The sequence below is a fragment of the Pseudomonas sp. TE3644 genome, from assembly GCF_056278815.1.
The window spans coordinates 6,722,282-6,776,753 of sequence record NZ_JBWBQF010000001.1 but is presented as its reverse complement, the minus strand read 5'-3'; the positions used below and the strand labels follow the sequence as shown (position 1 = coordinate 6,776,753).

General features: G+C 64.3%; 59 protein-coding genes (2 of these 59 cut by a window edge). 26 read left to right on the top strand and 33 right to left on the bottom strand.

What is annotated here, in order from left to right; translation table 11 throughout:
* Nucleotides 1–207: the final stretch of a DUF2868 domain-containing protein gene (locus tag ACZ9GA_RS30215; RefSeq protein ID WP_457358546.1), read on the top strand. It extends 1,161 nt beyond the left edge of the window; only the last 207 of its 1,368 coding nucleotides appear in the window; its start codon lies off the left edge, out of view; the stop codon is at nt 205–207.
* Nucleotides 191–1,549 (top strand): DUF3482 domain-containing protein, encoded by a 1,359-nt coding sequence (locus ACZ9GA_RS30210; protein ID WP_457358548.1) that lies wholly within the window; start codon nt 191–193, stop codon nt 1,547–1,549. The genes ACZ9GA_RS30215 and ACZ9GA_RS30210 overlap by 17 nt, the downstream gene beginning before the upstream one ends.
* 24 nt (nt 1,550–1,573) lie before the next feature.
* Here ACZ9GA_RS30210 and ACZ9GA_RS30205 read toward each other — a convergent pair whose 3' ends face one another.
* Complete coding sequence (locus tag ACZ9GA_RS30205) at nt 1,574–3,814, bottom strand: heavy metal translocating P-type ATPase (protein WP_457358550.1); 2,241 nt, start codon at nt 3,812–3,814, stop codon at nt 1,574–1,576.
* An 82-nt stretch (nt 3,815–3,896) separates the two neighbouring features.
* Between ACZ9GA_RS30205 and cadR the strand changes: the two genes are divergently transcribed.
* On the top strand, nt 3,897–4,346 hold the full coding sequence (cadR, locus tag ACZ9GA_RS30200) for a Cd(II)/Pb(II)-responsive transcriptional regulator (RefSeq protein ID WP_027980136.1): 450 nt from the start codon (nt 3,897–3,899) through the stop codon (nt 4,344–4,346).
* Here the strand turns inward: cadR and ACZ9GA_RS30195 are convergent.
* Together ACZ9GA_RS30195 and ACZ9GA_RS30190 are read right to left on the bottom strand one after the other, a co-directional pair.
* Entirely contained in the window at nt 4,317–5,084 is a 768-nt protein-coding gene (locus ACZ9GA_RS30195; protein WP_457358551.1) for an OmpA/MotB family protein, read from the bottom strand. The genes cadR and ACZ9GA_RS30195 overlap by 30 nt on opposite strands.
* Nucleotides 5,081–5,893: a motility protein A gene (locus ACZ9GA_RS30190; protein ID WP_457358553.1), complete on the bottom strand. Its 813-nt coding sequence runs from the start codon at nt 5,891–5,893 to the stop codon at nt 5,081–5,083. The genes ACZ9GA_RS30195 and ACZ9GA_RS30190 overlap by 4 nt, the downstream gene beginning before the upstream one ends.
* A gap of 348 nt (nt 5,894–6,241) precedes the next feature.
* Here ACZ9GA_RS30190 and ACZ9GA_RS30185 point away from each other — a divergent pair, with 348 nt between their 5' ends.
* The 4 genes from ACZ9GA_RS30185 to ACZ9GA_RS30170 all read left to right on the top strand — a co-directional run bounded on the left by ACZ9GA_RS30185 (nt 6,242) and on the right by ACZ9GA_RS30170 (nt 9,935).
* A complete protein-coding gene (locus ACZ9GA_RS30185) occupies nt 6,242–7,333 on the top strand; it encodes a FliC/FljB family flagellin (RefSeq protein WP_457358554.1) in 1,092 nt (363 codons plus the stop codon).
* A 110-nt stretch (nt 7,334–7,443) separates the two neighbouring features.
* Nucleotides 7,444–8,322 (top strand): hypothetical protein, encoded by an 879-nt coding sequence (locus ACZ9GA_RS30180; protein ID WP_457358556.1) that lies wholly within the window; start codon nt 7,444–7,446, stop codon nt 8,320–8,322.
* 36 nt (nt 8,323–8,358) lie between these two features.
* Nucleotides 8,359–9,543, top strand: coding sequence for a tetratricopeptide repeat protein (locus tag ACZ9GA_RS30175; RefSeq protein WP_457358558.1), 1,185 nt, complete (start codon nt 8,359–8,361; stop codon nt 9,541–9,543).
* Entirely contained in the window at nt 9,540–9,935 is a 396-nt protein-coding gene (locus tag ACZ9GA_RS30170) for an adenylyltransferase/cytidyltransferase family protein (RefSeq protein WP_457358560.1), read from the top strand. Before ACZ9GA_RS30175 ends, ACZ9GA_RS30170 begins: the two co-directional genes overlap by 4 nt.
* Before the next feature lie 114 nt (nt 9,936–10,049).
* Here ACZ9GA_RS30170 and ACZ9GA_RS30165 read toward each other — a convergent pair whose 3' ends face one another.
* The 13 genes from ACZ9GA_RS30165 to fliE all read right to left on the bottom strand — a co-directional run bounded on the left by ACZ9GA_RS30165 (nt 10,050) and on the right by fliE (nt 22,961).
* On the bottom strand, nt 10,050–10,745 hold the full coding sequence (locus ACZ9GA_RS30165; protein WP_457358562.1) for an RNA polymerase sigma factor FliA: 696 nt from the start codon (nt 10,743–10,745) through the stop codon (nt 10,050–10,052).
* Between the two features lie 98 nt (nt 10,746–10,843).
* Complete coding sequence (locus ACZ9GA_RS30160) at nt 10,844–11,362, bottom strand: hypothetical protein (RefSeq protein ID WP_457358563.1); 519 nt, start codon at nt 11,360–11,362, stop codon at nt 10,844–10,846.
* Nucleotides 11,355–13,643 (bottom strand): flagellar biosynthesis protein FlhF, encoded by a 2,289-nt coding sequence (flhF, locus tag ACZ9GA_RS30155; RefSeq protein ID WP_457358565.1) that lies wholly within the window; start codon nt 13,641–13,643, stop codon nt 11,355–11,357. Before flhF ends, ACZ9GA_RS30160 begins: the two co-directional genes overlap by 8 nt.
* Nucleotides 13,643–15,733 carry a flagellar biosynthesis protein FlhA gene (gene flhA / locus ACZ9GA_RS30150; RefSeq protein WP_457358567.1) on the bottom strand — a complete coding sequence of 697 codons (2,091 nt, stop codon included), beginning with the start codon at nt 15,731–15,733 and terminating at the stop codon, nt 13,643–13,645. Before flhA ends, flhF begins: the two co-directional genes overlap by 1 nt.
* Nucleotides 15,730–16,899 (bottom strand): flagellar biosynthesis protein FlhB, encoded by a 1,170-nt coding sequence (flhB, locus tag ACZ9GA_RS30145; RefSeq protein ID WP_457358569.1) that lies wholly within the window; start codon nt 16,897–16,899, stop codon nt 15,730–15,732. The genes flhA and flhB overlap by 4 nt, the downstream gene beginning before the upstream one ends.
* Before the next feature lie 206 nt (nt 16,900–17,105).
* Complete coding sequence (gene motB / locus ACZ9GA_RS30140; RefSeq protein WP_457358571.1) at nt 17,106–17,915, bottom strand: flagellar motor protein MotB; 810 nt, start codon at nt 17,913–17,915, stop codon at nt 17,106–17,108.
* Nucleotides 17,912–18,787: a flagellar motor stator protein MotA gene (gene motA / locus ACZ9GA_RS30135; protein ID WP_457358573.1), complete on the bottom strand. Its 876-nt coding sequence runs from the start codon at nt 18,785–18,787 to the stop codon at nt 17,912–17,914. Before motA ends, motB begins: the two co-directional genes overlap by 4 nt.
* 185 nt (nt 18,788–18,972) lie before the next feature.
* Nucleotides 18,973–19,527 (bottom strand): flagellar transcriptional regulator FlhC, encoded by a 555-nt coding sequence (gene flhC, locus ACZ9GA_RS30130; protein WP_457358575.1) that lies wholly within the window; start codon nt 19,525–19,527, stop codon nt 18,973–18,975.
* A complete protein-coding gene (gene flhD, locus ACZ9GA_RS30125) occupies nt 19,520–19,867 on the bottom strand; it encodes a flagellar transcriptional regulator FlhD (RefSeq protein ID WP_455921603.1) in 348 nt (115 codons plus the stop codon). The genes flhC and flhD overlap by 8 nt, the downstream gene beginning before the upstream one ends.
* Before the next feature lie 183 nt (nt 19,868–20,050).
* On the bottom strand, nt 20,051–20,422 hold the full coding sequence (locus tag ACZ9GA_RS30120) for a flagellar protein FliT (protein ID WP_457358577.1): 372 nt from the start codon (nt 20,420–20,422) through the stop codon (nt 20,051–20,053).
* On the bottom strand, nt 20,400–20,825 hold the full coding sequence (fliS, locus tag ACZ9GA_RS30115) for a flagellar export chaperone FliS (RefSeq protein ID WP_455921605.1): 426 nt from the start codon (nt 20,823–20,825) through the stop codon (nt 20,400–20,402). The genes ACZ9GA_RS30120 and fliS overlap by 23 nt, the downstream gene beginning before the upstream one ends.
* Before the next feature lie 23 nt (nt 20,826–20,848).
* The gene (gene fliD, locus ACZ9GA_RS30110) at nt 20,849–22,261 is read right to left on the bottom strand and encodes a flagellar filament capping protein FliD (protein ID WP_457358579.1); all 1,413 of its coding nucleotides are present in this window, start codon (nt 22,259–22,261) and stop codon (nt 20,849–20,851) included.
* Between the two features lie 379 nt (nt 22,262–22,640).
* Complete coding sequence (gene fliE, locus ACZ9GA_RS30105) at nt 22,641–22,961, bottom strand: flagellar hook-basal body complex protein FliE (RefSeq protein WP_457358581.1); 321 nt, start codon at nt 22,959–22,961, stop codon at nt 22,641–22,643.
* 275 nt (nt 22,962–23,236) lie between these two features.
* Between fliE and fliF the strand changes: the two genes are divergently transcribed.
* The 13 genes from fliF to fliR all read left to right on the top strand — a co-directional run bounded on the left by fliF (nt 23,237) and on the right by fliR (nt 34,175).
* Nucleotides 23,237–24,934 carry a flagellar basal-body MS-ring/collar protein FliF gene (gene fliF / locus ACZ9GA_RS30100; protein WP_457358583.1) on the top strand — a complete coding sequence of 566 codons (1,698 nt, stop codon included), beginning with the start codon at nt 23,237–23,239 and terminating at the stop codon, nt 24,932–24,934.
* Nucleotide 24,935: 1 nt separating this feature from the next.
* On the top strand, nt 24,936–25,922 hold the full coding sequence (gene fliG / locus ACZ9GA_RS30095; RefSeq protein WP_457358585.1) for a flagellar motor switch protein FliG: 987 nt from the start codon (nt 24,936–24,938) through the stop codon (nt 25,920–25,922).
* Nucleotides 25,915–26,631: a flagellar assembly protein FliH gene (locus ACZ9GA_RS30090; RefSeq protein ID WP_457358587.1), complete on the top strand. Its 717-nt coding sequence runs from the start codon at nt 25,915–25,917 to the stop codon at nt 26,629–26,631. The genes fliG and ACZ9GA_RS30090 overlap by 8 nt, the downstream gene beginning before the upstream one ends.
* Complete coding sequence (gene fliI, locus ACZ9GA_RS30085; RefSeq protein ID WP_457358589.1) at nt 26,628–27,998, top strand: flagellar protein export ATPase FliI; 1,371 nt, start codon at nt 26,628–26,630, stop codon at nt 27,996–27,998. The genes ACZ9GA_RS30090 and fliI overlap by 4 nt, the downstream gene beginning before the upstream one ends.
* 15 nt (nt 27,999–28,013) lie before the next feature.
* Nucleotides 28,014–28,466: a flagellar export protein FliJ gene (gene fliJ / locus ACZ9GA_RS30080; RefSeq protein WP_457358591.1), complete on the top strand. Its 453-nt coding sequence runs from the start codon at nt 28,014–28,016 to the stop codon at nt 28,464–28,466.
* 8 nt (nt 28,467–28,474) lie between these two features.
* The gene (locus ACZ9GA_RS30075; protein ID WP_457358593.1) at nt 28,475–29,737 is read left to right on the top strand and encodes a flagellar hook-length control protein FliK; all 1,263 of its coding nucleotides are present in this window, start codon (nt 28,475–28,477) and stop codon (nt 29,735–29,737) included.
* 244 nt (nt 29,738–29,981) lie between these two features.
* On the top strand, nt 29,982–30,434 hold the full coding sequence (locus ACZ9GA_RS30070) for a flagellar basal body-associated FliL family protein (protein ID WP_457358595.1): 453 nt from the start codon (nt 29,982–29,984) through the stop codon (nt 30,432–30,434).
* A 3-nt stretch (nt 30,435–30,437) separates the two neighbouring features.
* Entirely contained in the window at nt 30,438–31,490 is a 1,053-nt protein-coding gene (gene fliM, locus ACZ9GA_RS30065; protein WP_457358597.1) for a flagellar motor switch protein FliM, read from the top strand.
* Entirely contained in the window at nt 31,483–31,959 is a 477-nt protein-coding gene (fliN, locus tag ACZ9GA_RS30060) for a flagellar motor switch protein FliN (protein ID WP_457358599.1), read from the top strand. Before fliM ends, fliN begins: the two co-directional genes overlap by 8 nt.
* On the top strand, nt 31,956–32,333 hold the full coding sequence (gene fliO, locus ACZ9GA_RS30055) for a flagellar biosynthetic protein FliO (protein ID WP_457358602.1): 378 nt from the start codon (nt 31,956–31,958) through the stop codon (nt 32,331–32,333). The genes fliN and fliO overlap by 4 nt, the downstream gene beginning before the upstream one ends.
* On the top strand, nt 32,330–33,082 hold the full coding sequence (fliP, locus tag ACZ9GA_RS30050; RefSeq protein ID WP_457358604.1) for a flagellar type III secretion system pore protein FliP: 753 nt from the start codon (nt 32,330–32,332) through the stop codon (nt 33,080–33,082). The genes fliO and fliP overlap by 4 nt, the downstream gene beginning before the upstream one ends.
* A gap of 25 nt (nt 33,083–33,107) precedes the next feature.
* A complete protein-coding gene (gene fliQ / locus ACZ9GA_RS30045) occupies nt 33,108–33,377 on the top strand; it encodes a flagellar biosynthesis protein FliQ (RefSeq protein ID WP_457358606.1) in 270 nt (89 codons plus the stop codon).
* Between the two features lie 6 nt (nt 33,378–33,383).
* Entirely contained in the window at nt 33,384–34,175 is a 792-nt protein-coding gene (gene fliR, locus ACZ9GA_RS30040; RefSeq protein WP_457358608.1) for a flagellar biosynthetic protein FliR, read from the top strand.
* 6 nt (nt 34,176–34,181) lie between these two features.
* Here the strand turns inward: fliR and flgL are convergent, their stop codons facing one another.
* From flgL to flgB, 11 genes are all read right to left on the bottom strand, one after another.
* Nucleotides 34,182–35,381 (bottom strand): flagellar hook-associated protein FlgL, encoded by a 1,200-nt coding sequence (gene flgL / locus ACZ9GA_RS30035; protein ID WP_457358610.1) that lies wholly within the window; start codon nt 35,379–35,381, stop codon nt 34,182–34,184.
* A gap of 15 nt (nt 35,382–35,396) precedes the next feature.
* Nucleotides 35,397–37,007 (bottom strand): flagellar hook-associated protein FlgK, encoded by a 1,611-nt coding sequence (gene flgK / locus ACZ9GA_RS30030; protein WP_457358612.1) that lies wholly within the window; start codon nt 37,005–37,007, stop codon nt 35,397–35,399.
* A 460-nt stretch (nt 37,008–37,467) separates the two neighbouring features.
* On the bottom strand, nt 37,468–38,355 hold the full coding sequence (gene flgJ, locus ACZ9GA_RS30025) for a flagellar assembly peptidoglycan hydrolase FlgJ (protein WP_457358614.1): 888 nt from the start codon (nt 38,353–38,355) through the stop codon (nt 37,468–37,470).
* Nucleotides 38,355–39,473 (bottom strand): flagellar basal body P-ring protein FlgI, encoded by a 1,119-nt coding sequence (locus ACZ9GA_RS30020; protein WP_457358616.1) that lies wholly within the window; start codon nt 39,471–39,473, stop codon nt 38,355–38,357. The genes flgJ and ACZ9GA_RS30020 overlap by 1 nt, the downstream gene beginning before the upstream one ends.
* A gap of 11 nt (nt 39,474–39,484) precedes the next feature.
* Entirely contained in the window at nt 39,485–40,144 is a 660-nt protein-coding gene (locus ACZ9GA_RS30015) for a flagellar basal body L-ring protein FlgH (protein ID WP_457358617.1), read from the bottom strand.
* Nucleotides 40,145–40,152: 8 nt separating this feature from the next.
* On the bottom strand, nt 40,153–40,935 hold the full coding sequence (flgG, locus tag ACZ9GA_RS30010) for a flagellar basal-body rod protein FlgG (RefSeq protein ID WP_457358619.1): 783 nt from the start codon (nt 40,933–40,935) through the stop codon (nt 40,153–40,155).
* Nucleotides 40,936–40,966: 31 nt separating this feature from the next.
* The gene (locus ACZ9GA_RS30005) at nt 40,967–41,722 is read right to left on the bottom strand and encodes a flagellar basal body rod protein FlgF (protein ID WP_457358620.1); all 756 of its coding nucleotides are present in this window, start codon (nt 41,720–41,722) and stop codon (nt 40,967–40,969) included.
* A gap of 2 nt (nt 41,723–41,724) precedes the next feature.
* Entirely contained in the window at nt 41,725–42,894 is a 1,170-nt protein-coding gene (flgE, locus tag ACZ9GA_RS30000) for a flagellar hook protein FlgE (RefSeq protein ID WP_457358622.1), read from the bottom strand.
* An 84-nt stretch (nt 42,895–42,978) separates the two neighbouring features.
* Entirely contained in the window at nt 42,979–43,653 is a 675-nt protein-coding gene (gene flgD / locus ACZ9GA_RS29995) for a flagellar hook assembly protein FlgD (protein WP_455921628.1), read from the bottom strand.
* Between the two features lie 3 nt (nt 43,654–43,656).
* Nucleotides 43,657–44,055 (bottom strand): flagellar basal body rod protein FlgC, encoded by a 399-nt coding sequence (gene flgC, locus ACZ9GA_RS29990; protein ID WP_455921629.1) that lies wholly within the window; start codon nt 44,053–44,055, stop codon nt 43,657–43,659.
* Nucleotides 44,056–44,069: 14 nt separating this feature from the next.
* Nucleotides 44,070–44,483: a flagellar basal body rod protein FlgB gene (flgB, locus tag ACZ9GA_RS29985; RefSeq protein ID WP_457358623.1), complete on the bottom strand. Its 414-nt coding sequence runs from the start codon at nt 44,481–44,483 to the stop codon at nt 44,070–44,072.
* A 162-nt stretch (nt 44,484–44,645) separates the two neighbouring features.
* Between flgB and flgA the strand changes: the two genes are divergently transcribed.
* From flgA to ACZ9GA_RS29970, 3 genes are all read left to right on the top strand, one after another.
* Nucleotides 44,646–45,317, top strand: coding sequence for a flagellar basal body P-ring formation chaperone FlgA (flgA, locus tag ACZ9GA_RS29980; RefSeq protein ID WP_457358624.1), 672 nt, complete (start codon nt 44,646–44,648; stop codon nt 45,315–45,317).
* Nucleotides 45,318–45,403: 86 nt separating this feature from the next.
* On the top strand, nt 45,404–45,694 hold the full coding sequence (flgM, locus tag ACZ9GA_RS29975) for a flagellar biosynthesis anti-sigma factor FlgM (RefSeq protein ID WP_457358625.1): 291 nt from the start codon (nt 45,404–45,406) through the stop codon (nt 45,692–45,694).
* Nucleotides 45,675–46,163: a flagella synthesis protein FlgN gene (locus tag ACZ9GA_RS29970; protein ID WP_455921633.1), complete on the top strand. Its 489-nt coding sequence runs from the start codon at nt 45,675–45,677 to the stop codon at nt 46,161–46,163. The genes flgM and ACZ9GA_RS29970 overlap by 20 nt, the downstream gene beginning before the upstream one ends.
* Here ACZ9GA_RS29970 and ACZ9GA_RS29965 read toward each other — a convergent pair.
* On the bottom strand, nt 46,149–46,571 hold the full coding sequence (locus tag ACZ9GA_RS29965; RefSeq protein ID WP_457358628.1) for a hypothetical protein: 423 nt from the start codon (nt 46,569–46,571) through the stop codon (nt 46,149–46,151). The genes ACZ9GA_RS29970 and ACZ9GA_RS29965 overlap by 15 nt on opposite strands.
* 265 nt (nt 46,572–46,836) lie before the next feature.
* Nucleotides 46,837–47,457 carry a LysE family translocator gene (locus ACZ9GA_RS29960; protein ID WP_457358630.1) on the bottom strand — a complete coding sequence of 207 codons (621 nt, stop codon included), beginning with the start codon at nt 47,455–47,457 and terminating at the stop codon, nt 46,837–46,839.
* A 136-nt stretch (nt 47,458–47,593) separates the two neighbouring features.
* Between ACZ9GA_RS29960 and ACZ9GA_RS29955 the strand changes: the two genes are divergently transcribed.
* Nucleotides 47,594–48,082 carry an Lrp/AsnC family transcriptional regulator gene (locus ACZ9GA_RS29955; RefSeq protein ID WP_457358632.1) on the top strand — a complete coding sequence of 163 codons (489 nt, stop codon included), beginning with the start codon at nt 47,594–47,596 and terminating at the stop codon, nt 48,080–48,082.
* Between the two features lie 91 nt (nt 48,083–48,173).
* On the opposite strand, the gene ACZ9GA_RS29950 is transcribed toward ACZ9GA_RS29955, so the two are convergent.
* Nucleotides 48,174–49,007: a thymidylate synthase gene (locus tag ACZ9GA_RS29950; RefSeq protein WP_457358634.1), complete on the bottom strand. Its 834-nt coding sequence runs from the start codon at nt 49,005–49,007 to the stop codon at nt 48,174–48,176.
* 79 nt (nt 49,008–49,086) lie between these two features.
* The gene (gene lgt, locus ACZ9GA_RS29945; RefSeq protein WP_457358636.1) at nt 49,087–49,899 is read right to left on the bottom strand and encodes a prolipoprotein diacylglyceryl transferase; all 813 of its coding nucleotides are present in this window, start codon (nt 49,897–49,899) and stop codon (nt 49,087–49,089) included.
* Between the two features lie 217 nt (nt 49,900–50,116).
* On the opposite strand from lgt, the gene ACZ9GA_RS29940 reads away from it, so the two are divergent.
* The gene (locus tag ACZ9GA_RS29940) at nt 50,117–50,863 is read left to right on the top strand and encodes an NRDE family protein (protein WP_457358637.1); all 747 of its coding nucleotides are present in this window, start codon (nt 50,117–50,119) and stop codon (nt 50,861–50,863) included.
* A 94-nt stretch (nt 50,864–50,957) separates the two neighbouring features.
* On the opposite strand, the gene ptsP is transcribed toward ACZ9GA_RS29940, so the two are convergent.
* Together ptsP and ACZ9GA_RS29930 are read right to left on the bottom strand one after the other, a co-directional pair.
* Complete coding sequence (gene ptsP / locus ACZ9GA_RS29935; protein WP_027980130.1) at nt 50,958–53,237, bottom strand: phosphoenolpyruvate--protein phosphotransferase; 2,280 nt, start codon at nt 53,235–53,237, stop codon at nt 50,958–50,960.
* 22 nt (nt 53,238–53,259) lie between these two features.
* On the bottom strand, nt 53,260–53,739 hold the full coding sequence (locus ACZ9GA_RS29930) for an RNA pyrophosphohydrolase (RefSeq protein WP_008364786.1): 480 nt from the start codon (nt 53,737–53,739) through the stop codon (nt 53,260–53,262).
* Nucleotides 53,740–53,880: 141 nt separating this feature from the next.
* Here ACZ9GA_RS29930 and ACZ9GA_RS29925 point away from each other — a divergent pair, with 141 nt between their 5' ends.
* Nucleotides 53,881–54,472, top strand: the 5' portion of a protein-coding gene (locus ACZ9GA_RS29925; protein ID WP_455921638.1) for a histidinol-phosphatase. It continues 65 nt past the right edge of the window; only the first 592 of its 657 coding nucleotides appear in the window; its start codon is at nt 53,881–53,883; its stop codon lies off the right edge, out of view.

Here is a 54,472-nt window from a genome sequence, read left to right as displayed (position 1 = left end):
CCCGACCGCGGCAGCCTGGGGCTGATCGCGGAACTGGCGCGCAGTGCCGGGCACACGCGCATCTGGCTGCTCCCCGCGCCCGCCGGCCAGCAACTGGACGCCCACCGCCTGGCCGACTGGCAACAAGCCCTCGCCACCCTGGGCCTGGACGTGGTCGAAGCGCTGCCCCTCATTTGGCTGGAGACCGGCAATGACCAAGCCTCTTAAGCTGGCCGTGGTCGGCCACACCAACGTCGGCAAGACCTCGCTGCTGCGCACCCTCACTCGCGACGTGGGCTTCGGCGAAGTTTCGCACCGGCCCAGCACCACCCGCCATGTCGAAGGCGCGCGGCTGTCGGTGGACGGCGAAGCATTGCTTGAGCTCTACGACACCCCCGGCCTGGAAGACGCCATCGCCCTGCTCGACTACCTGGAACGCCTGGATCGCCCCGGCGAACGCCTCGACGGCCCGGCCCGCATCGAGCGCTTCCTGCAAGGCAGCGAGGCACGCCAACGCTTCGAACAGGAAGCCAAGGTGCTGCGCCAACTGTTGGCCAGCGACGCCGGGCTGTACGTGATCGACGCCCGCGAGCCGGTGCTGGCCAAGTACCGCGACGAGCTGGAAGTACTCAATGCCTGCGGCAAGCCGCTGCTGCCGGTGCTCAACTTCGTCGCCAGCCCCGGCCACCGCGAAGAGCAGTGGCGCGAAGCCCTGGCGCGCCTGGGCCTGCACGCGCTGGTGCGCTTCGACAGCGTGGCACCGCCCGAAGACGGCGAGCGGCGCCTGTACGAAAGCCTGGCCTTGCTGCTGGAACATGCCCGCCCCAGCCTGCAACGCCTGATCGAAGACCAGCGGCAGCAACGCTTGATGCGGCAACAACAGGCATTGCGCCTGATCGCCGAACTGTTGATCGACTGCGCCGCCTGCCGCCGCAGCGTGGCGAGCGATGGCGTGGAGGCGTCAATCAGCGCCCTGCGCGACGCGGTGCGCCAGCGTGAACAGAAATGCGTGCAGGCGCTACTCAAGCTCTACGCATTTCGCCTGGAAGACGCCGCCGCCAGCGACCTGCCGCTGCTGGATGGACGCTGGGGGGATGACCTGTTCAACCCTGAAACCCTCAAGCAACTGGGGGTCAAGGTGGGCAGCGGGATTGCCGCAGGAGCCGCAGCCGGTGCGGGTGTGGACCTGCTGGTCGGCGGTATCACCCTTGGCCTGGCGGCATTGGCCGGGGCCATCGCCGGTGGCGCCTTGCAGACTGCGCGAGGCTACGGCAGCCGGCTGATGGGCAAGCTCAAAGGCCAGCGTGAACTGACCGTGGACGACAACGTGCTGCGCCTGCTTGCCCTGCGCCAGCGCCAATTACTGCAAGCGCTGGACGCCCGTGGCCACGCCGCCATGGGCAGCATCGAACTGGGCGCCCCCCAGGACAAGGGCTGGCGCGAAGGCAAGTTGCCCGAAGCGCTGGGCAAGGCGCGGGCGCACCCGCAGTGGTCCTCGCTCAACCCCCAGCCGCGCCTGAGCCAGGCCGACCGCCACGAGCAGATCGAACGGCTCTCTACAGAACTCTGACGCCATCCCGATGTGGGACCGCCTTCACTTGCGTAACAGCCTCAAACCGTTGAAGACCACCAACAGGCTGACGCCCATATCGGCGAACACCGCCATCCACATCGTCGCCACCCCGGCGAAGGTCATCGCCAAAAAGACCGCCTTGATCACCAGCGCCAGCACGATGTTCTGCATCAGTACCGCCCTGGTCTGGCGCGAGAGCCTCACGAACGCCGGGATTTTCCGCAAGTCGTCGTCCATCAGCGCCACGTCGGCGGTCTCGATGGCGGTGTCGGTGCCGGCGGCGGCCATGGCGAAACCCAGTTCAGCGCGGGCCAGGGCCGGGGCGTCGTTAATGCCGTCACCCACCATGCCCACGCGATGGCCTTGGGCATACAGGTCTTCAATGGCCTGCAACTTGTCGGCAGGCATCAGGTTGCCGCGAGCCTGGTCGATGCCTACCTGGGCAGCGATGGCCTGGGCAGTGTGGGGATTATCGCCAGTCAGCATGAGGGTCTTGATGCCCAGGGCATGCAGCTCTTCGATGGCCTGGCGGCTGCTGTCCTTGAGGGTGTCGGCCACGGCGAAGAAGGCCAGCGGGCCTGTGGCATCGAGCAGCAGCACCACGCTTTTGCCCTGGCGTTCCAGGGTGTCCAGTTGTGCTTCCAACTTTGGCGAGCACAGGCCCAGCTCTTCCACCAGGCGATGATTGCCCAAATGGTAGACCTGGCCATTGACGCTGCCGCGCACCCCGCGCCCGGCCAGGGCGTGGAAATCAGTCACCTCAAGCAGCGCTTCACCTGCCTCCAGCGCCGGCCGGGCGATGGCCTGAGACACGGGGTGGTCAGAGCGCGCCGCCAAGCTGGCGGCGATCTGCTCGGCCGTGCGGGCATGGGCCGGAGCCAGCGGCACGAAGTCGGTCTGCACCGGCTTGCCGTGGGTCAGGGTGCCGGTCTTGTCCAGCGCCAGGAAGTCGAGCTTGTGCCCGCCTTCCAGAAACACCCCGCCCTTGATCAGGATGCCCTTTCGCGCCGCGGCAGCCAGACCGCTGACGATGGTCACTGGCGTGGAAATCACCAACGCACAGGGACAGGCGACCACCAGCAACACCAGCGCCCGGTAGATCCAGTCGAACCAGGTGCCGGCCGTGAACAGCGGCGGCAGCACCGCCACGGCCAACGCCAGGGCGAAAACGGCAGGTGTATAGATGCGGGAAAAGTTATCCACAAAACGCTGGGTCGGTGCCCGCGCGCTCTGGGCCTGCTCTACGGCATGGATGATACGGGCCAAGGTGGAATTGTCGGCCAGTGCGGTCACTCGGTATTCGAGCGAGCCGGCCTGGTTGATGGTGCCGGCAAATACCTTGTCGCCGGCTGCTTTCTCCACCGGCAGACTTTCGCCGGTGATCGCCGCCTGGTCGATGCTCGATTGCCCCGAAACCACCTCACCATCAAGGGCGATACGTTCACCAGGACGCACCCGCACGATCGCGCCCAAGGCAATCTCCCCAGCCTCTTGTTCACGCCATTGCCCGTCGGCCTGCTGCACCGTGGCGCGTTCAGGCGTCAATTGCAGCAGCCCGCCAATGGCATTGCGCGCACGGCTCAGCGAGCGTGCCTCGATCAGTTCGGCCACGGTAAACAGGAACATCACCATGGCCGCTTCCGGCCATTGGCCAATCAGCACGGCACCGGTGACCGCGATGCTCATCAGCGCGTTGATGTTCAGGTTGCGGTTTTTCAGGGCAATCCAGCCCTTTTTGTAGGTGTCCAGGCCGCCACTGAGAATCGCCAGCAAGGCCAGCCCGGCGATCAGCCAGGTCGGCGCCTGGCCGCTGAAATGCGCCACTTCCGAAGCCACCGCCGCGACGCCGGACAGGGCCAGCGGCCACCAGGGTTTGCGTGCAGGGGCCGCTTTCTCGGCAGCTGCCAGCCCATCCAGCGGCTCAGCACTCATGCCCAACCCGGCGATAGCCTCGATAATCGCCTCATCGCCTGCCAACGCATGACGAACGCCCAACACCCGGTTGATCAGGTTGAACTCCAGCGCCTCGACACCGGCCAGCTTGGCCAGGCGGTTCTGGATCAGCGTCTGCTCGGTGGGGCAGTCCATCTGCTCGATACGAAAGCGGCTCAGGCGCGCATCGGCGCTGGCCTTGGCGCCCAGGCGCACGGTGGCCGGCGCCTCGCTGGCGCAGCAGCCGCCGCCATGGGCATGGCCGCGAATGGCGGCATGCATATGGTCATGATCGTGTTCATGCTTGTGGCCGTGGGTTGGCTGGCTCATTGGTCAGGTCCGTGAAAGTGCCTGTTGCCAAGTGAACACCCTGTAGCCACTATAGGGTCAAGCACCTTTGGAGGGCGCACTGATGAAAATCGGCGAACTGGCCAAGGCCACCGACTGCCAGGTAGAGACGATCCGCTACTACGAGCGCGAGCAACTACTGCCGCCCCCGGCCCGCACCGACGGCAATTACCGGCTCTACACCCAGGCCCACGTGGAGCGGCTGACCTTCATCCGCAACTGCCGCACCCTGGACATGACCCTGGACGAAATCCGCAGCCTGCTGACCCTGCGCGACAGCCCCCAGGACCAGTGCGAAAGCGTCAACGCCCTGATCGACGAGCACATCCACCACGTACGCGCGCGCATCGACGGCCTGGTGGCCTTGCAGGCGCAGCTGCTGGAACTGCGCCAGCGCTGCGGCACCGTGGGCGACAACGATCAGTGCGGCATTCTCCAGCGCCTGGAGGTAACCGGGGCCGTCACCGCGCCGGAAGCTGAGCATTCACATGTGGGCCGCAGCCACGGCCACTGATGACGGCGGGCTAGGCACCGCCTCCAGTACCACTTCCACCCGGCGGTTTTCCGCACGCCCGGCCAGCGTGGCGTTGTCGCCCAGCGGATGGGTGTCGCCGAAACCCACGGCGCGCAGCCGCTGACCATCCACGCCGTTGCCCTGCAGGTAGCGCACCACGCTGGCGGCGCGGGCGCTGGACAGTTCCCAGTTGGACGGAAAACGCGGGCTCTGGATTTTCTCGGCGTCGGTGTGGCCTTCCACCAGGATCGGCTGGCTGTTCTTGCCCAACACCGGCAGCAATTGCTGCAAGGCGCCGATGCCGGCCTGGCTGAGGTCCGCCTGGCCGGATTCGAACAGCAACTCGCTGCTCAGGCGAAAGCTGACGGTCTTCTGCGAAATATCCACCTGAATGTCCTTGCCCAGCGCGTCGATGCCCAGCTTTTTCGCGATGTCATCGGCTGTTGGCAATGGCGGCGGTGCAGGCTGGGGCGGCTCAGGGGCTGCGACGGTGGCCACCACCGGCTTGACCACCTGCGGCCGCCCCAACAGCGCCAGCCCATGGGGCAGCAGGCCCTGGCCCATGAACGGCAGAGGCGCTGGGGCCGACGGCGCAGTGCTATGCAAGCGCGTGGTAATGGCCAGCATCGCCATGGTCACCACCAGCAGCAGGGTCATCATGTCCAGGTAAGTCATCATCCAACTGTCGTCGTCGCCCTCGGCGCTCATCCGCCCCAGCGCTTCCAGTGGCCGGCTCATGGCTGGCCGCTCTCGCCCAGGCGCGGGGTGATGCGCAGGTCCTCGCGGATCTCGTCCGGGTGGTGCGTGACAAAGGTGCTCAGGGTCTCGCGGATCAGCCCGGGGCTGCGCTTGTTGCACATCATCGAAATGCCCTGGATCACCATGTTCATCAGCAACACGCGCTGTTCAGTACGGCGCTCGAGCTTTACCGCCACTGGCTTGAGTGCCAGGTTGGCCAGCAATACCCCGTACAGGGTGGTCATCAGGCCCACCGACATCTGATGGCCGATAGTGACCATGTTGCCGTCGCCCAGCACGAACATCAGGTTCACCAGCCCCACCAGGGTGCCAAGCATGCCAAACGCCGGTGCGTAGCTGGCCATGACCCGGAACAGCTGGGCCTCGGCGCGCTCCTTGGCGCGCATGCGCACAATGCGCCATTGCAGCAGCTCGATGATCTCGGCTTCCGGGGTCTTGTCGATCACCAGTTGCACGCCCGAGCGCAGGAAGGGGTTGCGGGTGTTTTCCAGCTCCTTCTCCACTGCGCGCAAGTCATCGTCCAGCCACAACCGGGCCATGCTCACCAGTTGTTCGATGTCGTCGTGGGCGTGCACCGGCTCCTTGCGGATCACCGTGGCGAACAGGCCCACCACCCGGCGCACCTCGCTCAGCGGGTAGCTCAGGCAGGTAGCGGCAAAGGTGCCGATCACCACGATGCCTAGGCTCGGCAGGTCGACGAACATCAGCGGGTGCTCGGCCGAAAACAGCAACAGCAAGGCCAGCAGGACCAGGCCAGACAACAGGCCGATCAGGGTCGAGGGATTCATCACAGGCTCCGGGAAGTGAACAGCGGCGTGCGGATTTATAACGTGCGCGTGGCGCATTCAAATCCGTTAACACAGGGCTTTTCCCTATCGAAATCCAGCGACGAAGCCCCTACGCCCTGTAGCCGCTGCCGCCAGGCTGCGCTGGCCGCGTGCCTCACCGAAGATCTCCAGCGCACACAAGGGCCAGCGCAGCCTGGCGGCAGCGGCTACAGGGCGGTGGCAGAAAAAAATTTCGTGGGTTTCTAAAGGTGGAAGGGGTGGTGCCGATCTTCGCGGTTAAAACCCAGGGGTTAGGCCAAAGCCGCTCAAACCCTGGGTTCCAGACCCCTACACAGAAGGAAGTGCAGCATGTCCGTCATTAATACCAACATCACGTCCATGATCGCTCAGAAGAACCTGAGCTCCTCGGAAAGCTCCCTGAGCACCTCCATCGAGCGCCTGTCTTCTGGTCTGAAAATCAACAGCGCCTCCGACGACGCCGCCGGTGAAGCCATTGCCAACCGCATGAGCTCGCAGATCACCGGCCTGGACCAGGCCAGCAGCAACGCCAGCGACGGCATCTCCCTGGCGCAGACCACTGAAGGCGCGCTGGACGAAGTGAACGACAACTTGCAGCGTATCCGTGAGCTGTCGGTGCAGGCCGCCAACGGCACCAACTCGCAGTCCGACCTGCAGTCGATCCAGGATGAAATCACCCAGCGTCTGGACGAGATCGACCGTATCTCCTCGCAAACCGCATTCAACGGCGTGAGCGTGCTGGACTCCGACCAGACCATCACCATCCAGGTCGGCGCCAACGATGGCGAGACCATCGACATCAAGCTGAGCGAAATCAACAGCTCCACCCTGGGCCTGAGCGGTTTCAACGTCAACGGCTACGACGGCTCCACCACTGCGGCAACCGTAGAAGACGAAGCCGGCACCTCCATGTCGCTGTCGAGCACCAACACCACCATCACCGACAAGTCCGGCAATACCATCACCTACGGCGGCAGCGGCAGCACCGGCGGCACCCTGGTACAGGACGAAGACGGCGACTACTTCCTGCAAGTGGGCAGCGGTTCGACCGCCACTTACTACGCGGCCGACGTGACCGTCACCGGCAGCGGTTCCACTGCCACTGTTTCGGTAAGCATCGACACCGACAACGAAGTGACCCAGAAGTCCACCAACACCCTGACCACCCTGGACTCGGCACTGAACACCGTTGACTCCATGCGTTCGGACCTGGGTGCGGTGCAGAACCGGTTCGACTCGGCGATCTCCAACATCTCCACCACCGAAACCAACCTGACCTCGGCACGTTCGGGCATTGAAGACGTGGACTACGCCACTGAAGTATCGGCCATGACCAGCGCGCAAATCCTGCAACAGGCAGGTACCTCGGTATTGGCCCAGGCCAACTCCACCCCGCAACAAATGCTGTCCCTGCTGCAATAAGCGTGATCGCCGGAACAGGCCCCGCCGCGGGCCTGTTCTTGGCGCATCGCCTGGGGCCTACGGGCCCTACCCTAGTCATTCGACCCAAATTCTATCGGGACCATCGGACCATGACGGCGACCCCCTTCAACTGGAACTTCCAGGGCCGGCTGATCACCCTCGATCATGGCGCCAGCCTGGCCAGCCGCCCGGACTTCGCCGACCTGATGGCCCTGGACGCCCTGAGCGTCATCGTGTTCGACCCGGCCAGCCTGCTGCACGGCTCGCCCCTGGGTGAACACCCCGAGCTGCAAATGATCAACGGCGTCGCCTTGGGCGATGGTAACCCGCTGACTCTGCACGCCTGCCTCGACCCGCACCACAGCAGCAGCCGCGCCCCGCAGCCCCTGGTGCCGGTGCCCGCACCGCTGCAACGCGGCGCCCAGGTACTGGCGCGCCTGCCCCTGCGCAGCGCCCGGCTCGACGACCTGCAAGGCCTCAAGGCCCTGGACTGGCTGGTGCTGGATGATCGTCACGACACCCTGAACATCCTTCACCATGGCCCGGCAGTATTGGACCAACTGCTGCTGGCCCAGGTCAGCGTGTGCATGCTCAACCCTCACGCCAGCGACTTTGAGTTCGGCCCACTGTGCCAGCGACTGGCCGAGCATGGCCTGCAGTTCCATCGCTTCCATGCCCCCGCGCACCTGAGCCAGTTCCCCGCCGAGCTGCAACTGACCGAGCCACGTGCCACCCAGTTGCAGTCGGTGCAGGCCCTGTTCATCCCCACCCCGTCGCGGCTTGCGCAGCTACCGCCACAGCGCCGGCTGAAGCTGGCCTTCGTCCTGGACACCGCCTATGGCTTGCACGACCTGGCCTACCGCCTGCTGGCCGGCATCGACCAAGGTCAAGCGGCGCGCTACCTGCGTGCCCGTCACTACCTGCCAGCGGTGAGCCTTGAAGAAACCAGCTTCACCCTCACCGCCGAGTACAGCCCTGCGCCGTGGTAAGGGCGCGCACGTTCAGCCATTCATCCGGGGTTCATCATGTCTCGCACCGCTCGCACACCCTTGCGCAACAAAACCGAAGAGGCCGCCAACGCCTACATCAACAGCGGCCGTGCGCTGCTAAAGAACCAGCGTACCGACGAGGCCATCGCCAGCTTCCGCCAGGCCCTGCCCCTGGCGCCGCGCAATGCCCGGTTGCACGCAGACCTGGGCCTGCTGCTGAGCAAGCAGAAACAAACCGCCGAAGCCCGACCGCTATTGGAACGTGCGCTGGAACTGGACCCTGACCAGGTGCAGGTGCTGGTAAAACTGGGCGAGATCTACAACCAGCAAGAAAACAGCGACCGCGCCCAAGGCCTGTTGGAGCGCGCCTTGGCGCTGGCCCCCGAGAGCACCTCCGCGCACCTGGTGATGGGCGTGATCCGTCATCATCAGACCCGCCTGCCCGAAGCGCTGGATCATTACCGCCAGGCCCTGGCCCTGCGCCTGAAGCATCCGATCAAATCCTCGGTGAAAAAGCCGCGCAGCGATTTCAACAAACCCCAGGTGGAACAGCTGCTGTGGGATACATTGACGGCACTGTTCCAGGCGGGCGTGCACGCCTTCGCCGCCTACGGCACCCTGCTGGGCCTGACCCGTGAGGGCGGATTGCTGCCCTTCGACAAGGACATCGACTTCGGCCTGCCGCACTGTGAAATGGAGCGCGCCACCCACTGCCTGATTCGGCGCGGCTGGGTGGAACCGGTGGGCTCGCACCGGCTGACCAACCCCAAGGCGTTCTACCACCCGGTGCACAAGGTGTCCCTGGACCTGTCGGGTTTCGTCGTCGATGGCGACGGCAATACCTGCACCGGGTTCTGGGTCAAGGACGGCCAGCTCGAATGGCACCGCCAGACCCGCTACCCCACCCTGCACCTGGACAAGGGCCAGAGCCCCGCCGGCAAACCGCTGTGGCAACTGCGCGACGCCGACACCTGGCTGACTGCCGTGTACGGTGACTGGCGCACCCCCGACGCCCAGTTCGACACCGTGATCGCCGCCAAGAACCTGTGCGGTTTTTCCTTGCTGACCGAGTGCTACGCGGTGTCGCGCATCTACTCGCACATCGAAAGCGGCCACTTGCCTAAGGCACACGCCCTCGCCGGCCACGCACTGGTCCATCGCCCCGATGACAGCCTGCTGCTGCAAGCCCGCGCAGCCCTCGACACGGTGCTGCCAGCATGAGCCGCGTGATCATCACCTACGGCACCTTCGACCTGTTCCACATTGGTCACCTGAACCTTTTGCGCAACCTGCGGGCACTGGGCGACAAGCTGATCGTGGGGGTGTCCACCGACGAGTTCAATCTACTCAAGGGCAAGCAGACGGTGATCCCCTTCGCCGACCGCCTGGATATCGTACGCTCGCTAAAATGCGTGGACATGACCCTGGCGGAAACCTGCTGGGCGCAGAAAGCCGACGACATCCGCCGCCTGGGCGTGTCGGTGTTCGGCATGGGCGATGATTGGAGGGGGCACTTCGATACGCTGAGGTCGTTGTGCGAAGTGCGCTACCTGCCGCGCACGCCGGGCATATCCAGCTCAGCGCTGAAGCACTGCCTGGCCCACACCGCATAGCCACAACCGGCCGTAGCCGCTGCCGCCAGGCTGCGCTGGCCGGTGTGAACCCTGAAAATGTTCAGCGAGGCGCAGGGCCAGCGCACCCTGCGGCAGCGGCTACAGATAGCCGTTTTAATCAGCCAATGCGTCCCGCAGGCGCGAGACGGCCTGGCTGTGCAGTTGGCACACCCGCGACTCGCTGACACCGATCACCGCGCCGATTTCCTTGAAGTTGAGTTTTTCCTGGTAGTACAGCGCCAGCAACAACCGCTCACGCTCGGGCAATGCATCCAGCGCCTTGATGAAGCGATCGCGATTACGCTCCTGCATCAGTTCGACAAAGGGTGAAGCGCCGTAACCGGTACTGATACCGCTGGAATCGTCTTCGCCCAGCTCTTCGATAGGCATCAGTTGGCAGCCGTTGATATCCAGCAGCAACTGGCGGTATTGCTCCAGCGAAAGCTCCATGGCGTCGGCGATTTCGCGCTCTTCGGCCGGGCGACCCAGGGCCTGCTCCAGGCGGCGGATGGTGCCCTTCAGCGCCCGGGCGTTGCGCCGCACGCTGCGCGGCGCCCAGTCGCGGCTGCGCAGTTCGTCGATCATGGCGCCGCGGATGCGCTGGGAAGCGAAGGTGCCGAAGGTAGCGCCCTGGTCGGTGTCATAACGGGCCAGGGCGTCCAGCAGGCCGATGCTGCCAGCCTGCACCAGATCGTCCAGGTCGACATTGGCCGGTACCCTGGTTTTCAACTCAAGGGCGTGCCGGCGCACCAGAGGCAGGTACTGTTCCAGCAACTCGCTTGATTTTAGTTTTCCCTGAGCTGTGTACATCCTGCAGGCCTGGTGTGATGAGGAAACTGAGGGCATGCCGTGCCTCACGCGGGTCATGGCGTGGCTGGCGGGTCATGGGGCGGGGGCATTATTACTGCTTACCCCGCGTGGGTAAGGGCGGAATAGCCGTCGCGATTGGTGGCTTTTCGGTCAATTGAACTATCTGGGCACACTGCGGTCACGGCCTTTGCAGGCAGGCTTTCTGCCACTATCAGCAGCTGAATTCCCAGGAATCGGGCGGCAGCGCGGCGCAGGTTTTCGACCTGATCGGGACGGGTTGCGCAGGCGTCATGCAACAGCACAAAGCGTTGCGGCCCACCGGATTGGGACAGCCGCCGCAGCGCCACGTACGCCAGACGGCAATCCTCGTCCCCCGCGCCCAGCCACAGGCCCCAACGCGGGTGCTGACCCGCCAGGTCGAGCACCTGTGCGGCACCCGCTTCGACCGTCAGTACCCGCCAACGCGACGCATCGCCTACCCACCCGTGGCCCACAGCCGCCCAGCGTTGCAGGGTGGCCATGGCCAGGCCGCAGACGGTGGCCGGGCCAACCACCACCAGCGTCTGCAATGCCTGGCGTTCGGCCCAGCGCCGCAGGCCCTGAGCCTGGTCAGTCATGGGCCAGCCGGGCCATGGCGGCGCGGGTGGTCAGCATGTGCAGCAAACTTTCGAGCAACAGCAATGGGCTGCACGTGCGGCGCTTGCCGGACAGTTCCAACAGCTGTTGGCGTACCGCCACACCCCATGGCGCCTCGACCTGGTCGAGGTGGCAGGCGCACGCCGCCAGAGCACAGGCGAGGAACAGGCGCAGGTCGGCATTGAGCGGGCCATGGCGTTCGCCCAGGATGTTCCAGGCGCGCAAGGTCAGGGCGGGCAGTGACTCGCACGCCTGCAACCGCGCCAGGGTGGCCGCCTGTTGCGCTGGCGTATCAGAGCCGTCCGCCAACCAGTAGCGCTGGCCCAGCACTTGGTCGCTGTCGCAATGGCGCAAGGTGCCGAACCAGGCACGCACGGGTTGTTCGGGGTTGGCAGGCAAACTGACGGTCAACCGGCTGAGCTCGAACTTCACCCAGCGCCCGCGCTGGCGCAGCCCCCGGGCATCATGAACCTGTGCGTGCTCGGCCAATTGCGCCAGGCTCCAGGACTGACCGCCGTGGAGTACCCGCTGACCCCGCTGGGCGCCGGCCAGCCAGGGTTTGTCGCCCTGTTGCAGCACCTGCAACAGCTCACGCCCCGGCATGGCAGCCCACACATGGCCGCTGGCTTGCAACGTGACGTCGCTCCAGTCCAGCCGCTGGCGGGCGCCTATCGGCAATTGATGGACCAGCCAGGGGCGGATGCCCAGGCTGCCATCGGCGGCGAAGCTGAGCACCGGCATCTTCCAGGTAGCACCCACTACCGGCCGCTCTGCGCCCCACAGCACCTGACGACCAATGACAACGGCAAACGGCGCCCTGGCCAGCAGGTCTGCCAGCGCCAAGGTCTGATCGGCAGGGGGCAGTTCAGCCATGTGCCAGGCGCTCTCCAGCAAGGCGAAATCGTCGATCTGCCGGTGCAGGCTGGCCCGCAACGTGCCCAGCAGGCGACCGTGAGCGAGTACACTGCGAGCCAGCGTATCGAGCTGCTGCCCCTTACCGGCAGTGGCCGACGGGATAGCGCCGTACAGGGAGGGTTTTTCCCGCCTCAGGGCCTGGCCCAGCAACGCCTCGGCTTCAGGCAGGTGCAAATCCTCGGGCACCTGCTGGCCTGTGGAGGTGTAGTTCAGGCGCAGGTCGTGACGGATCAGCACATCCAGCACCGGCCCCAGGCGCGGGGCCTCGTCGCATTTGCTGATGATGCAGTCACGCAACGTGGTGCCGGCGCTCAAGGCGGCGCGCCGGTAAGTTTCCACCACCTCGTCCAGGGTGTCGCCGTGGCTGGCGGCATTGAGCACCAGCATCAGCCGCACCAGGCTGTCGCCGTTGGCCAGGCGCTTGATCTGCGCCAGCAGGCGCTGGTCGCGCTGGCTCATGCCCACGGTGTCGATGATCACCAGGCGCTTGTCGGTGAGGCGCGTCAGCAACTGCTCGATGTCGTCCTCGGCGCCCAGGGCGTGCACTTCGCCGCCCAGCAACTGGGCGTAGATGCGCAGCTGTTCATGGGCGCCGATACGGAAGCTGTCGGTGGTCACCAAGGCCAGGTCGCCAGCACCATGGCGCATGACGAAACGCGCCGCCAGCTTGGCGGTGGTAGTGGTCTTGCCCACACCGGTGGGGCCTATCAGGGCAATCACGCCGCCTTCTTCCAACAGAGGGCCGTCGTCGGCGAGTACCGACATGCGCGCAGCCAGGCGCTCGGCTAGCCACGTGGCGCGGCCGGTTTCGTCGAGGGCGGGCAAGGTGGGCGTCGCGTCCAGCAGTTCCTGACTCAGGCAGTGGCTGAAGCCGCTGGCCAGCAGGTCGCTGAGCAGGGCCTTGCGCGGGCCGTCGGAGGGGGTGGGTTGCTGATGCTGAAGCAGTTGACGCATCTGCGCCATTTCGCCGCGCAGCAGTTCGCTCAAGGCAGCGAAGTCGCTCGCGGGCAGTGGTGCCTCGGGCATGGGCGTTGTCTGTTCCGGCCTCTCGCGAGCAAGCTTTGCTCCCACAGTGTCTGCCACACCAGAATGGTGCACCTGTGGGAGCAAAGCTTGCTCGCGATGAGGCCGGTGAGGGTTGCCTAAAGCTTCCGGGGATTGCCGGGCATAGGCCGCCGCAGCGCGGCGGGGGCTGACCGGGGCTGGTTCGCCGTCGGCCACGGCCATTATCTCCACGCCCTGCTCCACGCTGCGGCTGGACAGAATCAGCGCATCTTCGCCCAGCACCAGGCGCACCTGGTGCATGGCTTCACGGCTGTTGGCCCCGACGAATCGCTGCACGCCCATCAATTACCTCCGCCGATCAGGCTGGTTATACGCAAGGTCCGGCCTTCCGGAATCTCTGACAAGGACATCACCACCAACTGCCGCAAACGCCGGCGCAGGAACCGCGCCAGCAGCGGCCGCAATTTGCTGGGCACCACCACCACGGCCGGGTGATTGCTGACTTCCTGGCGCGCCAGGGCGATTTCGGTCTGCTGCATCAGGTTGTCGGCCAGGCTCGGCTCCAGGGCGCCGCCGCTGGTGACGGCCTGCAGCAGCACCTGCTCAAGGTTGGAGCCCAGGCCGATGGCGTGCAGCTCGGTCTGGTTGGGGAACCATTGCTGGGTGATCGCCCGGCCCAGGGCCACGCGCACCACGGCGGTCATGTCCTGCACATCGGCTTCAGGTTGCGCGGTGACGAATTCAGCCAGGGCATCGAGAATGCTGCGCAGGTCGCGGATCGAAACTTCTTCCTCCAGCAGGTTTTGCAGGATGCGCTGCAGGGTGCCAAGGGAGATCAATTTGGGCACCACTTCTTCCACCAGCGCCTTATTGTCCTTGCTCAGCTTGTCGAGCAGCTTCTGCACTTCGCCACGCCCGAGCATGTCCTTGGCGTGCAGGTACAGCAGGTGATTGAGATGCGTGGCGGCCACGGTGCTGGCGTCAACCACGGTGTAGCCGAAGATCTGCCCGTGCTCGCGCATGTTAGGCTCGATCCAGATGGCCGGCAGGCCGAAAGCCGGGTCGACGATGACCTCGCCTTCCAGCTTGCCGGTGACCTGCCCGGGGTTGATCGCCAGCCACTTGCCGGGGAACAGTTCACCGCGCCCCACCTCCACGCCGTTGAGGCTGATGACGTAGGTGTTGGCCAGCATGTCGACCTTGTCGCGCACCCGCACCACGGGCGGCAGGAAACCCACATCCTGGGCGAATTTCTTGCGCACGCTCTTGATGCGTACCAGCATCTCGCCCTGCTGGCGGCTGTCCACCAGTGGGATCAGGCGATGGCCCACGGTCAGCGCCAGGGTGTCCACCAGGCTCACATCGTCCCAGCTGGCTTCCGAACTTTGCGAGGCAGCCTTGGGCACCACTTGTTCTTCGGGGGTTGCTGCCTGTTGCAGGTCGCGCTTGCGCAGCCACCAGCCCAGGCCGCCCAGCAATGCGGTGAACAACAGGAACACCAGGTTGGGCATGCCCGGCACCAGGCCCAGCAAGCCGATGACGCCAGCGGTGAGGATCAGCACCTGCGGACGGATGAACAGTTGTCCGATCATTTGCTGGCCCACGTCTTCCTCGGTGTTGACGCGGGACACAGTGACACCGGCGGCAATGGAGATCACCAGGCCGGGAATCTGCGCCACCAGGCCGTCGCCGATGGTCAGCATGGTGTAGGTATGGGCAGCGTCGGCGAAGGCCATGCCGTGTTGCAGCATGCCGATGATCAGACCGCCTACCACGTTGACGCCCATGATCACCAGACCGGCCATGGCGTCACCGCGCACGAACTTGCTGGCACCGTCCATGGAGCCGTAGAAATCGGCCTCCTGGGCCACTTCGCGACGGCGCTTGCGCGCTTCCGGTTCGCCGATCAGGCCAGCGTTGAGGTCGGCGTCGATGGCCATCTGCTTGCCGGGCATGGAGTCCAGGGTGAAGCGTGCGCCCACTTCGGCGATACGCCCGGCTCCCTTGGTGATCACCATGAAGTTGATGATTACCAGGATCAGGAATAGCGCCATGCCCACGGCGAAGTTGCCGCCCACCAGAAACTCGCCGAACGCCTCGATCACCCTGCCTGCCGCGTCCGGGCCCTGATGGCCTTCCATCAGTACCACGCGGGTCGACGCCACGTTCAGCGACAGGCGCAGCAAGGTAGTGAACAGCAGCACCGCCGGGAACGCCGAGAAATCCAGCGGCTTCTCGGTGAACATGCTGACCAGCAGCACCATGATCGCCAGGGCGATATTGAAGGTGAACAGCAGGTCGAGCACGAACGGCGGCAGCGGCAGGATCATCATCGACAGGATCATGACAATCAGCACGGGGCCGGCCAGCAGTTTCAGGTCGGCCTTGGCCAGCCAGGAATCGGGACCCAGCAGGTTGGTCATGGCGTTCATGGGTTCGGTGTTTCCTCGGCGGTGGCCCCCAGCGGGCCAGGCTGATCCATGCCGGCGGGTACCAGCAGGTTCTTCGGTTTGGGCGGCACCAGGCCGCCGGATTCAGTGACGCGCTTGAGGCGCATGGCCCAGGCCAGCACCTCGGCCACGGCGGTGTAGAGGGTGCCGGGGATCTCGCGGTCGATGTCCACGTGGAAGTACAGGGCACGGGCCAGCGCCGGGGCTTCGAGCATGGGGATGCGGTGCTCCTCGCCCAGCTCGCGGATGCGCAGCGCCACTTCGTCGGCGCCCTTGGCGATCACCCGCGGCGCCGACATCTTGTCCTGGTAGGCCAGGGCCACGGCGTAGTGGGTGGGGTTGGTGATGATTACGTCGGCCTTGGGCACCTTGCTCATCATTCGCGAACGGGCCATCAGCTGTTGCTGGCGGCGGATACGTGCCTTGATGTGCGGGTCGCCGTCGGTGTCCTTGTGTTCCTGGCGCACTTCTTCTCGGGTCATGCGCAGCTTTTTGTAATAGGTGTAGAACTGGAACGGCACGTCCAGGCCCACCACCAGCACCAGCGAACCGACCACCAGCGCGCAGGCCTTGGCCACTAGGCCCATGGCCGTGGCCAGTGCCAGTTCCACGGGCATGCCGGTCAGGTCCAGCAGCAGGTTGGCGTGGCTCTTGAGGAACAACACCGCCACGCAGCCGACCAGAAAGGCTTTGGCCAAAGCTTTGCCCAGGTCGGTCAGTGCCTGCAGGGAAAACATGCGGCCCAGGCCGGTGATGGGGTTCATGCGCGAGAAATTCGGCGCCAGCGCCTGCAGGGTAATCACCAGCCCGCCCAGCATCATCGACGCCGCCACACCCGCCAGGGCCAGGATCAGCAGGAACGGCATCACCGTCATCAGCCCCAACTGGGCAAGGCCCAGGGCGGCCTGGGTCATGCGTGTGCTGTCGAAGGCCTGGGCGCGTTCGAACAGCAGGCCGTGCTCCAGCAACTGGCACAACTGCCCATAAAACCAGCCGCCACCACCCCACAGGGCGGCGACGCCGGTGATCAGCACCAGAAACGTATTGAGTTCACGCGAGCGCACCACTTGGCCCTGTTCACGAGCCTTCTCGATCCTGCGCGCTGACGCCGATTCTGTTTTGTCTTCGTTGCTAGTGTCTTCCGCCATGGCGGTTCATCGGCTGGTGATAAGGGCGGTATTTTGCGCAGGCGCCTGCCGCGCCAATCGACGGAACACACCCACAATCGCCCCTCATTTAAGGCAATCACCCACTCGTCACGTAGCCGCTGCCGCCAGGCTGCGCTGGCCCTATGCCCCACTGAACATCTCCAGGGTTCACACCGGCCAGCGCAGCCTGGCGGCAGCGGCTACGGTCATTCGTTGCGGCTGAGGATTTTCTGCGCCACCTGGCTATCGAGCACGGTGATTTCGATGCGCCGGTTGGCGGCATCCGCAGGCTCGGTATTGCGCGTGGGAATGCGATCGGCCATGCCGGAGATACGCAGCAGCTTGTCCGAATCCAGCCCACCGCCCACCAATTCGAGCCGCGACGCCTTGGCGCGGTCCGCCGACAGCTCCCAGTTGCTGTAGCCGGCCTCGCCACCGGCGTACGGGTGAGCATCGGTGTGCCCACTGATCTGCACGCTGTTGGGCAACTCGTTGAGCACCGGCGCGATGGTGCGCAACAGCGTGCGCATGTACGGCGCCACCCTTGCGCTGCCCAGCTCGAACATGGGCCGCTGCTCGCTGTCGATCAGTTGCAGGTTCAGGCCTTCGGGGGTCAGCTCCATGAGGATCTGCTTGTTCAGATCCTTCAGCGCGGGGTTGAGTTGAATCACATGGCGCAGGCGCTGGCGCAGTGCTTCCAGACGCTTGAACTCTTCGTCCGACAACGGCCGTGCCGGCAACTCGATGGGGTTGAGCGAGGTTTCCTTGTAGGCCAGGGCCGGTGTGCCGCCCGGGATCGGGTTCTGGCTGCGGTTGATGGCGCTGAGCAACGGCGTGCTGAAGTAGTCGGCCACGGCGTTTTTCTGCGATTTGCTGGCGTTGGACAACACCCACAGCACCAGGAACAGAGCCATCAGCGCCGTCATGAAGTCGGCGAAGGCGATTTTCCAGGCGCCACCGTGGTGACCATGGCCGGCGCTCTTGCGCCGCCGGATGATGATCGGCCGGTCGCTCATCCCAGGGCCGCCGCGCCAACCGGCGTGCCGCGCAGGTAGCTTTCCAGTTCCAGGGCCGAGGGGCGTTCACCCAGGTGCAGGGCCTTGCGACCGAATTCGACCGCCAGCATCGGCGCCATGCCCTGCTGGCTGGCCAGCAGGGTCATGCGCATGCACTGCAGCATCTTCACCGACTCGGCCACTTGCCGGTCGATGCGGCTGGCCAGGGGGGCGATCACCCCGTAGGCCAGGTAGATGCCCAGGAAGGTGCCGACCAACGCATGGGCGATCATCTCACCCATCAGGTCCGGGCCGACATTGACTGCGCTCAGCGCCTTGACCACGCCCATCACCGCCGCGACGATGCCAAATGCCGGCAGTGCGTCGCTGACCTTGTACAAGGCATCGGCGGGAATGTGCGCGTCATGCTCGAAGCCTTCGATCTCGTGCAGCATCAGCTCGTCAAGTTCGTGCGCCTGCATCTGGCCGCTGAGGATCAGCCGCAAGTAGTCGGTGATGAAGGTCAGGATCAGCGGGTCGTCGAGCACCGCCGGATACTCGCTGAACAGCGAACTCTGGTCGGGGGCATCAATGTCGCGCTCCACCGCCAGCATGCCCTCGCGACGGGCCTTGCCCAGCAGGTGATAGAGCAGGCCCATGACCTCCAGGTACAGCGCCTTGTCATACCGGGTGCTGCGCTTGAGGCGGGGCACAATGGTGAGCGTGGCCTTGATCGCCTTGCCGTTGTTGGCGGCGACAAAGGCCCCTACGGCGGCACCGCCGATCATGAGCATTTCGGTGGGCTGGTACAGCGGCCCCAGGCTGCCGCCCGACAGCGCATAGCCGCCGAAGACCGAGAGCAGGATACCGATGAGTCCTAACGCGATGAGCACAGGCCGTTCCTTTTTCAACGCCGGGAGTGGCCTTGGCGAAGATCGGCGTGGCGGGAGGCAACTTTAATGGCCAAAGGCAATCATCTGTAGCCGCTGCCGTCAGGCTGCGCTGGCCGGCTTGAACCCTGGAGAGGTTCAGCGAGGCACAAAGCCAGCGCAGCCTGGCGGCAGCGGCTACGGATTAGCTACGCTTGCCGCAGATCATCCAGCTCTTCGCTCTCACGCCGCTTCAAAGTCTTGCCCGCCCGCGACGGCGGCTGGCAGATGCCACACACATAGCGCTGCGCCGGGCCATGGGAGTGCGCCACGAAATGCCCCGTGCAGGACGAGCAGCACACCAACTCCAACATGTCGCTTTCAAAGAAGCGCACCAGCGTCCAGGCGCGGGTCAGCCCCAGCACCACCTCACTTTCATCGTCACAACCGACCTGCTCCAGGTACAACCGATAAGCCTTGATGAAGGCCTCGATGCGGTCACAACCGATGCGCGTCAGGCGCAGGTAGATGCCGTAGAACAGCGACGAGTGGATGTTCGGCAGCCAGGTCACGAACCAGTCGGTGGAGAACGGCAGCATGCCTTTGGGTGGCGACACGCCACGCACTTCCTTGTACAGACGGATCAACCGCCCACGGCTCAGGCTGGTTTCCACTTCCAGCACCTGCAGGCGCGCACCCAGCTCAATGAGCTCGATCGCCAGTTGCACCTGGAACATTTCCTCGACCAGGCTTTTCTCAGACATGGGCCTGCCCCGCGCGTCCCCCCGCCTCGCCGCCGACGTCCACCGACGCCATCAACAACGACGAATGAATTTCCACCAGGCCCAGCTCGCGGGAGTTCCCCAACACCCGCGACAGACACTCGGCTTCATCGAACACCGGACGGCACACCAGCTGGTTGATGCGCGCCAACTGGGTCAGCTGCTTGCTGGTCAGTTGCACCAGCAGATCGGCCATGCCCTCGCTCAATTTGAGCCGAAACATGGCGGTGGCACGGTCCTTTCGCAGCAGACGCTGTACCAGCAACAAATAAGAGAAATTCAGGTCCTGAATATCTTCAAGACCTCTATCGGCGTTCAGCACTTGCTACTCCCCTGCACTTGTCGTATCCGTTGGCTGGCCCGCTAGACATGACGGGCCGACTTGCTGTTTTTATTCTCCTTGCCCACCCATCAGTATCAAAACAACAACAAAGTGCTGCTTGGACGCGTTGATTGATCGTGCAGGAGATACATTCCTTATAATTCGCGACATCCTGTCGCAGTATTAAACTTCCGGACGCACTACTGCCCTAAGTAGTGGCCTAACAGTGGCACTCGGCATATAAGCCTTGCCTTGTCCGCGCTTCAACCGGCCGGCAACTATCAGTGCACCCAGATGACTCTGGCGCTCGGCCAGGCATTTGCGAACTTCAACTTCCAAATCAAGTATCTGTCTGATCAATTCGAACTTGCGCCGACGATGTTCGTCATCCAGCGCCACCCCCGCTTCCTCCCGTCGCAGGGTTTCCTCATCGATCAGGCCCTGGGACTTCAACTGCAGGATCTGCTCCCAGTCCCCCTGCAACGCGCATTCCTGCATGCGTTGCGACTGCGCCAGCAACCGCTCGTACGACTCAACCACCTGCGCTTGCGACATCGCCATCCTCCCCCTCGACTCGAGGTCCTATCTGCCGCCACGCGGAACCAATGTTTTCAATCAGGCTTGCTGCCACATCCAGGACCTCCTCGTCGTTATGCAGATTGGCCCGCAATAACAGCCGCACCACCGTGTCGTATAGCCGGTCAAGGTTGGCGGCGATCTCCCCGCCGCGTTCCATGTCCAGCGAACCGCGCAGGCCACGGCTGACAATCTTGATGGCAGACGTGATGGCCTTGCCCTTGCCCGCCATGTCGCCGACCTGCATGTGCAACCGGGCCGTGCGGATGGCGGCCTGGTAACTGTCGAACAACATCACGGTCCGCTGGTACGGTGATGCGGCCAGGATGCCGCTCTCCAAACCCACCGTCGCGTAGGCATTCGCTCCGCGCAATACACTCACAACCTGCTCCCATCTATTGAGGATTAATCATCACTGCTCAACGCATCGAACTGGGTAGTGAGGTAGTCCGCTGTCGAATCAAGCTCGGAAATCAGGGTGTCCAGGGCCGTGAATTGCTCGGTATAGCGGTCCATCACACTGTCGATGAAGTCCTGCTTGTCTTCGTACTTCTCTTCCAGATCTTCGAGCTGGTCGTTCAGGTCGTTGACCACTGAAACGATTGAGCCGTCGTCCTCGTCCAGGAAAGTGTCCAGGTCGGTGGCCATCTGGGTGGCGAAGCCCTCGCTGTCATCGGTGCCCACGAAAAAGTCGGTGACATCGCTGAGGTTGTTGGTTACCGCGTCTTCCAGGGTGTCGTCGTCGATGGTCAGCGTGCCGTCCACCTCCAGCGAAATGCCCAACTGCGACAGATAGCTGAACGTGCCGTTGGAAATCGAGTTGTACAGGTCCTTGCTCAGGGTGCTGTCCACGCGGCGCGTGGTGGAGTCGCCCAGCAGCGCCCCGGCGGTATCGTCATCGGCGTCGTAGGACGTCAGCGTGTCCATGGTCGAGGCGTACGAGTTGTAGGCGTCGACGAAATCGTTGATGGCATCAATGATCGAGTCGGTGTCGCGTTCCACCGTCAGGGTCGAGGTGCCGGTGTCGGTCAGGCTCAGGGTCACACCCTGCAGCGCTTCTTCCACAGTGTTGCTCTGGCTGGTCACGCTCAGGCCGTTCACGGTCAGCAGGGCATCGGCCGCCGCCACGGTCTCGGTCATGGCGTTGCTGTCACTGTCGGCACTGTAGCCAAACAGGTCGGCGGCATCGCCCGAACCGTCGAAGGTCACGGTCATTTCCGAGTCGGTACCGGTGTCGTTCGAGGTCAGCACCAGACGGTAAGGCGTGTCGCTGCCGTCGTTGACGATGGACGCGGTGACCGAACCGCCCGCATCATTGATGGCGTCGCGGATACCTTCCAGGGTGTTGTTGCTCGAAGTCAGGTCGATACTGATACTTTCGTCGTCACCTACTGTAATGGTCAGGGTACCTGTGCCCAGGGCTGTTGTAGAATCCGCGATACCGTCCGTCGCCAAAGTCTGGGCGCTGGCCAGCTGGCTGACCACGATCGAGTAGGTGCCGGCCACTGCTTCGCTGGTCACTGCCGCGCTGACGCCGGTGCCACTGACGCTGCTGGTGAGGGCATCGTAAGTGTCAGGGTCGCTCAGCGTTTCAATGGCGGTTTGCAGGCTGGTCAGGGCGCTGGTCAACGTGCCATAAGCGGTGATTTCGGCGTTGATGTCGTCCTCTTGGTTCTCGATCGGTGTCAGCAGGCTTGTTTCCTGGGCCTCCTCGAGGCTATCGAGAATCGAGTCCAGATCCAGCCCCGACCCCACGCCCAACGAGGTAATGGTTCCGCTGGTAGCAGAGGAGGAAGAAGTGGAAGTGGTCGTCGTCATATAGTCCTCACAGGTCCGCGCCTATTAAGCAGGGCCAATCAAAAGTCACCCCATCACGAATGAAACATTCGCAATGACGCAGAGGAAATCGGCAGCCGAATATAAAACTTTAACGACACAAGTCTATTTATTTTTTAAGTAACGCCTTTTAAACAAAGCTATTTTTCGTAACTTTCAGACTTGCAACGCCCCACATTCACAGCACTTCGCTAGTTCGACCTTGGTAATAAGCCAGTTACACTGCGCCGGAACTAAGGGTTTCCCCTATGCAGCACCACTGGTCGATCCTGAATTTTTTTTCATCCTGCCCACCTAACACTCAAACGTATCTAACGATGTACATACAGATACTTTTCCGTAGATCGCAACATGCCTCGCCCTATACCTGCATCGCCATCACATCCTTATAAGCAGTCACCAACCGGTTCCGTACTTGCACGCCCATCTGAAAACTCAGGGCGGCTTTCTGCATGTCCACCATCACATCATTGAGCGAAACGTCCGGCGCGCCGACCTGAAACGCGTTGGATTGCTGGTTGGCCGTCTGCTGCAACTGGTTGATGCGCTTGAGCGATGCCTGCAACTCGCCAGTGAAGCCCCCGTTTCCTGCGGCACCGGCCACCGACGACGTCATGCCCTGGGACTCGTGGGCCAGCACGGTAAGTTGCTGCAAGGCAGCCTGGAGAGCAGATGTATTCATGGTGCAAACATGTCCAGGTTGAAAAAGTTGGCAAGGTGATGGCACCCAGATTAACAAGGTGAACCGTACCGACAAGCAACCAATTGGCTACAAAAGCGCTGGCTTTTCCGTCCTTTAGATCCGGGGCAGGTCGAGATAATAGCCGCCCTGCGATACCTGCCAGCGCAGGCAACAGGCAGCCCCGCGCACCTACGCGCCAGGGCTTCTCGACCACCTTCGACACCGGAACGAGCCATGTCTTTTGTACCGCCCCTACCCTCGCTTGCGAGGTGCGTGTGAGTAACGCGGCCCAAGGCAAGGGCTCTGCCAAAGCCAGCCCTGAAAAGAGCAAGACCAGCGCCCTGCAGCCCCTGCTGGAGCGCCTGCGCGGCCAGCCGCTGCCATTGCTGCTGGCCGGTGCGGCAGCCGTGGCACTGCTGGTGGTATTGGCCCTGTGGGCACGCGAGCCCGAGTACCGCGTGCTGTTCTCCAACCTCGGCGAGGCCGACGGCGGCCAGGTGATCGGCGAGCTGGAAAAGCGCCAGATCCCCTACCGCCTGAGCGAAGGTGGCCACGCCATCCTGGTGCCGGCCGCACAGATGAACGCCCTGCGCCTGCAACTGGCCGAACAGGGCCTGCCCAAGGGTGGCAACGTCGGTTTCGAGCTGATGGACAAGCAGGCCTTCGGGGTCAGCCAGTTCGCCGAACAGCTCAACTACCAGCGCGGCCTGGAAGGCGAGCTGGCGCGCACCATCGAATCCCTTGGCCCCATCGCCAGCGCCCGCGTGCACCTGGTGATGGCGCGCCAGTCGGTGTTCGTGCGTGAACGCGAACCGGCCCGCGCCTCGGTGATGGTCAACCTGCAACCGGGCCGTGAACTGGGCCAGGGCCAGGCCAATGCCATCGCCCACCTGGTGTCGTCCAGCGTCGCTGACCTGAGCATCGACGGCGTCACCATCGTCGACCAGAGCGGCCGCCTGCTGTCGCAAAACCCCAGCGACAACAATGGCCTGGACGGCAGCCAGCTGACCTATGTGCGGGACATCGAACGCGCCTACCAGCGCCGTATCGAAGACATCCTCGCGCCGCTGCTGGGCCGTCAGAACGTGCATGCCCAGGTCGTCGCCAAGGTGGACTTCGACAGCCGCGAAAGCACCGCCGAGCACTACGAACCCAATCAGGCCCCCGACCACGCCGCCGTGCGCAGCAAGCAGGTCAACGAAAGCCTGGCTGGCAGCGATTCTGCCGCCCGTGGCGTGCCCGGCGCACTGACCAACACGCCGCCCAACCAGCCACCGGCCACCCGCGCCACCGCCCCGGCCAAGCCCGGCGAAAGCGCCCAAGCCAGTACCGACGACAGCGACACCAGCGCCTCGGCACGCAGCAAGACCCTGCACAGCGAGCGCATGACCAACTACGAAGTCGACCATAGCGTAGAGCATGTCAAACAGGCACAAGGCGAAGTCACCCGCCTGACCACCGCCGTGGTGGTCAACTACCGCGCCATCGACAAGGACGGCAAGCCGAGCCAGGAACCGCTGAGCAAGGAAGAGCTTGAGAACATCGAGAGCCTGGTGCGTCAGGCCATGGGCTTCACCGAATCGCGTGGCGACGAGCTGAAAGTGATCAACAGCCCATTCGTGACCGACGACATCAGCGGGCCGGAGCTGGCCTGGTGGCGCACCCCCGAGTTCTACGCGCTGGCCATGAGCCTGTCGCGCTACCTGCTGGTTGCCTTCATCGCCCTGTTGCTGTGGCTGATGGTGCTGCGCCCGATGAACAAGCGCCACGCCGCCGCACTGAAAGCAGCGGCCGAAGCCGATGCGCCGCCCACCATGGTTACCGAAACCGGCGAAACCGTGGAAGTGCCTCCGGGCATGCGCAAGGCGCAAGGGTACGAGCAGAACATGAAACGCCTGCGTGAGATCTCCGTCGAGGACCCACGCTTGATCGCCATGATCATCAGGGGCTGGATGAAAAAAGATGACAAGTAAAATGACCGCTACACGCCGCAGCGCCATCCTGTTGCTGTCACTGGAGGCCGATGAGGCCGCCGAAGTGTTCAAGCTGCTGCCCAGCCAGGACGTGGAAAACATCAGCATGGAGATGGCCCGGCTCAGCCAGGTGTCCCATGACGAGATGCGCAAGGTGCTCGAAGAGTTCATCGACGAGACCGAGCAGTACGCGGCCATCAACATCCAGTCCAGCGACCATATCCGCGCCGTGCTGACCAAGGCCCTGGGCAGTGAGCGCGCCGCCAGCCTGATCGACGACATTCTGGAAGCCAACGACGGCGGTTCGGGCATCGACAAGTTGAACCTGATGGAAGCCTCGCTGGTGGCCGAGATGATCCGCGAGGAACACCCGCAGATCATCGCCACCATCCTGGTGCACCTGGACCGTCACCAGGCGTCGGACATTCTCGAACTGTTCGAGGAGCGCCAGCGCAACGACATCATCCTGCGCATTGCCACCTTCAGCGGCGTGCAGCCGGTGGCCCTGCAGGAACTGACCGAAGTGCTGGGCGGCATGCTCGATGGCCAGAACCTCAAGCGCAGCAAGATGGGCGGCGTACGCACGGTGGCCGAGATTCTCAACCTGATGAACTCGACCCTGGAAGAGTCTGCCATCCAGACCCTGCGCGCCCACAACGAAGACCTGACGCAGAAGATTCTCGACGAAATGTTCCTGTTCGAGAACCTGCTGGAAATCGACGACCGCGGCATCCAGACCATCCTCCAGGAAGTGGAAACCAACTCGCTGTCCATCGCCCTCAAGGGCGCGCCGACCGCGTTGCTGGACAAGTTCCTGATGAACATGTCGCAGCGTGCCGCGCAGCTGTTCCGCGAGGACATGGAAGCCCGCGGCCCGACCCGTATGTCCCAGGTCGAAGCCGAACAGAAAGCCATCCTGCAGGTGGTACGCCGCCTGGCCGATGCGGGCGTGATCGTCACCGGCAGCGGGGACGATTCCTATGTCTGACGGCAACCCTTGGGCCGAAGAGCCCGGCCAGTGGCAACCCTGGCGCATGGCCGTGCTGCCCAGCGAGCCGCTGCCCGCCCAGGAATTGGACGAAGCCCAGGCCGAAGCCCAGCGCAAGCATGCCTTCCAGCGCAAACTGGAATTGCAGGCACGCCGCGACAAGGTGCGCCAGGAAGCCCAGCGCCAAGGTCATGAAGCGGGCTTGGCCGCTGGCCACGCCGAGGGTTATGCACAGGGCCTGGAGGAAGGCCGGCTGGCCGGCGAGGCCGCCATGCAGGAGCAGATCCACGCCACCCTGGCACCGCTGATGCGCCTGTGCGAAAGCTTCGACCATGCCCTGCGGCACTTGGATGATCAGGTGCTGGGCCACCTGGTGGAGCTGGCGATGGGCACCGCCCGACATATTGCCGGCCACGCCCTGCAAGCCCATCCCGAACAGGTCGTGAACACCGTGCAGACCCTGTTGCAGCATGAGCCGGCGCTGACCGGACGGCCGCGCCTGTGGCTGCACGGCGACGACCTGGTGCTGGTGCAACAGGCCCTGGGCGAGCAGTTGGATGCCGCAGGCTGGAGCCTGCTGCCTGACGCCAACCTGGCCCGCGGTGGTTGCCGGGTGAGCAGCGCCAGCGGCGAGCTGGACGCCACCCTGGAAACCGCCTGGGCGAGCATCCGCAGCCGCCTGAACGACGCCCTGCCGGCCACCTCATGACCAACGCCAACTCCCATCTGCAAGGCTGGCAGCAGCGCCTTGCCAGCCTGCGTGACGACGTCGCCCGGGTGCCGCGCTACCTGCTCAGCGGGCGTATCGTGCGCGCCACCGGCCTGGTGCTGGAGGCCGTGGGCCTGAGCATTCCGCTGGGCGGTGCCTGCCGTATCGAAACCCAGGCGGGCGAGTTCGCCGAAGCCCAGGTGGTCGGCTTTTCCGGCGACACGCTGTATTTGATGCCCCTGGAAGAGATCGGCGACCTGCAACCCGGCTCGCGCGTGCTGCCGCTGGACGCGCGGGAAACCGGTGGCGCCAGCAGCCGCCAGTTCCCCCTGGGGCCGGCGCTGATGGGTCGGGTATTGGACAGCCGTGGCGAGCCGCTGGACGGCAAGGGCCCGCTGGCCGACGTGCGCCGCTGCCCGCTGAGCACGCCACCGCTCAACCCGCTCAAGCGCGCGCCCATCGACCGCCAGATCGACGTGGGCATCCGCGCCATCAATGCCTTGCTCAGCGTCGGCCGTGGCCAGCGCCTGGGCCTGTTCGCCGGCTCCGGGGTAGGCAAGTCGGTGCTGCTGGGCATGATGGCCCGCTACACCCGCGCCGACGTGATTGTGGTGGGGCTGATCGGCGAGCGTGGCCGCGAGGTGCAGGACTTCATCGACAACATCCTCGGCGAAGAAGGCCTGCGTCGCGCCGTGGTGGTGGCGGCACCGGCCGACACCTCGCCGCTGCAACGCCTGCAGGGCGCCGCCTATGCCACCAGGGTGGCCGAAGACTTCCGCGACCAGGGCCTGGATGTGCTGCTGATCATGGACTCGCTGACCCGCTACGCCATGGCCCAGCGCGAGATCGCCCTGGCCATCGGCGAGCCGCCGGCCACCAAGGGCTACCCGCCGTCGGTGTTCGCCAAGCTGCCCAAACTGGTGGAACGCGCCGGCAACGGCCCGCCCGGTGGCGGCTCGATCACCGCGTTCTACACGGTGCTCAGCGAAGGCGACGACCAGCAGGACCCCATCGCCGACTCGGCGCGGGCCATCCTCGACGGCCATATCGTGCTGTCGCGCACCCTGGCCGAGGCCGGACATTACCCGGCCATCGACATCGAAGCGTCGATCAGCCGCGCCATGACCGCCATCGTCAGCGACAGCCAGCAGCGCAAGGCCCAGCAGTTCAAGCAGGTGTTGAGCAAATACCAGCGCAACCGCGACCTGATCACCGTAGGCGCCTACGCCGCCGGTCACGATCAGTTGCTGGACCGCGCGGTGCAGTTGAATCCGCACCTGGAGCGCTTTCTGCAACAGCGCATCCAGGACAAAACCACCCTGGAAGAGACGCTCCAGGCCCTGAACCAGCTGTTCCCAGGCAAATGATGACGAGGCACCGGCATGACATCGTCCCTCGACCTGCTGGCTGAACTGGCGCACAAGGCCCAGGACGCCGCCGCGCGCACCCTGGCCCAACACCGCCAGCAATTGCGCCAGCTCGCCGCCCAGCTCAAGACCTTGCAGCAGTACCAGCAGGAATACCGCCAAGGGCTGCAGCAAAAACTGCACAAGGAGGGCATGAGCCCGGCCAGCCTGGCCAACTACCGGGCCTTCCTGACCTCGCTGGACACCGCCATGGACCGGGCGCGGGCGAGCATGGCCAAGCAGCAGGCCGAGATCACCAAGAGCCAGGCAGCCTGGCAGGCCGAGTGGCGCAAGGCACATGCCTACGACACCCTGATCGAACGTCGCGCCGCACAGGCGCAGCAGGCGGCGGGCCGCCGCGAACAACGCCAGAGTGACGAACTCGGCGCCCGGATGCACCAGCGCCCGGGCCACTTCACCCGTACTTGAGAGCCCCCATGGACATCACCGCATTGCTGGTCAGCACGGCAGCTGTCAGCGCCCCACAGGCCACGGCGGCCGAGACCGATGGCAGCGTATTCGCCCAGGCGCTGGACGCCGCTACCCAGGTGCAGGCAGAGCCGGTGCAAACCGCGCCCGTGGCGGTGGAGACGGCCGTGGAGACGCCACCGGTGTTGACCGAACCTGTCCCGCTCACGACCGAGGCCGCCAACATCGAAGTGCCGACCGCGCCATTGCCGGAATTGCCGGAACCGGCCCCCGAGCCCGTGGCGGAACCGACCGCGCCCGTGGAGACACCTGTTGTCCCCGTGGCCAAGCCGCAGCCGGCCGTGAAGGAAGAGCAAACCGCAGACATCGAAGTGCCGACCGCCCCCGCCGAGCCAGTCGACACTGAAGCGACGCCTGACAGCGACGACAGCGTGGACACGCAGCTGCAACATATCCGCGACCGCATGCACCTGATCGACACCGCCGGCACCCCGGACACCAGCACGGTGCAGGTCTATGTGGCCCCTGCGCCTGCACCGGTGCCGACAGTGACCACGCCCGAGGCCGCCGAAACCAGCGTGCAGACCACACCCCTGATCAGTCAGCGCAGCACCGCGCTGCCCAACGTGACGAGCACTGCACAGAAAACCGCGCCGGCCATCAGCGAAGACGACACCCCGCCCGTGGCCGCCGTACCCACCGATACCACCGCAGCCGTGATGCCCGCACCCGCCCAGGACGACAACACCGCCACCGACAGCGACAGCCCCAGCCCACCGCCCCTGGATGCCCTGAGCGCGTGGACACCCACCGCCAGCCCAGCGGTGAGCAGCGACACCGCGCAGGTCAACACCGGCAACCCGACCCTCACCGCCGCCGTCGGCAGCTCGCCATGGCAATCGGGCCTCAGCCAGCAAGTGCTCAACCTGCACCAGCGCGGCAAGGACCGGGTGGATCTGCAACTGCACCCTGCCGACCTCGGGCCGCTGTCGATCAGCCTCAAGCACGACACCAGCGGCACCCAGGCGCAGTTCGTCTGCGCGCATCCGTCGGTGCGCAGCGCGGTGGAGCAGGCGTTGCCGCAATTGCGCGAAGCATTGGCGGCGCAGGGGATTACGTTGGGGGAGACTTCGGTGAGTGACCAACCTTCGCGGCAGGCGCGGGATCAGCAGGTGCCGTATGTGCCGTCGGCAGGTGCGTCCGCCGTCGAGGAAGAGCCCTGCGAAACCGTTGCTACCCCGTTACTCACCCGTATTGATTTGTATACGTAGGGACGCTGGACATCTCCAGAGTGGCTTGGGGCCAGCGCAGCCTTCGGCAGCGGCTACGGGGTGATCGCGATCCGTAGCCGCTGCCGCCAGGCTGCGCTGGCCCTGTGCCTCCCCCCACACCCCCATGACCCACCCCGATCAAAACCCAAAGATACGCCCCATTGCCTGCCCTTATCCGGCCATGGTCGCCAGCCCGCCCTGTTCATACTCGCGGCTTGTCTGATCAGACCTACGAAGACACCGGATGAGCACGACCCGCAAGACCCCCTGGCTTCTGATAACCCTGTGCACCCTGGCCCTGGCTGCGGCCAGCGTGGCCGGCACCTGGTATTACGTGACCCGCGTGGAAAGCGCCACCGCCCCCGTGCAGCCGCCCGCAGCACCGGAACTGGTGACCATCCCGCCACTGACCGTGAACCTGCAGAACCCGCAGCACGAGCAGCGCCTGCTGTACATCGGCTTCGCCATTACCGTGGGCGACAAGGCTAGCCAGACGTTCCTGCAGCCCTACGTGCCGCAACTGCGCAGCCAGCTGTTCAAGCTGCTGGGCGAGCAGGACAGCACCGCGCTGATGACCAGCCAGGGCAAGAGCGCCCTGGCCGCCAAGGTGCTGGAGCTGGTCAAGCGCCCACTGACTACACCCCAACCCGAGCTTTCCATACTCGACGTCCTTTACACCGACTTCATCGTGCAATAGCCCATGGCCCTAGAAGATCTGTTGTCGCAGGAAGAGATCGATACCCTGCTCAAGGGCGTCAGCGGCGAGGATGAACACCCCGCCGACGGCGACGCCACCAGCTGGGACGCGCACATCCGCCCCTATGACCCGGCCACCCAGCACCGGGTGATCCGCGAGCGGCTGCACGCCCTGGATATCATCAACGAGCGCTTTGCCCGTTATTTCCGCATGGCCCTGTTCAACCTGATCCGGCGCAGCGCCGACATCACCGTGGACAGCGTGCGCTACCAGAGCTTCAGCGACTTCTCGCGCCACGTGCCGGTGCCCACCAACATCAACCTGCTGGCCATGAAGCCATTGCGCGGCACAGTGCTGACCGTGTTCCCGCCCAACCTGGTGTTCATGGTGGTGGACAACCTGTTCGGCGGCGACGGCCGCTTCCTGGCCAAGTCCGAAGGCCGCGAATTCACCCGCACCGAACAGCGCATTATCCGCCGCCTGCTGAGCCTGGCCATCAGCGCCTACCAGGACGCCTGGAGCTCGGTGTACCCGCTGGAAATCGAATACCTGCGTTCGGAAATGCAGGCCAAGTTCGCCAACATCACCAGCTCGCCCAACGAGATCGTGATCAACACCACCTTCCACCTGGAAGTGGGCAACCTGGCCAGCGACTTCAATATCGTCATCCCGTACCTGATGGTCGAGCCGCTGCGCCAGTTGCTCAACGGTCCGCTGACCGACAGCGACCCGGACGCCGAGCGCGCCTGGAGCCGCAAGATGGCCGGCGAGATCACCCAGTCGCATATCGAACTGGTGGCCGACTTCACCGAGATCGACACCAGCATCGGCCAGGTCATGGCCCTGCAGGTGGGCGACGTGCTGCCCATCGAACTGCCGGAGAGCATCGCCGCCAAAGTCGACGGCGTACCGGTGATGACCTGCGAATACGGCAGCCAGAACGGCCTGTGCGCCCTGCTGGTGAAAGACCTCATCGACCACTCGCCCGCCGGTCCCGAAGCCGCCAGCTTCGTGAAAGGCCCCGTGCCCCCTGCCAAGGACTCCGCCCATGACTGACCCCAATACCCCAGAGCCTACCCCGTCGGACGAGCCGTCGATGGAAGACGAGTGGGCCGCCGCCATGGCCGAACAGGGCGACGACGCCGGCTTCGATCCCTGGGCCGAAGCCCTGGCCGAGCAGGAAGCCGCCCCTGCGGACGCGCCTGCCACGGCGCCCGCGAAAGTGTTCCGGCCATTGACCGGCCAGGGCGGCAATGCCGTTAGCCGTGATCTGGAAATGATCATGGACATCCCGGTCAAACTCAGCGTGGAGCTGGGCCGCACCCGGGTCACCATCAAGCAGTTGCTGGAGCTGGCCCAGGGTTCGGTGCTGGCCCTCGACGGCCTGGCCGGCGAGCCAATGGACATCCTGATCAACGGCTACCTGATCGCCCAGGGCGAGGTGGTGGTGGTCGACGAGAAGTACGGTATCCGCATCACCGAGATCATCACCCCGTCCGAGCGGGTGCAGAAGCTCAACCGATGAGCAGCAATTCGCCCGATAACCTCATGGGCCTGGCGCTGCTGGGCAAGACCGCGCTGGCCTTCGCCGCGGTGGTGGCCAGCATCCTGCTGTGCGGCTGGCTGGCCAAGCGCATGCGCCCGGGCCACTCGCGCCCCGGCGCGCATCTGCGGTTGGTCGGCAGCACCTCGGTGGGCCAGCGCGAGCGCGTGGTCATTGTCCAGGTGCAGCAGCGCTGGCTGGTGCTGGGCGTGACGCCGCAGCACATCAGTGCGCTAAGCGAAATGCCGGTCCCCGATGACGCCCCGGTGGCGGCCAGCACGCCCCTGGCGCCAGCGTTCGCCGAGCGCCTGGCCGCCGCCCTCAAGCAGCGCCTCAACGGTACCGACAAGCCATGACCCTGCGCCCCCTGCTACTGCTCGCTGCCCTGCTGCCTGCGGTTATCGACACCGCCTGGGCTCAGGAAGCCCCAGGCCTGGCGGCCTTCACCAGCCAGGCCATGGGCAACGGCAGCCAGCAATGGTCGCTGAGCCTGCAAACCCTGATGCTGCTGTCGTCCATGGCGTTCCTGCCGGCACTGCTGCTGATGATGACCGGCTTCACCCGCATCATCATCGTGCTGGGCCTGCTGCGTACCGCCATCGGCACCACCTCGGCACCGCCCAATCAGGTGCTGCTGGGCCTGGCGCTGTTCCTGACCTTCTTCGTCATGTCGCCGGTGCTGAACAAGGCCTACGACACCGCCTGGCAGCCGTTCTCCAACAACCAGATCGGCATGGAAGAAATGCTCGACAAGGGCAGCCAGCCGTTTCGCGGCTTCATGCTCAAGCAGACGCGCGAAACCGACCTTGCCATGTACGCACGCATCGCCGACCTGCAGGACCTGGACGGCCCCGACCAGGTCCCCATGCGCGTGCTGATGCCGGCGTTCGTCACCAGCGAGCTGAAGACCGCCTTCCAGATCGGTTTCAGCATTTTCGTCCCGTTCCTGATCATCGACCTGATCGTCGCCAGCGTGCTGATGGCGCTGGGCATGATGATGGTGCCGCCGGCCACCATTTCCCTGCCGTTCAAGCTGATGCTGTTTGTGCTGGTGGACGGCTGGCAATTGCTGCTGGGCTCGCTGGCGCAGAGTTTCTACACCTGACACCCACCTTCGGAGCCCCACCACGATGACACCGGAAATGGTCATGGACCTGGCCTACAGGGGCATGCGCGTCAGCCTGTTCGTGGCCGCGCCACTGTTGCTCACCACCCTGGCGGTGGGCCTGATCATCAGCCTGTTCCAGGCCGCCACGCAAATCAACGAATCGACCCTGTCGTTCATCCCCAAGATCGTCGGCATCTGCGCGGTGCTGGTGTTGGCCGGGCCGTTGATGATGGACATGATCCTGGACTTCACCCGCGACCTGCTGGTGGGCCTGCCCCACCTGGTGGGCTGACGGCCCATGCTGGACATCGATTCAGGGCAATTGCAGCACTGGCTGGCGCTGTTCTTCTGGCCGCTGTGCCGCATTGCCGCGTTCATGCTGGTCGACCCGCTGATGGGCCACACCATCATCCCCAACACGGTAAAAATCAGCCTGGCGGTATTGCTCAGCGTGCTGCTGGCGCCGGTGCTGCCGGCCATGCCCGACGTGGCCATCGTGTCCTGGGAAAGCCTGGGCATTGCCGTGGAGCAATTGCTGATCGGCGCCAGCCTGGGCATGGTGATGCGCGTGACCCTGGCGGCGGTGGAAATGACCGGCGAGATTTGCGGCATGCAGATGGGCCTGGCCTTCGCCAGTTTCTATTCGGCGGAAAGCAACACCAACACCATGGTGCTGTCACGGTTGCTGAGCATGACCACCCTGCTGATGTTCCTCGCCCTGGACGGCCATCTGCTGGTGCTGCGCCTGCTGGCCAGCACCTTCCAGAGCCTGCCGATCGGCAACCTGCACTTCGATCCGTCGTCGTGGAAAATGATCGCCAACTACGGCAGCCACATCTTTCTCACCGGCCTGCTGCTGGCGCTGCCGATGGTGGCGGCGCTGCTGATCATCAACCTGGCCATGGGCATCCTCAACCGCGCGGCACCGCAACTGACGGTGTTTGCCGTGGGCTTCCCGGTCACCCTGAGCACCGGGCTGGTGCTGATCATGGCGCTGACCAGCCACCTGGGGCACTTCATCCAGCTGCTGCTGGATGAGTCCTTGCAGTTTCTGCAGGCCCTGGTCAGCAACATGATCGTGCCGACCTGACCCACATCAGATGTAGTCGAACAGAGTCATGCCCTGCACGCTGGAGAAGGTCTGCTGCGCCGCTTGCAGGGCCACCTGCAACGCCGTGTAGTTGGACACCGAGGTGGTGTAGTCCGCGTCAGTGAGGTTCGACAGGCTGGTGGCGTAGGTCAGCGAGGCATCGTCGCCCACGGTGTCCAGCACATCGATCTCGTTCATGCGCGTGCCCACCGAGGTGCGCACGGTCAGTACGTTGTCCAGGGCGTTGTCCAGTTCGCGGCTGCTGGTGGACAAGGTGTTGCTCAGCGCAGCCTGGTCGGCGTCGTCTTCCACCGGCGTGTTCAGCGCGGTGATGATGTTCTGCAAGGTGGTGAACAGGTTCGGATCGGCGTCGCTGGCGGTGCTGACGCTGATGCTGTCGCCATCGGCCGGCTCGCCTTCCAGGATCAGCGACAGGCCGTTGATTTCCAGAGTGTCGCCCGACTCGTAGGCCACCGCGTCGCCGCCGTCGACGCTGTAGGTGGCCACGCCATCGTCGTCCACGGCGAAGGTCAGGGTGAAGCCGGTACCATAGTTGGCATCGCTGCTGTCGGTGATGTCGGGGCCGTCGAAGGTCACCGAGCCGCTGTTGTCGGCACTGGCCTGGGCAACGAAACCGGCGGCGCTTCCCACGCTGAGGAACACACTCTGGCCGGTGTCGCCGCTGGCGATGGTCTCGGTGGCGCTGATCTGCTGCATCACCGCGTTGTCATCGCCCTGGTAGGTCAGGGTGCCGTCTTCGTTCTCGACGAAGGTCTGGCTCTCACTCTGGTAGCCGGAAAAGATGTAATTGCCGTTGCTGTCGGTGGTGTTGGCCAGCGACACCAGGGTGTCGTACACGCCCTGCAGCGAGGTGGCGATGGACGCCCGGTCCTCGTCGCTGAGGGTGCCGTCGCCCGCCTGGATCAGCAGGGTCTTGGCGCTGGTGATGGCATCACTGACGCTGTCCAGGGCGTTCTCTTCAGTGGACAGCGAGGTGTTCACCGAGGTGCGCGCGTCGGCGTACTGGTCGTTGAGCGACGAAGCCTGCTGCACGATCACTGCCTGGGCTGCCGCCGACGAGTCATCGGACGGATTGACCACGCGCTTGCCGCTGGACACTTCGTTGCTGGCGTCAAGGTAGGCCGCTTCCTGGGTGAGCATGTTGCTCAGGCCCTGGTTGAAGATGGTCTGGGTGGAAATACGCATTGCTTAACCTCCCTGTCAGGCGTCCATGCCGAGAATGGTGTCGAGGACCGTGGAACCCACCTCGACGATCTTCGCGCAGGCCTGGTAATAGGCCTGGTAGCGCACCAGGTCGGCGGCTTCTTCGTCCAGGTTCACGCCCGACGAGGACTGCTGCAGCGTGGTCAACTGGTCGGTGACGCTGGTCTGGTTGTCCAGGCGGGTGCTGATGGAACTGGTGGTGCTGCCCACTTCGCTGACCAGCGAGGCGTAGGCTTCGGCCAGGGTCGAGCTGCCGCCCACCAGGTCCTGGTTCTGCAGGTCGAGCATCTGCAGGGCGATGGTGTTATCGCTGTCGCCGCCACCCGAACCTGCAGCGATCAGCGAAGGATCGTCGATTTCAGTGTCCAGGGTGCTGGCGGCGCTGGCCAGGGGTTTGACCAGGAAGCTGTCGCCGTCGCTGGCGGTGCCGCTGATGGTCACGGTCAGGCCGCCGAAGCTGAGGGTGCCGGCGTCGGCATCGTAGGTGGCGTCCACTGCCGAACCGGTGCTGGCGTCGGTGACGGTGTAGCCGTCATCGTCCGAGTAGCTGACGGTGTAATTGCTGGTGGTCAGGCTGTCCAGGTCGTCCGAGAACGTGGCGCTCAAACTGGCGCTGCCGGTATTGCCGGTGTTGCTGTACACCACCGGGTCGGCCACCGAGAAGAATGCCGTGCCGGTGTCACCATTGAGGTCGGTGCCGCTGGTTTGCAGGCTGTTGAAAGCGCTGGCCAGGGCCACGGCCATCTGGCCCAGCTGGTTCTGCGCGGTGTCCAAGGTTTCACTGCGGAAGCTCAACAGGCCGCCCAGGGAGCCGCCGGTGATGGTCGCTTCGTCCAGCTCGGTCTGGTTGCCGGCGGCGTCGACGTAGCTGACGGTGGTCTGCGACGGGTCGCTGGAAGACGTGGTAGCCGCCAGTTCAAAGCTGTTGGAGCCGGACACCAGTGACAGGCCGTTGCTCAGCGAGAGGCTATAGCTGCCGTTGTCCTGCACGGTCAGGTCGACGTCCACCAGTTCGCTCAGCGAGGTGACCAGCGAATCGCGCTGGTCCATCAAAGTATTGGCCGCGTCCGAGCTGCTGCCCAGGGCGGTGATCTGCTGGTTGAGCGTGGCGATCTGGTCGGACAGGTCGTTGATCTGGTCGACCTGGTCGGTGATCTGCGACGACACGCTGCTTTGCATGTCATCCAGGTAGCTGCCCAGGGAGTTGAACTGGGCCACCAGGGTTTCGGCCGAGCCGATCACTTCTTCGCGGGCCGCCGAGTCGCTGGCGTCGCTGCTCATGGTTTGCACGGACGAGAAGAAGTCCTGCATCAGGGTGTCCAGGTCCGAGGTGCTGTCGGCCAGCAGGTCGTCGACTTGGGACACTTCCGTCGAGTAGGTGCTGAGCGCGCTTTCGGTGCTGGTGGACGCGTTGAGCTGGGCCGCGATAAACTGGTCGAACGTACGATCGACACTGGTCACCTCCACGCCCCCCGTGGAGCTCGCGGCAAGCGAGGTAGTCTCCAGGTTGTAGCCATCGGTATACACGTTGGTGATGTTGTTGCTGCTGGTGCTGAGGGCCACTTGTGCCGCATTCAGACCGCTGACACCGATCGATATGATGCTCATAAATAATTCCTACACGACGTGCCACGTGTTATCGGCCGATTGCCTGAAAACTTGAAAAATCAGCCGGTTTTTTTGCGCGCTTTCCACACCCTGTAGCCGCTGCCGAAGGCTGCGCTGGCCCTGTGCCTCACTGAAAATCACCAGGGTTCACACCGGCCAGCGCAGCCTGGCGGCAGCGGCTACAGGGAGATGTACGCCCCCGTTGTTTTGCGTCGTCTGCATCGCGGCCAAGGCCGGCTCCTACCCCGGTTGGCGTAGGAGCCGACTTTAGTCGCGATGCAGACGACACCATTTCAAGGCGCTGGCCCTGTGCCTCACTGAAAATCACCAGGGTTCACACCGGCCAGCGCAGCCTGGCGGCAGCGGCTACAGGGAGATGTACGCCCCGTTGTTTTGCGTCGTCTGCATCGCGGCCAAGGCCGGCTCCTACCCCGATGCAGACGACGCCATTTCAAGACAGCTACAGGGTGGGAGGCGACGCCCCGCGCGCGACTTGCAGGGGGCCGATGGTGGCCATGACGGCGATCAGTTTGCTGGCGTAGTCGGGATCGGTGGCGTAGCCGCCTTTCTGCAAGGCATGGGCGGCCTGCAGCGGGTCGCGGGCCGAGATTACGCCGGCGTAGTTGGCGTTGTTGCCGATCAGCTGGGCGTAGTCCGCCAGCGCCGCATCATCACTGGCGTAGGCCCGGAAGCTCTGTATCTGCTTGCGCATCGCGCCGTCCTCGAACTCGGTGGTCATGACCTCGGTGGTCGCCCCGCGCCAACGCCCGCCGGCCTTGATGCCGAACAGGTTGTGGCTGTCCTCGCCGCTGGCGGTGGGGATCTTGCGCCGCCCCCAGTCGGTTTCCAGCGCCGCCTGGGCCACAATCAGTTCGGCCGGGATGCCGCTGCTGCGCGAGGCCTGCTGCGCCGGGCCGGCCAGGCGCTGGACGAAGTCCTGCACGTGGGCCGCCCGGCTGCCGACATCGCCCACGGCGCGGCGCTGCCAGGCGGCGAACGCCTGCTGCACATTGGCGACCATGCCCGACGGCGCCGTCACCCGCGCACCGCCCGTGCCGCCCAATTGCCGGTCCAGTTGTTCGGCCAGCCCCAGGCCCTTGCCCGCCAGGTGCTGCGCCCACTGCTCGTCGAGCATCTCGGTGTACAGGGCAGTCTGCGAGTCCTTGTCCAGATCGGACTTGGGGATGGCCGCACGCATGCTCTTGAGCATCATCTGCAGGAACATCGCCTCGAACTGCTTGCTGGCTTCCTTGACCCCGGCGGCATGGTCCTGCTGCGCCGTGCGCCGCAGGTTGGCCAGGCCCTGCATGTCCAGGGCGAAACCATCGGTACTGCTGGCCAGGCTCATCAGATAATCTCCAGCTCGGCACGCAGCGAGCCCGCCGCCTTGAGCGCCTGCAGGATCACCATCAGGTCCTGAGGCGTAGCGCCCAGGGCGTTGAGGCCCTTGACCACGTCCATCAGGTTGGCGCTGCCTTCGACGAAGTGCAGCAGGCCACCCTGCTCCTGGATGGAAATGTTGCTGTTGGCCGTGCCCGCCGTCTGCCCCTGGCTCAACGCCCCCGGCTGGCTGACCTGATTATTGGTGTCGATGATCACCGACAGATTGCCGTGGGCCACCGCTGCACGCCCCAGTTTCACCGCAGCGTTGAGCACCACCGAGCCGGTACGCGAATCGATGATGACCTTGGGCCGCGCTTCGACCGGCAGCACCGCGATGCCTTGAACCCGGGCCATGAAATTGACCCGCTCGTTGGCCGACAGTGGCCCCTGCAACTGGATCACCCCACCGTTGATGGCCGAAGCCACGGTGCGGCGGAATTCGGAGTTGATGGCGAACACCACGCGCTCGGTGGTGGCGAAATCGGCTTCGTTCAAATACAGGTTCAGCACGCCATCGTTTCCGCCCAATCGCGACGGTACTTCGCGCTCCACCACCGCGCCACGCGGGATACGCCCACCGGCCAGCTGGTTGACGGTGACGCTGCTGCCATTGGCCGACGCACCCGCGCCGCCCACCAGCAGATTGCCCTGGGCCATGGCGTAGACATCGCCATCGGCGCCCTTGAGCGGCGTCATCAACAAGGTGCCGCCACGCAGGCTGCGGGCATTGCCGATGGACGACACGACAACGTCGATCTGCTGGCCCGGCCGCGCAAAGGGCGGCAGGTTGGCCGTGAGCATCACCGCAGCAATGTTGCGCATCTGCATGTTGGCGCCACTGGGCAGGGTCAGGCCCAACTGCGACAGCATGTTGGTCAGGCTCTGCTCGGTAAACGGGCTCTGGGTGGTCTGGTCGCCCGTGCCGTCCAGCCCCACCACCAGCCCATAACCCACCAGGCCGTTGGAGCGCACGCCGGAAAACTCGGCAATGTCGCGAATCTGCTCGGCCTGGGCCGCGGCACCTGCCAGCAACAGGAAGGCGGCCAGCACCGGCCCCAGGGTAGAGCGAATCAGATCAGCCATGGCACCGGCCCTCACAGCGGGGAAATGTTGAGGAAGAAGCGATGCAGCCAGCCCATGCGCTGCGCCTCGTTGATATAGCCGTCGCCGACGTATTCGATGCGCGCGTTGGACACCTGGGTGGACGCCACGGTGTTGTCGCCGGTGATGGTGCGCGGGTTGACCACGCCGGAGAAACGGATGAACTCGGTGCCCTGGTTGATGGCGATCTGTTTCTCGCCGCGCACACGCAGGTTGCCGTTGGGCATCACTTCCATCACCGCCACGGCAATGGTGCCGGTGAACGAGTTGGTGGCCTGGGAGCCGCCGCTGCCGGTGAAGTCGTTGTCCACCGAGGCGTCGAGGCCGTAGCTGCCTTCCTGGGAGGCACGCGCCGAAGTCGCCTTCATGCTCAGGCCTACCGAGCCACTGCGCCCGGCGTTGGACGCCGAGTTCTTGCTGGCACTGACCTGCTCGTTCAGGGTGATGGTCAGGGTATCGCCGACCATGCGCGGGCGGCGGTCCTCGAACAGCGGCTGCAGGCCACGACGGATCTGCAAAATCGATCCATCGGCCTGGCGCGGCGGCAACGCCGGTACCACCATGCTTTCGTCGGCCACCACCGGCTTGCGCGGCAGCACATCGCAGCCGGCCAGCAACAGCAGCACAAGGCACAGCGCGGGCTTGCGGTTCATGCCGTACCTCATAGCTGTGTCAGGCGCTGCAGCATTTCGTTGGACGCATCCACCGCCTTGCTGTTGATCTCGTAGGCGCGCTGGACCTGGATCATGCTGACCATTTCCTCCACGACGTTGACGTTGGAGGTTTCCACGTAACCTGCCGACAAGGTGCCCGCACCGTTCAGGCCAGGCGTGCTTTCGGTGGGCGCGCCGGAGGCATCGGTTTCCAGGTAGAGGTTCTGGCCGATGCTTTCCAGGCCAGCCGGGTTGATGAACAGCGCCACGTTCAACTGGCCTACCTGGGTGGACGTCGAGGAGCCGGAGGTGACCACCGAAACGATACCGTCGCTGCTCACCGACACCGACGTGGCGGTGCTGGGGATGGTGATGCCACCGGTCAGGGTGTAACCATTGGACGTCACCATCTGGCCGTTGGCGTCCAGCTGGAAGCTGCCGTCGCGGGTGTAGGCGGTGGTGCCGTCGGGCATGTCCACTTCAAAGAAGCCGTTGCCGTTGATGGCCAGGTCCTTGGAGTTGTCGGTCTCGGTCAGGTTGCCCTGGGTGTGCAGGCGCTCGGTGGCCACCTGACGCACGCCGGTGCCCACCTGCAGCCCCGAAGGCAGCTTGGTCTGGCTGGTGCTTTGCGCGCCGGGCTGGCGCATGTTCTGGTACAGCAGGTCCTCGAACACCGCCCGCGACTTCTTGAAGCCGTTGGTGCTGACGTTGGCCAGGTTGTTGGCGATGACGTCCATTTGCGCCTGCTGGGCTTCCAGGCCGGTCTTGGCCGTCCACAGTGATCGGATCATCGATCATTCCTCGTTCAATTCAACCGGTGCTTCAGCCCTGCAGGGACAGCAGGCTGTTGGCGCTCTTGGCGTTTTCGTCGGCGCTGCTGATGACCTTCATCTGCATCTCGTAGCGCCGGGAGTTGTCGATCATCGCGACCATGGCGCTGGTGGGGCTCAGGTTGCTGCCCTCCAGGTTGCCGGGGCTCAGGCGCATGGTTTCGTCGGCGGGCAGCGGCTGCACGGTGCCGTCCGCGCCTGGCGGGGCACGGAACAGGCCGTCGGCGCCGGCGTCGAGGGTGCCCGGCAGCGCCGAGACCATCTTCAGCCGGCCCACCTGGGCCAGGCCCTTGGCGTCGCCGCCCTGCTCGCGCACGCTGAGGGTGCCGTCGCTGCCGATGCTGACTTCGCTGCCGGGCGGCACGCTGAGCGGGCCGCCTTCACCGATCACCGGGCGGCCGCCCAGCGACAGGTTGCCGGCACCGTCAACCTGCAGATCGCCGCGGCGGGTGTAGGCCTCTCTGCCGTCGGCGGTCTGCACGGCCAGCAGGCCGTTGGCGTCCAGGGCCACGTCCAGGTTGCGGTCGGTGCGGGTCACCGGGCCCTGGCTCCAGTCCACGCCCACGCCGGTGGCGGCCACCGACACGCGGGTCGGCAGGCCTTCGCCGGGCACAGGCACGGCCTGCATCTGCGCCAGTTGCGAGCGGAAACCGGGCGTCACCACGTTGGCCAGGTTGTTGGCCACCATGGCTTGCTGGTCCAGAGACTGGTTGGCGCCGCTCATGGCGGTGAAAAGCATGCGATCCATGATTACGACCCGAGGCTGACCGCTTGCTGGAGGACTTCGCTCTGGGTCTTGACCGATTGCGAGTTGGCCTGGAAGTTGCGCTGGGCAATGATCAGGTTCACCAGTTCGGTGGTCAGGTCGACGTTGGAGTCCTCGGTCACGCCGCTCTCGATGGAGCCCAGCTGGCCGGTGCCGGCAGTGCCCAGCAGGGCCACGCCCGATTCGCTGGTGGCCACCCAGCTGTTGTCGCCCACGGCCTTGAGGCCCTGTTCGTTGTTGAAGGTGGCCAGCACGATCTGGTCGATGATCTGCGTCTGGTCGTTGGAGTAGCTGGCCACCACGTTGCCCGTGGAATCGATAGTGAAACCGGTCAGGCTGCCCGAGGTGTAACCGTCCTGGGAGCTGCTGGACAGTTCAAAGTCGTTGCCGAACTGCGTGGTGCCGGTCAGGTCGAGCTCGATGCTCATCTCTGCCGCGCCGTTGTCCGGGTCATAGGTGTAGGTCGACGTGGCGCCGCTGGTCAGCAGGCCGCTGGTGTCGAACGCCACTTCCTGGCTCAGGGCATTGCCGTCGTCGTCGGTCAGGGTGTTGCCGTCGACGGCGGTGTACACGTTCCAGGTGTTGGTGTCGTCGCTCTTGGCGAAGTACAGCGTCATGGTGTGGCTGTTGCCCAGCGAGTCGTACACCGTGGCGCTGGTGGAGTACGAATAAGTCGTCGCGTCAGTGGCGTCGAAGGTGCTGGTGATGGCGTCGGAGCTGGAGTCCAGATTGAGCGTGGCGTCCACCTCGGTGGTAGCACTGGCCTCAAGGCCGGTGGACGGGATCTGGATCACGCCGTTGACGCCCACCAGCTTGGCGCCCGAGGCGTTTTCCAGGTAGCCGTCGGAGCTCAGGGTGAGTTGGCCGTTGCGCGAATAGGTAGTGGTGGTGCCGTCGTTGAAGACGAAGAAACCGTCGCCGCTGATGGCCAGGTCCAGGTCATTGTCCGTGGTGGTCAGGCTGCCGGATTCGAAGTTCTGCACCACCCCCGACACCGACGTACCCAAGCCCACTTCGGCGTCGGCATAGACGTCGGCAAACTCGGTGGTGGAGCTTTTGAAGCCCACGGTTTCGGAGTTGGAGATGTTGTTGCTGATCACGTTGAGATCGGTGGACGCCGCGCTCAAACCGCTCAGTGCTTGGGAAAAGCCCATGTTTCGCTCCTTGAAGCCAATAAAGACCGGGCAGCCGCAAACGCCGCGAAGGTCACGTTTCTGTGAAAGGTCGGAGTGACGGCGTTACAGCAGCAGGCGGATATCGCTGAGGCTGGCGCTGTCGGTGTTGGCACCCAGTTCCAGCACCACGTCGCTGTCGTCGTCGGTGCTCACACCCGACACCAGCGCGTAATTGAGTGCGGTGGCGGCCACGGCCGTGCCTTCGTTGCTGGCGGTGATGCTGACGGTGTAATCGCCGTCCGCCACAGCCGTGCCGTCGTCTGCCAGGCCATCCCAGCTCAGCGAGTGCACGCCTTCGTCCAGCGAACCCACATCGATAGTGCGCACCACGTTGCCGCTGCTGTCGGTGATGGTGGCGGTGACCGTGTCGGCGTCGCCGTCCAGGTTGACGCCGTAGGTGGTGGCGGTGCCGCCGTCGACGGTGATCGAGTCGCCGTCCACCAGCACGCCCTTGCCCACCAGGGCCGAGGCTTGCAGCGCCTGGCTGGTGTCGATCTGCCCGGAGATGCTGTCCAGGGTGTCGCCCAGGTCGGTGATGCCGCTGATCATGTTGATCTGTGCCAGCTGCGAGACCATCTCGGTGTTGTCCATGGGCTCGGAGGGGTCCTGGTTTTGCAGTTCGGTCACCAGCAGGGTGAGGAACTCGCTTTGCAGGTCATCGGCCGTGGTGGTCGTGGTGCTGGTGGTCGTGGTGCTGTTCATGCTCGACAGCACGGAGCTGCTGATGGTGTTGGTCATGGATCAGGACTCTCCCAGAGTCAGGGTCTTAAGCATCAATTGCTTGCTAGTGCTCATGACCTCGACGTTGGCCTGGTAGGAACGCGAGGCGGAAATCATGTTGACCATCTCGCCCACCGGCTCCACGTTGGGCATGCTGACGTAGCCGTCGGCATCGGCCATGGGGTCGCCGGGGCGGTATTCCTTGCGAAACGCCGACTGGTCTTCCACCACCTGGCTGACGCGCACGCCGCCCAGGCCCTGGGCCTGAGCCTCGAACACGGCCTGGCGGGCACGGTAGGGCTGGCCGTCCGGGCCGCTGACGCTGTCGGCGTTGGCCAGGTTGCTGGCGGTCACGTTCATGCGCTGGGACTGGGCACTCAGCGCGGAACCGGCGATATCGAAAATGCTGAACATCGACATGATGGGTACCTGCTCTATTCGGACTGCATGGCGGTCTTGAGCGCCTGCAAACGGCTGTTCAGAAACGTGAGGCTGGCCTCGTAGCGCACCGAGTTGTCGCTGAACTGGGCGCGCTCGCGGTCCATGTCCACTGTGTTGCCATCCAGGCTGGGCTGGTCGGGTACGCGATAGAGCATTTCGTGCAACGAGTTGCCGCTGAAGCTGGCCGCCAGATGCCGGTCGCTGGTGGTGGCCAGGCTCATGCCGCTGGCCTTGGGCATACCCTGGCCCAGCGCACTGGCCAACTCGCCGGAGAAGTCGAAATCGCGGGCGCGGTAGCCCGGTGTGTCGGCGTTGGCGATGTTGTTGGCCAGCACTTGCTGGCGCTCGGCGCGCAGGCTCAGTGCGTTCTGCTGAAAGCTGAGCTCGTTGTCGAGCTTGTCGATCATGCTGGCGGCCTCTGACTCGGAATGGGGGTGAGGCGCGCAGAGTAGTCGCAAGGTTGCCAAGCCAAAGGCCGAAACAGACGTGCATTTATCGAGCACTTCCAACCTTGCATTGCGGCGCCGCGCTCTAGAATCACCTGCACGACCCCTCGACGAATTCGCCGCATGAACACACGCCTCACCCTTGCCCTGAGCGCGCTGCTGGGCCTGTCCCAGAGCGCCCCGGCTCTGGCCGACGGTGCGCTGGAGCAGGCGCGCATACGCGAACTGTTGATCGCCGCCCTGCCTGCCCACAGCCATCACCCGCAGATCGAACTGGCGGCCACCGGCGCTGCCTGCGATGACCCCAGGCCCTTCCTGCCGCACCCCGAACAGCGCAGCTACGGGCGCGTGCTGGTGGGGGTGAAGTGCGGTGCCGGGCAAGGCACGCACTACGTGCAGGCCAAGGTCTCGGTGATGGGCACCTATGTGGTCAGCCAGCAGGACATCGCCGCCAACCAGGTGGTGGAGGCCGACATGCTGATGATGAAAACCGGCGCTTTGGAGCGCCTGCCGGCCAATACCGCGCTGACGCCAAAAGAGGTGGTGGGGTTGCGCGCCACCCATGCGTTCAGGGCCTCGACGCCCTTGCTGGTCAGCGCGATGCGCAAGACCTGGCTGGTGGAGCAGAACCATCAGGTGGCCATGCAGTTTCGCGGCGCAGGTTTTGTGCTGAGTCGCCAGGGCAAGGCGCTGGACAACGGCTACCTGGGCGACGAGGTACGCGTGGCGGCCGAGCGCGGCAAGGTGCTGCGTGCCATCGTGACCGGGCCTGACCAACTGCTGGTGCGCGATTGATGGCGCCACAAATTTGAAATACAGGCGTTCAAGTTCACCCACCCAATGCCGATAGTGGGCAAAAGGGACACTATGAAAATTCGACCGTGAAAATAATCAGTACTGCGCTCAGCAACACACTGCCCAATACCGACCTGGCGGCCAACAATCGGCTGCAGAAAAGTGAGGCCAGTGACACGGACCCGGCGATCAGCAATACGCTGGAATTAAACGAAAGCCTGAAAGGGGCGGATACGTCCACCGCCGATATCGACATGAATCGGGTGAACGAAATTCGCCAGGCGATCAGTGACGGCACGCTGCAAGTCAGCTCGTCGCGGATCTTCGATGGCATGGCTGAAAGTGTGATGGAAATGAATGGGCAAGCCACTGAGTGAAGCTCGGCCACCGGCCGGACATGAGATTGCCAGGGGTCTGGCGCGTCACCTGCAACGTCAGCAGGTGGCCGCCCAGCGGCTGCTGACCTTGCTGGATCAAGAGCGCCTGGCGTTGGCCGGGCCCAAGATCAGCGGCGAGCGGCTGACCGAGCTGAGCATCGCCAAGCAGGCGATCCTGGAGAACCTGGAGCAGCTGGAAACCACCCGGCGCCGCGCCCAGCGTTCGCTCGGCCATGCGCCCGATCACAACGGCGCCATGCAACTGGCCCGTGACCAGGGCTGTCTGCCGGCCTGGACGCGCTTGCAGGATCTGGCGGCGCGCGCCCAGCGGCTCAATCAGCTCAATGGTGATTCGTTGCGGGTGCGCCAGCAGCAGAACCAGCGCATCCTCAATTACCTCACCGAAGCGGCCGGCCGTACCCTATATGGCCCGGATGGCCGCCACGCCGGCCACTCAAGCCGCGCATGAATGGCCGGCGGTCTGCATCGAGCGGGCCGCGCCGGTCAGGCCCTCCCCCAGCACGCGCCTGAACAACGCCAGCAGGGCGTTGGGCTTCAGCGGTTTCTGCACGATACCCAACAACGGCTGCGCCGGGCGCGCCACCTGGCAGGCCAGCAACTGCGGCGCCGGTACCTGACCGTCGGACAGCAGAATCAGGTGCCTGACCTTGCGGTCGGCGTACACCAGTTCCGCCAGGTCCAGATCACTCATGTCGAAGGTCCCCACGCTGCAGATCGCCACGTCGAAATGGTCCTTGGCGGTGCGCAGCACGTGGGCCAGTTCGTCCTGGCTCATCACCGGGGTCAGGTAGTGACAGCCCAGCTCGTAGAGCAGGGTCTGGGTGTCGAACAGTTGGAAGGCGTGGGGTTCTATCAACAGAATCCGCAGCCTGGAATTCTCTAGCAGCTCACGATCAATCACGGCATACCCCGTAGGCAAGGATGGCTTGCGCACGGAGGTTAATGGCCGTTTGGCGGTGGCAATCGAACGAGCACAGCCACGAAACAATGTCAGTTCGGGCAATCCCCGTCCCGCCTCGTAGCCGCTGCCGCCAGGCTGCGCTGGCCCTGCGCCTCACTGTGGATCTGCAGTGTACTCAGGGGCCAGCCCAGCCTGGCGGCAGCGGCTACGGGGTGGGTGTTCAGCGCAGCAGCATGGCGGCAGCGGCGGCGGCCATGATTACCGCCGCGCCGCGGAACAGGCGCTGCTGCGCCCGCAAGCTGGACAGCAGGTGGCGAATGCGTACGGCACCCAGGATGTACACCGCCCCAACGGCCAACAGCACCAGCGCCGTCAACGGCATCAGCATCAGTGCCCAGGTCTGCAACGAGACGGTTTCCAGGTTGATCACCAACGGCAGCAACGCCAGGTAAAACGCGATGGTCTTCGGATTGCCCAAGGTGATAGTCAACCCCGACACCGCCGCCGATAGCAGCTCCTTGCGCTGTGCAGGCTTGCCGGTTTCGATGGTCTGATGCCGGGCAAACCAGAACACCCAGGCCAGGTAGCACAGATAGATCGCGGCCCCCCACCGCACCAGTTGGAACAGGGCGTTGAAATGCTCGGCGATCATCGCCAGCCCGAACACGGCAAACGACAGATAGGTCAGGTCACCCAGAATCACCCCGAACAACAGGCAGAACCCCGACAACGCCCCGCCGCTGACACTGCGCGCCACCAGGGCGGCCATGCCCGGCCCGGGTATGGCGGCGGCAACACCCAGCGCGGCGCAATAGGTCAGTACTTGTGAGGTATCCAGCATGGTAGGGCGTCCTTGGGCAGTGAATGGCAACGAGGGAAATGCTATAGGGCGCCGCCGGGAAAATTATTCCTGTCTTTACCGTGGAACAGGCTATTTTGGGCAATAGCTACCCACTGCATGGACAAAGAAGGAATTTATGACCAACCCTCCCCTGACCAACACGGACGTGAAGATTCTCACCGCCCTGCAACAGGACGGCCGCATGACCAACCAGAACCTGGCCGACGCCCTGGGCATGTCGGCCTCCCCCTGCTGGCGACGAGTCCGACACCTGGAAGAGCATCGCTACATTCAGGGCTACCGCGCCGTGCTGGACCGCCGCAAGATCGGCCTGGGGGTGATGGTATTCATCCGCGTCAGCATCGACAGCCACAGCGAGGCCGAAGCACGAAAGTTCGAGCAGGAGGTGATGCAACTGGAGGATGTGGTGGCTTGCTACAGCATCGGCGGCGATGCCGACTTCCTGTTGCAGGTAGTGGCGCCTGACCTGGACGCGTTCGCCGAATTCGCCATGTCGGTGGTGCGGCGGCTGCCGGGGATCAAGGAGATGCAGAGCATGTTTGTGCTCAAGGAGATCAAGCCGTTCGTGTCGTTCCCCGTCAAACGCCCAAACCCAAACCTGTAGCCGCTGCCGCCAGGCTGCGCTGGCCCCTGAGTACACTGGAGATTTCCAGCGAGGTTGGGGGCCAGCGCAGCCTGGCGGCAGCGGCTACAGATTAGATGGCGACTGGCGCCTTGATGCCAGGATGCGGGTCATAGCCCACAATTTCGAAATCCTCGAATTTGTAGTCATAGATCGACGCCGGCTTGCGCTTGATGTTCAGCGTCGGCAGTTTGCGTGGCTCGCGCGCCAGTTGGGTCTGGATCTGTTCCATGTGGTTGGCGTAAGCGTGGGTGTCGCCGGTGGTGACGATGATCTCGTGGGGGATCAGGTCGCACTGCTGGGCCAGCATGTGGGTTAGCAGGGCCAGGGCCGCGGTGTTGTACGGCAGGCCCAGGAACACGTCCGAACTGCGGATGTACAGCTGCATCGACAGGTGCCCGTCGTTGACGAAGGCCTGGTACAGCAGGTGGCACGGCGGCAGGGCCTGACGGCCTTCGGCGGCGTTCTGCTGCGGGCTTTTCGATTCGTCGGGCAGGTACTCGACGTTCCAGCCGTGGAACAGGATGCGGCGGCTGTTGGGGTTGTTCTTCAGGGTGTCGACCATGTAGTCGATCTGGTTGATGGTCTTGCCATCCTTGGTCGGCCAGGCGGTCCACTGCTCGCCGTACACCGGGCCCAGGTCACCGCTTTCGGTGGCCCATTCGTCCCAGATGGTCACGCCATTTTCGTTCAGCCACTTCACGTTGGTGTTGCCGCTGAGCATCCAGATCAGCTCGTTGGCAATGCTCTTGAAGTGCAGCTTCTTGGTGGTCAGCAGCGGGAAGCCGTCGGCCAGGTTGTGACGGTACTGGCGCGCGAAGACGGCCTTGGTGCCGGTGCCGGTCCGATCACCCTTGGTCACGCCGTTGGTGATCACATCGGTCAGGAGATCCAGGTACGCTTTCATTGAGGCCTCAAGTCGGTCGCCAGCAGCCGCGACCGTGTACAGAAAAAGAAAAAGGCGGGGCTTTCGCCCCGCCCGTCAATCATACCGCGGCGTTTTTCGGCGCGGGGGGCCGGTTGTAGGCCCACCAGATCAGGCCCAGGCCACCGATGATCATCGGCAGGCAGAGGATCTGGCCCATGGTGACCCAGCCGAAGGCCAGGTAGCCCAGTTGCGCGTCGGGCACGCGGACGAACTCGACGATGAACCGGAAGATGCCGTAGAACAGCGCGAACATGCCGGACACTGCCATGGTGGGGCGCGGTTTGCGCGAGAACAGCCACAGGATAATGAACAGCGCCACGCCTTCAAGGGCAAATTGGTACAGCTGCGACGGATGGCGCGGCAGTTGCGCCGGATCGCTCAGCGGCGGGAAGATCATCGCCCACGGCACGTCGGTGGGTTTGCCCCACAGCTCGCCGTTGATGAAGTTGCCGATACGCCCGGCGCCCAGGCCGATCGGTACCATCGGGGCAATGAAGTCCATCAGCTCGAAGAACGACTTGCCGTTCTTGCGCCCGAACCACCAGGTGGCCAGCATCACACCGATCAGGCCGCCGTGGAACGCCATGCCGCCCTTCCACACTTCGAAGATCAGAGTGGGGTTGTCGATGTACACCTTCAGGTCGTAGAACAGCACGTAACCCAGCCGTCCGCCGACGATCACGCCCATGGCACACCAGAAGATCAGGTCGGAGAGTTTCTCCTTGGTCCAGGTGGGGTCAAAGCGGTTCAGGCGGCGCGAGGCCAGGAACCAGGCTGCGCCGATGCCGATCAGGTACATCAGGCCGTACCAGTGGATTTGAAGCGGTCCGATGGCGACGGCCACCGGATTGATCTGCGGGTAAGGCAGCATTGCGACTCCTTGACGTGGACAGGCGGCGGGATCACCCCTGCGTTCCCGGATGGCCACGAGGGGCGGGAAAACCCGAGACTATGCCCGGCCCACCGGCCCGTTGCCATGAAACTTGTGTCAGTGAAAACTGGAGCGCATGGTAACGGATAGGGGCAATCGCCTCTACTGTGCAGGGACGGAGTGCGGGTACAGTGAGCCAAAACACAAGGCCAACCTTATGTGTCTGATCGTATTCGCCTGGCGCCCCGGCCACGCTGTGCCGCTGGTGCTGGCAGCCAACCGTGATGAATTCTATGCCCGCCCCAGCCTGGCGCTGGGGCAGTGGTCCGAGGCCGAAGGCGTGTACGCCGGCCGTGACCTGGAAGCTGGCGGTACCTGGCTGGGGCTGGGCCCGGACGGGCGGTTTGCGGCGCTGACCAATATTCGTGACCCCGGCCAGGCGCTGGGGCGGCGGTCGCGCGGGGAGCTGGTTGCGCGTTTTTTAACCAGCGCGGTGTCCATTGATGAGTACGTGGACGACATCGGCAGCCGGGCGGCGGAGTATTCGGGGTTCAACCTGTTGCTCGGGGCGGCCGGGCGACTGTGTTATTTCAATCAGCGGGATCGGCGATTGCAGGAGCTGGCTACCGGGGTTTATGGACTGTCGAACGCGGGGCTGGATACGCCTTGGCCGAAGCTTTTGAAGGCTCGGGAAGGGCTGGCGGCGCAGCTGGATGATCCCGAGCCGGAAGGGTTGCTGGCATTGCTGAAGGATCCGGAGCGGGCGGCGGATGCGCTGTTGCCGGATACCGGCGTGGGGCTGGCGACCGAGTCGTTGCTGTCGAGTGTGTTTATTGCCAGCCCAACGTATGGGACGCGGGCGAGTACGGCGTTGATCGTGGGGGCGGATGGGTCGCGGCGAATCGTGGAGCGAAGCTTCGGACCGTATGGCGGTGCACTGGGCGAGGTGCATATAGCACTGTAGCCGCTGCCGCAGGCTGCGCTGGCCCTCCCATACGCTGGAAATTTCCAGTGTACTCAGGGGCCAGCGCAGCCTGGCGGCAGCGGCTACAGGCGTTTCAGAGGTGCTTGGGACCCGCCGGGTTGATCATGCGCGCCAGCCCCAGGTTTTTCAGCGCCAACTGCAGCGAGCTGTGGATAACCTGCGGGTTGTCGTGCTTCATCAGTTGCGCCAGCAGTTCCTTGGCCTTGCCCATGCTGATCTGCCGCAGCATCCACTTCACCTTCGGCAGGTTGGTGGCGTTCATCGACAGGCTGTCAAAACCCATGGCCATCAGCAGCACCGCCGCAGCCGGGTCACCGGCCATCTCGCCGCAGATACTCACCGGCTTGCCTTCGGCATGGGCCTCGGTGACCACATGCTGCAAGGCCTGCAACACCGCCGGGTGCAGGTAGTCGTAGAGGTCGGCCACCCGCGGGTTGTTGCGGTCCACGGCCAGCAGGTACTGGGTCAGGTCGTTGGAGCCCACCGACAGGAAGTCCACCTGGCGCGCCAGTTCGCGGGTCAGGTATACCGCAGCCGGAATCTCGATCATCACGCCCACCGGCGGCATCGGCACGTCGGTGCCTTCGTCACGCACCTCGCCCCAGGCCCGGTGGATCAGGTGCAGGGCTTCTTCGGTCTCGTGGGTACCGGAGATCATCGGCAGCAGGATGCGCAGGTTATTCAGGCCTTCGCTGGCCTTGAGCATGGCGCGGGTCTGCACCAGGAAGATTTCCGGGTGGTCAAGGGTGACGCGGATGCCGCGCCAGCCCAGGAACGGGTTGTCTTCCTTGATGGGGAAGTACGACAGCGCCTTGTCACCACCGATGTCCAGGCTGCGCATGGTCACCGGCAGCGGGTGGAAAGCGGCCAGCTGCTCGCGGTAGATGGCCAACTGTTCCTTTTCGCTGGGGAAGCGCTGGTTGATCATGAACGGCACTTCGGTGCGGTACAGGCCAACGCCCTCGGCGCCACGCTGTTGGGCGCGGGCCACGTCGGCCAGCAGGCCGGTGTTGACCCACAGCGGCATGCGGTGGCCGTCCAGGGTCACGCACGGCAGCTCGCGCAGGGCGTCGAGGCCCTGGGCCAACTGGCGCTCTTCTTCGACCACGTCGGCGTACTGGCGCGCCAGCACATCGCTGGGGTTGGTGTAGACCTCGCCCTTGTAGCCGTCCACGATCATCTTGATGCCGTCGACCTTGGAATACGGCAGGTCGACCAGGCCCATCACCGTCGGGATGCCCATGGCACGGGCCAGGATGGCGACGTGGGAGTTGCCCGAACCCAGTACCGAAATCAGGCCCACCAGCTTGCCTTCCGGCACTTCGCCGAGCATGGCCGGGGTCAATTCTTCGCTGATCAGGATGGTATTGTCGGGGTAAACCAGGGTTTGCTGGCGGGCTTCCTGCAGGTAGGCCAGCAGGCGGCGACCCAGGTCCTTGACGTCCGACGCCCGCTCACGCAGGTAGGCGTCGTCCATCAATTCGAAACGGTTGACGTGCTCGGTGACCACCTGGCGCAGGGCGCCCTGGGCCCACTGGCCGGTCTTGATCACGTTGGTCACTTCGCTGCCCAGCGAGGCGTCATCTAGCATCATCAGGTAGACGTCGAACAGTGCGCGCTCTTCCGGGCGCAACTGTGTGGCCAACTTCGCCGAAAGGGTGCGCATGTCGTTGCGAACGCCTTCAAGCGCGGTCTGGAACAGCGCGAGTTCGGCAGTGATGTCGGTAACGGTCTTGTCCGGCACCACGTCGAGGTCGGCCGGTGGCAGCATGACCACCGCCGTGCCCACGGCAGCGCCCGGTGAGCCAGGTACGCCGACGAACTTGGCTTCCTGGATGCCCTTGCCCTGACGCCCCAGCCCGCGGATCGAGCCGGTGGCCTCAGCGTGGGCAATAACGCCAGCCAATTGCGCGCTCATGGTGACCAGGAAGGCTTCTTCGCCCTCGTCGAACTGACGGCGCTCCTTTTGCTGGATAACCAATACCCCCACCACACGCCGGTGGTGAATGATCGGTGCACCCAGGAAGGAGGCAAAGCGTTCCTCACCGGTTTCGGCGAAGTAGCGGTAACGGGGGTGGTCGGCGGCGTTCTCGAGGTTCAGCGGCTCTTCGCGCGTACCCACCAAGCCCACCAGGCCCTCGTTGGGGGCCATGCTGACCTTGCCGATGGAGCGCTTGTTCAAGCCCTCGGTGGCCATCAGCACGAAACGGTTGGTTTCCGGGTCAAGCAGGTAGACCGAGCACACCTGGCTGCCCATGGCCTCTTTGACGCGCAGCACAATGATCCCCAACGCCGTCTTGAGATCCTTGGCGGAGTTGACTTCCTGGACGATCTTGCGCAGCGTATTGAGCATGGCTCGGGGTCGAACTCCGTCGTCAGTCGCGCGCCAGCAGGCGCGGGGCAAGCTCTTTGAGAGCGCGGCGATACACCTCGCGCTTGAATGTCACCACCTGGCCCAGCGGGTACCAATAGCTGACCCAGCGCCAGCCATCGAATTCCGGTTTACCGGTCAAATCCATTCTCACGCGCTGTTCGTTGGAAACCAGGCGCAAGAGAAACCACTTCTGCTTCTGGCCGATGCACAGCGGTTGGCTGTGGGTACGCACCAGGCGCTGAGGTAAACGATAACGCAACCAGCCGCGGGTGCAGGCAAGAATTTCAACATCTTGTCGCTCCAGCCCCACTTCTTCATTCAGCTCGCGGTACAAGGCCTCTTCCGGCGTCTCCTGGGGGTTGATGCCCCCTTGCGGAAACTGCCAGGCATCCTGGTTGATGCGACGAGCCCATAGTACCTGTCCGGCATCATTGGTCAGAATAATGCCGACATTGGGACGGAAACCATCGGGGTCGATCACGGCAGCAACCTCGCAAACGCATGTCTTTGCATTGTTCCACAAAGATCGTCAAGGCAGCAACGCACCCGCATACCTTATGTGCACTGTTGTGAAAAGTCCGTATTCTGTGGGCCTTTTCCGCTTTTTAGACGAGTAACTTCCATGCGCCTGGCTTTATTCGACCTCGATAACACCCTGCTTGGTGGCGACAGCGATCACGCCTGGGGCGATTACCTGTGTGAACGCGGCATCCTCGACCCGGTTGAATACAAGAACCGCAACGATGCCTTCTACCAGGATTACCTGGCCGGCCAGCTGAACCTGACCGACTACCTGAACTTCAGCCTGGAGATTCTGGCGGCCACCGACATGGCGCAACTGGCCGAATGGCACGCCGACTTCATGCGTGACTGCATCGAACCGATCATCCTGCCCAAGGCCCTGGCCCTGTTGCAGCAGCACCGTGATGCGGGCGACAAGCTGCTGATCATCACCGCCACCAACCGTTTCGTCACCGGCCCGATCGCCGAGCGCCTGGGCGTGGACACGTTGCTGGCCACTGAATGCGAGATGGTCGACGGCCGTTATACTGGCCGCAGCACCGACGTGCCGTGCTTCCGCGAAGGCAAGGTGACGCGCCTGGATCGCTGGCTGGCGGAGAATGGCTTTGATCTGGAAGGCAGCTACTTCTATAGCGACTCGATGAATGATCTGCCGTTGCTGGAGAAGGTGGCGAATCCGGTGGTGGTGGATG

What these genes read in the sequence shown, in the direction of transcription:
- ACZ9GA_RS30210 (WP_457358548.1), top strand. Translation starts at nt 191, where the DNA reads ATGACCAAGCCTCTTAAGCTGGCCGTGGTCGGCCACACCAACGTCGGC.
- ACZ9GA_RS30205 (WP_457358550.1), bottom strand. Translation starts at nt 3,814, where the DNA reads ATGAGCCAGCCAACCCACGGCCACAAGCATGAACACGATCATGACCAT.
- cadR (WP_027980136.1), top strand. Translation starts at nt 3,897, where the DNA reads ATGAAAATCGGCGAACTGGCCAAGGCCACCGACTGCCAGGTAGAGACG.
- ACZ9GA_RS30195 (WP_457358551.1), bottom strand. Translation starts at nt 5,084, where the DNA reads ATGAGCCGGCCACTGGAAGCGCTGGGGCGGATGAGCGCCGAGGGCGAC.
- ACZ9GA_RS30190 (WP_457358553.1), bottom strand. Translation starts at nt 5,893, where the DNA reads ATGAATCCCTCGACCCTGATCGGCCTGTTGTCTGGCCTGGTCCTGCTG.
- ACZ9GA_RS30185 (WP_457358554.1), top strand. Translation starts at nt 6,242, where the DNA reads ATGTCCGTCATTAATACCAACATCACGTCCATGATCGCTCAGAAGAAC.
- ACZ9GA_RS30180 (WP_457358556.1), top strand. Translation starts at nt 7,444, where the DNA reads ATGACGGCGACCCCCTTCAACTGGAACTTCCAGGGCCGGCTGATCACC.
- ACZ9GA_RS30175 (WP_457358558.1), top strand. Translation starts at nt 8,359, where the DNA reads ATGTCTCGCACCGCTCGCACACCCTTGCGCAACAAAACCGAAGAGGCC.
- ACZ9GA_RS30170 (WP_457358560.1), top strand. Translation starts at nt 9,540, where the DNA reads ATGAGCCGCGTGATCATCACCTACGGCACCTTCGACCTGTTCCACATT.
- ACZ9GA_RS30165 (WP_457358562.1), bottom strand. Translation starts at nt 10,745, where the DNA reads ATGTACACAGCTCAGGGAAAACTAAAATCAAGCGAGTTGCTGGAACAG.
- ACZ9GA_RS30160 (WP_457358563.1), bottom strand. Translation starts at nt 11,362, where the DNA reads ATGACTGACCAGGCTCAGGGCCTGCGGCGCTGGGCCGAACGCCAGGCA.
- flhF (WP_457358565.1), bottom strand. Translation starts at nt 13,643, where the DNA reads ATGGGCGTGCAGCGATTCGTCGGGGCCAACAGCCGTGAAGCCATGCAC.
- flhA (WP_457358567.1), bottom strand. Translation starts at nt 15,733, where the DNA reads ATGAACGCCATGACCAACCTGCTGGGTCCCGATTCCTGGCTGGCCAAG.
- flhB (WP_457358569.1), bottom strand. Translation starts at nt 16,899, where the DNA reads ATGGCGGAAGACACTAGCAACGAAGACAAAACAGAATCGGCGTCAGCG.
- motB (WP_457358571.1), bottom strand. Translation starts at nt 17,915, where the DNA reads ATGAGCGACCGGCCGATCATCATCCGGCGGCGCAAGAGCGCCGGCCAT.
- flhC (WP_457358575.1), bottom strand. Translation starts at nt 19,527, where the DNA reads ATGTCTGAGAAAAGCCTGGTCGAGGAAATGTTCCAGGTGCAACTGGCG.
- ACZ9GA_RS30120 (WP_457358577.1), bottom strand. Translation starts at nt 20,422, where the DNA reads ATGTCGCAAGCGCAGGTGGTTGAGTCGTACGAGCGGTTGCTGGCGCAG.
- fliD (WP_457358579.1), bottom strand. Translation starts at nt 22,261, where the DNA reads ATGACGACGACCACTTCCACTTCTTCCTCCTCTGCTACCAGCGGAACC.
- fliE (WP_457358581.1), bottom strand. Translation starts at nt 22,961, where the DNA reads ATGAATACATCTGCTCTCCAGGCTGCCTTGCAGCAACTTACCGTGCTG.
- fliG (WP_457358585.1), top strand. Translation starts at nt 24,936, where the DNA reads ATGACCGCTACACGCCGCAGCGCCATCCTGTTGCTGTCACTGGAGGCC.
- ACZ9GA_RS30090 (WP_457358587.1), top strand. Translation starts at nt 25,915, where the DNA reads ATGTCTGACGGCAACCCTTGGGCCGAAGAGCCCGGCCAGTGGCAACCC.
- fliI (WP_457358589.1), top strand. Translation starts at nt 26,628, where the DNA reads ATGACCAACGCCAACTCCCATCTGCAAGGCTGGCAGCAGCGCCTTGCC.
- fliJ (WP_457358591.1), top strand. Translation starts at nt 28,014, where the DNA reads ATGACATCGTCCCTCGACCTGCTGGCTGAACTGGCGCACAAGGCCCAG.
- ACZ9GA_RS30075 (WP_457358593.1), top strand. Translation starts at nt 28,475, where the DNA reads ATGGACATCACCGCATTGCTGGTCAGCACGGCAGCTGTCAGCGCCCCA.
- ACZ9GA_RS30070 (WP_457358595.1), top strand. Translation starts at nt 29,982, where the DNA reads ATGAGCACGACCCGCAAGACCCCCTGGCTTCTGATAACCCTGTGCACC.
- fliM (WP_457358597.1), top strand. Translation starts at nt 30,438, where the DNA reads ATGGCCCTAGAAGATCTGTTGTCGCAGGAAGAGATCGATACCCTGCTC.
- fliN (WP_457358599.1), top strand. Translation starts at nt 31,483, where the DNA reads ATGACTGACCCCAATACCCCAGAGCCTACCCCGTCGGACGAGCCGTCG.
- fliO (WP_457358602.1), top strand. Translation starts at nt 31,956, where the DNA reads ATGAGCAGCAATTCGCCCGATAACCTCATGGGCCTGGCGCTGCTGGGC.
- fliP (WP_457358604.1), top strand. Translation starts at nt 32,330, where the DNA reads ATGACCCTGCGCCCCCTGCTACTGCTCGCTGCCCTGCTGCCTGCGGTT.
- fliQ (WP_457358606.1), top strand. Translation starts at nt 33,108, where the DNA reads ATGACACCGGAAATGGTCATGGACCTGGCCTACAGGGGCATGCGCGTC.
- fliR (WP_457358608.1), top strand. Translation starts at nt 33,384, where the DNA reads ATGCTGGACATCGATTCAGGGCAATTGCAGCACTGGCTGGCGCTGTTC.
- flgL (WP_457358610.1), bottom strand. Translation starts at nt 35,381, where the DNA reads ATGCGTATTTCCACCCAGACCATCTTCAACCAGGGCCTGAGCAACATG.
- flgK (WP_457358612.1), bottom strand. Translation starts at nt 37,007, where the DNA reads ATGAGCATCATATCGATCGGTGTCAGCGGTCTGAATGCGGCACAAGTG.
- flgJ (WP_457358614.1), bottom strand. Translation starts at nt 38,355, where the DNA reads ATGAGCCTGGCCAGCAGTACCGATGGTTTCGCCCTGGACATGCAGGGC.
- ACZ9GA_RS30020 (WP_457358616.1), bottom strand. Translation starts at nt 39,473, where the DNA reads ATGGCTGATCTGATTCGCTCTACCCTGGGGCCGGTGCTGGCCGCCTTC.
- ACZ9GA_RS30015 (WP_457358617.1), bottom strand. Translation starts at nt 40,144, where the DNA reads ATGAACCGCAAGCCCGCGCTGTGCCTTGTGCTGCTGTTGCTGGCCGGC.
- flgG (WP_457358619.1), bottom strand. Translation starts at nt 40,935, where the DNA reads ATGATCCGATCACTGTGGACGGCCAAGACCGGCCTGGAAGCCCAGCAG.
- ACZ9GA_RS30005 (WP_457358620.1), bottom strand. Translation starts at nt 41,722, where the DNA reads ATGGATCGCATGCTTTTCACCGCCATGAGCGGCGCCAACCAGTCTCTG.
- flgE (WP_457358622.1), bottom strand. Translation starts at nt 42,894, where the DNA reads ATGGGCTTTTCCCAAGCACTGAGCGGTTTGAGCGCGGCGTCCACCGAT.
- flgD (WP_455921628.1), bottom strand. Translation starts at nt 43,653, where the DNA reads ATGACCAACACCATCAGCAGCTCCGTGCTGTCGAGCATGAACAGCACC.
- flgC (WP_455921629.1), bottom strand. Translation starts at nt 44,055, where the DNA reads ATGTCGATGTTCAGCATTTTCGATATCGCCGGTTCCGCGCTGAGTGCC.
- flgB (WP_457358623.1), bottom strand. Translation starts at nt 44,483, where the DNA reads ATGATCGACAAGCTCGACAACGAGCTCAGCTTTCAGCAGAACGCACTG.
- flgA (WP_457358624.1), top strand. Translation starts at nt 44,646, where the DNA reads ATGAACACACGCCTCACCCTTGCCCTGAGCGCGCTGCTGGGCCTGTCC.
- ACZ9GA_RS29970 (WP_455921633.1), top strand. Translation starts at nt 45,675, where the DNA reads ATGGGCAAGCCACTGAGTGAAGCTCGGCCACCGGCCGGACATGAGATT.
- ACZ9GA_RS29960 (WP_457358630.1), bottom strand. Translation starts at nt 47,457, where the DNA reads ATGCTGGATACCTCACAAGTACTGACCTATTGCGCCGCGCTGGGTGTT.
- ACZ9GA_RS29955 (WP_457358632.1), top strand. Translation starts at nt 47,594, where the DNA reads ATGACCAACCCTCCCCTGACCAACACGGACGTGAAGATTCTCACCGCC.
- ACZ9GA_RS29950 (WP_457358634.1), bottom strand. Translation starts at nt 49,007, where the DNA reads ATGAAAGCGTACCTGGATCTCCTGACCGATGTGATCACCAACGGCGTG.
- lgt (WP_457358636.1), bottom strand. Translation starts at nt 49,899, where the DNA reads ATGCTGCCTTACCCGCAGATCAATCCGGTGGCCGTCGCCATCGGACCG.
- ACZ9GA_RS29940 (WP_457358637.1), top strand. Translation starts at nt 50,117, where the DNA reads ATGTGTCTGATCGTATTCGCCTGGCGCCCCGGCCACGCTGTGCCGCTG.
- ptsP (WP_027980130.1), bottom strand. Translation starts at nt 53,237, where the DNA reads ATGCTCAATACGCTGCGCAAGATCGTCCAGGAAGTCAACTCCGCCAAG.